52 protein-coding genes and 3 pseudogenes (1 of these 55 cut by a window edge) are annotated in these 56,857 nt (G+C 60.0%); 35 read left to right on the forward strand and 20 right to left on the reverse strand.

Features of this window, described 5'->3' with window-relative positions; all coding sequences use genetic code 11:
- Positions 1-771 precede the first annotated feature (771 nt).
- The 8 genes from prfB (at position 772) to NDJ82_RS15895 (ending at position 7,815) form a co-directional block, all read left to right on the forward strand.
- A protein-coding gene (gene prfB, locus NDJ82_RS15860) for a peptide chain release factor 2 (protein WP_095943132.1) occupies positions 772-1,867 on the forward strand; the annotation gives its coding sequence in 2 pieces (ribosomal slippage) (positions 772-843 and positions 845-1,867; 1,095 coding nt in all).
- A gap of 80 nt (positions 1,868-1,947) precedes the next feature.
- Positions 1,948-3,450, forward strand: coding sequence for a lysine--tRNA ligase (gene lysS / locus NDJ82_RS15865; RefSeq protein ID WP_099583395.1), 1,503 nt, complete (start codon positions 1,948-1,950; stop codon positions 3,448-3,450).
- A 106-nt stretch (positions 3,451-3,556) separates the two neighbouring features.
- The gene (locus tag NDJ82_RS15870) at positions 3,557-4,273 is read left to right on the forward strand and encodes a TetR/AcrR family transcriptional regulator (RefSeq protein WP_099583394.1); all 717 of its coding nucleotides are present in this window, start codon (positions 3,557-3,559) and stop codon (positions 4,271-4,273) included.
- 16 nt (positions 4,274-4,289) lie between these two features.
- Positions 4,290-4,838, forward strand: a complete 549-nt coding sequence (locus NDJ82_RS15875; RefSeq protein ID WP_250925837.1) for a hypothetical protein — start codon at positions 4,290-4,292, stop codon at positions 4,836-4,838.
- 22 nt (positions 4,839-4,860) lie between these two features.
- The gene (locus NDJ82_RS15880; RefSeq protein WP_250925838.1) at positions 4,861-6,138 is read left to right on the forward strand and encodes a flavohemoglobin expression-modulating QEGLA motif protein; all 1,278 of its coding nucleotides are present in this window, start codon (positions 4,861-4,863) and stop codon (positions 6,136-6,138) included.
- Positions 6,139-6,165: 27 nt separating this feature from the next.
- Positions 6,166-7,071 (forward strand): alpha/beta hydrolase, encoded by a 906-nt coding sequence (locus tag NDJ82_RS15885; RefSeq protein WP_112193827.1) that lies wholly within the window; start codon positions 6,166-6,168, stop codon positions 7,069-7,071.
- Entirely contained in the window at positions 7,068-7,394 is a 327-nt protein-coding gene (locus tag NDJ82_RS15890) for a PA3694 family proteiin (RefSeq protein ID WP_053137353.1), read from the forward strand. Before NDJ82_RS15885 ends, NDJ82_RS15890 begins: the two co-directional genes overlap by 4 nt.
- Positions 7,395-7,512: 118 nt before the next feature.
- Positions 7,513-7,815 (forward strand): hypothetical protein, encoded by a 303-nt coding sequence (locus NDJ82_RS15895; protein ID WP_250925839.1) that lies wholly within the window; start codon positions 7,513-7,515, stop codon positions 7,813-7,815.
- 50 nt (positions 7,816-7,865) lie between these two features.
- Here NDJ82_RS15895 and lptF read toward each other — a convergent pair whose 3' ends face one another.
- The 3 genes from lptF to NDJ82_RS15910 all read right to left on the reverse strand — a co-directional run bounded on the left by lptF (position 7,866) and on the right by NDJ82_RS15910 (position 9,749).
- Complete coding sequence (lptF, locus tag NDJ82_RS15900; RefSeq protein ID WP_099583390.1) at positions 7,866-8,651, reverse strand: lipotoxin F family OmpA-related lipoprotein LptF; 786 nt, start codon at positions 8,649-8,651, stop codon at positions 7,866-7,868.
- Positions 8,652-8,706: 55 nt separating this feature from the next.
- Positions 8,707-9,132: a DUF4398 domain-containing protein gene (locus NDJ82_RS15905; protein WP_099583389.1), complete on the reverse strand. Its 426-nt coding sequence runs from the start codon at positions 9,130-9,132 to the stop codon at positions 8,707-8,709.
- 272 nt (positions 9,133-9,404) lie between these two features.
- Positions 9,405-9,749 (reverse strand): pilin assembly protein, encoded by a 345-nt coding sequence (locus tag NDJ82_RS15910; RefSeq protein WP_099583388.1) that lies wholly within the window; start codon positions 9,747-9,749, stop codon positions 9,405-9,407.
- 183 nt (positions 9,750-9,932) lie between these two features.
- On the opposite strand from NDJ82_RS15910, the gene ppc reads away from it, so the two are divergent.
- The 7 genes from ppc to NDJ82_RS15945 all read left to right on the forward strand — a co-directional run bounded on the left by ppc (position 9,933) and on the right by NDJ82_RS15945 (position 17,149).
- Entirely contained in the window at positions 9,933-12,560 is a 2,628-nt protein-coding gene (gene ppc / locus NDJ82_RS15915) for a phosphoenolpyruvate carboxylase (RefSeq protein ID WP_250925840.1), read from the forward strand.
- 295 nt (positions 12,561-12,855) lie between these two features.
- Complete coding sequence (gene adk / locus NDJ82_RS15920; protein ID WP_057021888.1) at positions 12,856-13,503, forward strand: adenylate kinase; 648 nt, start codon at positions 12,856-12,858, stop codon at positions 13,501-13,503.
- 90 nt (positions 13,504-13,593) lie between these two features.
- Positions 13,594-14,280, forward strand: a complete 687-nt coding sequence (tsaB, locus tag NDJ82_RS15925) for a tRNA (adenosine(37)-N6)-threonylcarbamoyltransferase complex dimerization subunit type 1 TsaB (protein ID WP_099583386.1) — start codon at positions 13,594-13,596, stop codon at positions 14,278-14,280.
- Positions 14,281-14,441: 161 nt separating this feature from the next.
- On the forward strand, positions 14,442-14,732 hold the full coding sequence (locus NDJ82_RS15930; protein ID WP_099583385.1) for a hypothetical protein: 291 nt from the start codon (positions 14,442-14,444) through the stop codon (positions 14,730-14,732).
- Positions 14,732-15,592 (forward strand): DUF72 domain-containing protein, encoded by an 861-nt coding sequence (locus NDJ82_RS15935; RefSeq protein WP_250925841.1) that lies wholly within the window; start codon positions 14,732-14,734, stop codon positions 15,590-15,592. Before NDJ82_RS15930 ends, NDJ82_RS15935 begins: the two co-directional genes overlap by 1 nt.
- Before the next feature lie 27 nt (positions 15,593-15,619).
- Positions 15,620-16,447 (forward strand): isocitrate lyase/PEP mutase family protein, encoded by an 828-nt coding sequence (locus NDJ82_RS15940; protein ID WP_250925842.1) that lies wholly within the window; start codon positions 15,620-15,622, stop codon positions 16,445-16,447.
- 3 nt (positions 16,448-16,450) lie between these two features.
- The gene (locus tag NDJ82_RS15945; protein WP_250925843.1) at positions 16,451-17,149 is read left to right on the forward strand and encodes an extensin-like domain-containing protein; all 699 of its coding nucleotides are present in this window, start codon (positions 16,451-16,453) and stop codon (positions 17,147-17,149) included.
- A gap of 3 nt (positions 17,150-17,152) precedes the next feature.
- Here NDJ82_RS15945 and NDJ82_RS15950 read toward each other — a convergent pair whose 3' ends face one another.
- Positions 17,153-17,773, reverse strand: a complete 621-nt coding sequence (locus NDJ82_RS15950; RefSeq protein WP_099583381.1) for an energy transducer TonB — start codon at positions 17,771-17,773, stop codon at positions 17,153-17,155.
- A 96-nt stretch (positions 17,774-17,869) separates the two neighbouring features.
- Between NDJ82_RS15950 and NDJ82_RS15955 the strand changes: the two genes are divergently transcribed.
- A complete protein-coding gene (locus tag NDJ82_RS15955) occupies positions 17,870-18,652 on the forward strand; it encodes a class I SAM-dependent methyltransferase (RefSeq protein WP_112193839.1) in 783 nt (260 codons plus the stop codon).
- A gap of 3 nt (positions 18,653-18,655) precedes the next feature.
- Here NDJ82_RS15955 and NDJ82_RS15960 read toward each other — a convergent pair whose 3' ends face one another.
- Complete coding sequence (locus NDJ82_RS15960; RefSeq protein ID WP_099583379.1) at positions 18,656-19,291, reverse strand: TetR/AcrR family transcriptional regulator; 636 nt, start codon at positions 19,289-19,291, stop codon at positions 18,656-18,658.
- A 93-nt stretch (positions 19,292-19,384) separates the two neighbouring features.
- Here NDJ82_RS15960 and NDJ82_RS15965 point away from each other — a divergent pair, with 93 nt between their 5' ends.
- The 4 genes from NDJ82_RS15965 (at position 19,385) to NDJ82_RS27445 (ending at position 24,579) form a co-directional block, all read left to right on the forward strand.
- Complete coding sequence (locus tag NDJ82_RS15965; protein WP_099583378.1) at positions 19,385-20,485, forward strand: efflux RND transporter periplasmic adaptor subunit; 1,101 nt, start codon at positions 19,385-19,387, stop codon at positions 20,483-20,485.
- 6 nt (positions 20,486-20,491) lie between these two features.
- Positions 20,492-23,557: an efflux RND transporter permease subunit gene (locus tag NDJ82_RS15970; protein ID WP_250925844.1), complete on the forward strand. Its 3,066-nt coding sequence runs from the start codon at positions 20,492-20,494 to the stop codon at positions 23,555-23,557.
- A 2-nt stretch (positions 23,558-23,559) separates the two neighbouring features.
- The gene (locus NDJ82_RS15975; RefSeq protein WP_250925845.1) at positions 23,560-24,153 is read left to right on the forward strand and encodes a LysE family translocator; all 594 of its coding nucleotides are present in this window, start codon (positions 23,560-23,562) and stop codon (positions 24,151-24,153) included.
- A gap of 297 nt (positions 24,154-24,450) precedes the next feature.
- The gene (locus NDJ82_RS27445) at positions 24,451-24,579 is read left to right on the forward strand and encodes a hypothetical protein (protein WP_284738616.1); all 129 of its coding nucleotides are present in this window, start codon (positions 24,451-24,453) and stop codon (positions 24,577-24,579) included.
- 84 nt (positions 24,580-24,663) lie between these two features.
- Here NDJ82_RS27445 and NDJ82_RS15980 read toward each other — a convergent pair whose 3' ends face one another.
- From NDJ82_RS15980 to plsB, 3 genes are read right to left on the reverse strand one after another with little or no spacing between them, the layout of a single operon-like run.
- Positions 24,664-25,353: a DUF4197 domain-containing protein gene (locus NDJ82_RS15980; RefSeq protein ID WP_099583374.1), complete on the reverse strand. Its 690-nt coding sequence runs from the start codon at positions 25,351-25,353 to the stop codon at positions 24,664-24,666.
- 27 nt (positions 25,354-25,380) lie between these two features.
- Positions 25,381-25,782 carry a YbaY family lipoprotein gene (locus tag NDJ82_RS15985; RefSeq protein WP_250925846.1) on the reverse strand — a complete coding sequence of 134 codons (402 nt, stop codon included), beginning with the start codon at positions 25,780-25,782 and terminating at the stop codon, positions 25,381-25,383.
- 51 nt (positions 25,783-25,833) lie between these two features.
- On the reverse strand, positions 25,834-28,338 hold the full coding sequence (plsB, locus tag NDJ82_RS15990) for a glycerol-3-phosphate 1-O-acyltransferase PlsB (RefSeq protein WP_099583372.1): 2,505 nt from the start codon (positions 28,336-28,338) through the stop codon (positions 25,834-25,836).
- A gap of 183 nt (positions 28,339-28,521) precedes the next feature.
- Between plsB and NDJ82_RS15995 the strand changes: the two genes are divergently transcribed.
- Positions 28,522-28,731, forward strand: a complete 210-nt coding sequence (locus NDJ82_RS15995; protein ID WP_032891681.1) for a cold-shock protein — start codon at positions 28,522-28,524, stop codon at positions 28,729-28,731.
- A 131-nt stretch (positions 28,732-28,862) separates the two neighbouring features.
- Here NDJ82_RS15995 and NDJ82_RS16000 read toward each other — a convergent pair whose 3' ends face one another.
- The 4 genes from NDJ82_RS16000 to NDJ82_RS16015 all read right to left on the reverse strand — a co-directional run bounded on the left by NDJ82_RS16000 (position 28,863) and on the right by NDJ82_RS16015 (position 34,069).
- A complete protein-coding gene (locus NDJ82_RS16000) occupies positions 28,863-29,240 on the reverse strand; it encodes a hypothetical protein (RefSeq protein ID WP_250925847.1) in 378 nt (125 codons plus the stop codon).
- A gap of 54 nt (positions 29,241-29,294) precedes the next feature.
- Entirely contained in the window at positions 29,295-30,104 is an 810-nt protein-coding gene (locus NDJ82_RS16005) for a putative RNA methyltransferase (RefSeq protein WP_099583370.1), read from the reverse strand.
- A complete protein-coding gene (dapE, locus tag NDJ82_RS16010) occupies positions 30,104-31,255 on the reverse strand; it encodes a succinyl-diaminopimelate desuccinylase (protein WP_049709680.1) in 1,152 nt (383 codons plus the stop codon). Before dapE ends, NDJ82_RS16005 begins: the two co-directional genes overlap by 1 nt.
- Positions 31,256-31,477: 222 nt before the next feature.
- The gene (locus NDJ82_RS16015) at positions 31,478-34,069 is read right to left on the reverse strand and encodes a glycosyltransferase (RefSeq protein ID WP_250925848.1); all 2,592 of its coding nucleotides are present in this window, start codon (positions 34,067-34,069) and stop codon (positions 31,478-31,480) included.
- 212 nt (positions 34,070-34,281) lie between these two features.
- Between NDJ82_RS16015 and tcdA the strand changes: the two genes are divergently transcribed.
- Positions 34,282-35,097, forward strand: coding sequence for a tRNA cyclic N6-threonylcarbamoyladenosine(37) synthase TcdA (tcdA, locus tag NDJ82_RS16020; protein ID WP_099583368.1), 816 nt, complete (start codon positions 34,282-34,284; stop codon positions 35,095-35,097).
- 55 nt (positions 35,098-35,152) lie between these two features.
- Here tcdA and NDJ82_RS16025 read toward each other — a convergent pair whose 3' ends face one another.
- The 4 genes from NDJ82_RS16025 to NDJ82_RS16040 form a co-directional block, all read right to left on the reverse strand.
- Positions 35,153-35,566, reverse strand: coding sequence for a SufE family protein (locus NDJ82_RS16025; protein ID WP_250925849.1), 414 nt, complete (start codon positions 35,564-35,566; stop codon positions 35,153-35,155).
- On the reverse strand, positions 35,563-36,768 hold the full coding sequence (locus NDJ82_RS16030) for an aminotransferase class V-fold PLP-dependent enzyme (RefSeq protein WP_250925850.1): 1,206 nt from the start codon (positions 36,766-36,768) through the stop codon (positions 35,563-35,565). The genes NDJ82_RS16025 and NDJ82_RS16030 overlap by 4 nt, the downstream gene beginning before the upstream one ends.
- Before the next feature lie 64 nt (positions 36,769-36,832).
- Positions 36,833-37,867, reverse strand: coding sequence for a 2,3,4,5-tetrahydropyridine-2,6-dicarboxylate N-succinyltransferase (gene dapD / locus NDJ82_RS16035; protein ID WP_099583365.1), 1,035 nt, complete (start codon positions 37,865-37,867; stop codon positions 36,833-36,835).
- A gap of 32 nt (positions 37,868-37,899) precedes the next feature.
- Complete coding sequence (locus NDJ82_RS16040; RefSeq protein ID WP_112193855.1) at positions 37,900-38,262, reverse strand: ArsC family reductase; 363 nt, start codon at positions 38,260-38,262, stop codon at positions 37,900-37,902.
- Between the two features lie 398 nt (positions 38,263-38,660).
- On the opposite strand from NDJ82_RS16040, the pseudogene NDJ82_RS16045 reads away from it, so the two are divergent.
- A pseudogene (locus NDJ82_RS16045) lies at positions 38,661-38,780 on the forward strand (aldo/keto reductase); the annotation flags it as partial.
- Between the two features lies 1 nt (position 38,781).
- Positions 38,782-39,144 (forward strand): annotated as a pseudogene (locus NDJ82_RS16050) (LysR substrate-binding domain-containing protein); the annotation flags it as partial.
- A gap of 301 nt (positions 39,145-39,445) precedes the next feature.
- Here NDJ82_RS16050 and NDJ82_RS27450 read toward each other — a convergent pair.
- The 4 genes and pseudogenes from NDJ82_RS27450 to map form a co-directional block, all read right to left on the reverse strand.
- Positions 39,446-40,030: pseudogene (locus NDJ82_RS27450) on the reverse strand (M12 family metallopeptidase); the annotation flags it as partial.
- A 133-nt stretch (positions 40,031-40,163) separates the two neighbouring features.
- On the reverse strand, positions 40,164-41,363 hold the full coding sequence (dapC, locus tag NDJ82_RS16060; protein ID WP_250925851.1) for a succinyldiaminopimelate transaminase: 1,200 nt from the start codon (positions 41,361-41,363) through the stop codon (positions 40,164-40,166).
- 38 nt (positions 41,364-41,401) lie between these two features.
- Entirely contained in the window at positions 41,402-44,104 is a 2,703-nt protein-coding gene (locus NDJ82_RS16065; RefSeq protein ID WP_112193860.1) for a [protein-PII] uridylyltransferase, read from the reverse strand.
- Between the two features lie 63 nt (positions 44,105-44,167).
- A complete protein-coding gene (map, locus tag NDJ82_RS16070) occupies positions 44,168-44,950 on the reverse strand; it encodes a type I methionyl aminopeptidase (RefSeq protein ID WP_099583359.1) in 783 nt (260 codons plus the stop codon).
- A gap of 387 nt (positions 44,951-45,337) precedes the next feature.
- Here map and rpsB point away from each other — a divergent pair, with 387 nt between their 5' ends.
- The 11 genes from rpsB to lpxD all read left to right on the forward strand — a co-directional run.
- Positions 45,338-46,075 carry a 30S ribosomal protein S2 gene (gene rpsB / locus NDJ82_RS16075; protein ID WP_003189158.1) on the forward strand — a complete coding sequence of 246 codons (738 nt, stop codon included), beginning with the start codon at positions 45,338-45,340 and terminating at the stop codon, positions 46,073-46,075.
- 192 nt (positions 46,076-46,267) lie between these two features.
- A complete protein-coding gene (gene tsf, locus NDJ82_RS16080; protein WP_099583358.1) occupies positions 46,268-47,131 on the forward strand; it encodes a translation elongation factor Ts in 864 nt (287 codons plus the stop codon).
- Between the two features lie 210 nt (positions 47,132-47,341).
- Positions 47,342-48,085, forward strand: coding sequence for a UMP kinase (gene pyrH, locus NDJ82_RS16085; RefSeq protein WP_003189161.1), 744 nt, complete (start codon positions 47,342-47,344; stop codon positions 48,083-48,085).
- Positions 48,082-48,639, forward strand: a complete 558-nt coding sequence (gene frr, locus NDJ82_RS16090; RefSeq protein ID WP_058421673.1) for a ribosome recycling factor — start codon at positions 48,082-48,084, stop codon at positions 48,637-48,639. Before pyrH ends, frr begins: the two co-directional genes overlap by 4 nt.
- 17 nt (positions 48,640-48,656) lie before the next feature.
- Positions 48,657-49,412, forward strand: coding sequence for a polyprenyl diphosphate synthase (gene uppS, locus NDJ82_RS16095; protein WP_099583356.1), 756 nt, complete (start codon positions 48,657-48,659; stop codon positions 49,410-49,412).
- Complete coding sequence (locus tag NDJ82_RS16100) at positions 49,413-50,222, forward strand: phosphatidate cytidylyltransferase (protein WP_099583355.1); 810 nt, start codon at positions 49,413-49,415, stop codon at positions 50,220-50,222.
- Complete coding sequence (gene ispC / locus NDJ82_RS16105) at positions 50,219-51,409, forward strand: 1-deoxy-D-xylulose-5-phosphate reductoisomerase (RefSeq protein WP_112193864.1); 1,191 nt, start codon at positions 50,219-50,221, stop codon at positions 51,407-51,409. The genes NDJ82_RS16100 and ispC overlap by 4 nt, the downstream gene beginning before the upstream one ends.
- A 53-nt stretch (positions 51,410-51,462) precedes the next feature.
- A complete protein-coding gene (gene rseP, locus NDJ82_RS16110) occupies positions 51,463-52,815 on the forward strand; it encodes a sigma E protease regulator RseP (RefSeq protein WP_099583353.1) in 1,353 nt (450 codons plus the stop codon).
- 74 nt (positions 52,816-52,889) lie between these two features.
- The gene (gene bamA / locus NDJ82_RS16115; RefSeq protein ID WP_099583352.1) at positions 52,890-55,277 is read left to right on the forward strand and encodes an outer membrane protein assembly factor BamA; all 2,388 of its coding nucleotides are present in this window, start codon (positions 52,890-52,892) and stop codon (positions 55,275-55,277) included.
- Between the two features lie 45 nt (positions 55,278-55,322).
- Complete coding sequence (locus NDJ82_RS16120) at positions 55,323-55,826, forward strand: OmpH/Skp family outer membrane protein (RefSeq protein ID WP_003172279.1); 504 nt, start codon at positions 55,323-55,325, stop codon at positions 55,824-55,826.
- Positions 55,827-55,829: 3 nt separating this feature from the next.
- On the forward strand, positions 55,830-56,857 hold the 5' portion of the coding sequence (gene lpxD, locus NDJ82_RS16125; protein WP_112193868.1) for a UDP-3-O-(3-hydroxymyristoyl)glucosamine N-acyltransferase. Its footprint extends 28 nt past the window's final position; the window shows 1,028 of its 1,056 coding nt (coding positions 1-1,028); it begins with the start codon at positions 55,830-55,832; its stop codon lies beyond the right edge, outside the window.

Genomic DNA, 56,857 nt, shown 5'->3' on the forward strand with positions numbered 1-56,857 from the left:
GTGTCACTGCCTGAGCTTTGAAGTCGTCGGTGTAACTGCGGCGGGTTTGCTGTGACATAGGTGCCTCCAAGGTTGCGATTAAAATATCGCTTCTTGGCGTCCGCTGCGAGGGAACAAGTCCACCAAAGGGCTCTTGCCCCAACACTCGGCACCTCGCTTAGGCTCGGTGTGCCCGAACGAAGGCTTGAATCCGTGGGCCGCCGCGATGGGCCATCCTTGGCCCAGCGCGGCTAACCCGGCGTCCTGCCGGGTTACCCACGGATTCAAGCCTGCGTTCGGCCAGCGTGTTTGACGGGGCGCCTAAGATCAAAATCAAGATCAAAAGCGCAGATCAAAAGAGCGCTGACTTCGTCAGCGACAAGGATGTAAGGGCCAGAGCAAAAGCAGATCCAAAGCAGGTCCAAAGCAGATTCAAAGCAGGCTGAGATCTATCTGATATATGGAGATAAAATGTGGGAGGGGGCTTGCCCCCGATGAGGGAGTGTCAGCTGATGCAGCTGTGACTGATCCACAGCTATCGAGGGCAAGCCCTCTCCCACATTTTTAACCCATGTGGGTGAGTCATACTGGGCGTGGCTTTTTGGTTACTTTTGTGCCTTTCCAAAAGTGACCCGCCGTAAGGGCGGAACCATACGCAGCCGTTACCGCAGCAACGGATATGCCCCCAACATAATCCAACCCCCCCCCTTTTCGCCCAGCGGGCTGCCGCTCCCCCCCGTTTGCCGTTATACTCGCCGGCTTTCAAAAGTTCGCCAACGAGTGCTGCCCGCTATGGAAATCAACCCGATCCTGAACACCATCAAGGACCTGTCCGAGCGCTCCGAAACTATTCGGGGGTATCTTTGACTACGATCAAAAGCATGAGCGTCTGACCGAAGTCAATCGCGAGCTTGAAGATCCGGCTGTCTGGAACAAACCCGAATACGCCCAGGAACTGGGCCGCGAGCGCGCCGCGCTGGCGCAGATCGTCGACACCCTCGACGAACTGAACACCGGTCTGGCCGATTGCCGTGACCTGCTGGACATGGCCGTCGAAGAAAACGACGAAGGCGCAGTGGGCGATGTCGTCGCCGAACTGGCCCGTCTAGAGGAAAACCTCGCCAAACTCGAATTCCGCCGCATGTTCAGCCATGAAATGGACCCGAACAACGCTTACCTGGACATCCAGGCCGGTTCCGGCGGCACTGAAGCCCAGGACTGGGCCAACATTCTGCTGCGCATGTACCTGCGCTGGGCCGACAAGCGCGGTTTCGACGCGACCATCATGGAACTGTCGGCCGGTGAAGTGGCGGGTATCAAGGGCGCGACCGTGCACATCAAGGGTGAATACGCCTTTGGCTGGTTGCGTACCGAAATCGGCGTGCACCGCCTGGTGCGCAAGAGCCCGTTCGACTCCGGCAACCGTCGCCACACCTCGTTCTCGGCGGTGTTCGTCTCGCCAGAGATCGACGACAAGGTGGAAATCGAGATCAACCCGGCCGACCTGCGCATCGACACCTACCGTTCATCCGGTGCCGGTGGCCAGCACGTAAACACCACCGACTCGGCCGTACGTATTACCCACGTACCGACCAACACTGTGGTCAGCTGCCAGAACGAACGTTCCCAGCACGCGAACAAGGACACCGCCATGAAAATGCTGCGGGCCAAGTTGTACGAGCAGGAAATGCAGAAGCGCAACGCCGCTTCCCAGGCGCTGGAAGACACCAAGTCGGATATCGGCTGGGGTCACCAGATCCGTTCGTACGTGCTCGATGCGTCGCGGATCAAGGATCTGCGCACCAACATCGAACGCAGCGACTGCGACAAGGTGCTCGACGGCGATATCGACGAATACCTGGAAGCCAGCCTGAAGTCCGGCCTCTAAAGAACCTGTAGGAGCGGGCTTGCCCGCGATCCTCAGCCGTAGGCTGAGGGCAACGAACCTGTGATGGAATTTCAAAAGACATGAGCGACCAACAACTCGACCCGCAAGCCCTGCTACAGGAAGAAAACTCCCTGATCGCCCTGCGCAAGGAAAAGCTTGCTGCCGAGCGCGCCAAGGGCAATGCCTTCCCCAACGACTTCCGCCGCGACAATTACTGCGATGCCTTGCAGAAACAGTACGCGGACAAGACCAAGGAAGAGCTGGCAGAGGCTGCGATCCCGGTCAAGGTGGCAGGTCGCATCATGCTCAACCGTGGCTCGTTCATGGTGATCCAGGACATGACCGGGCGCATCCAGGTTTACGTCAACCGCAAGACGCTGCCTGAAGAAACCCTGGCCTCGGTGAAAACCTGGGACATGGGCGATATCATCGCCGCCGAAGGCACCCTGGCCCGTTCCGGCAAGGGCGACCTGTACGTCGAGATGACCAGCGTGCGCCTGCTGACCAAGTCCCTGCGCCCACTGCCGGACAAGCACCACGGCCTGACCGACACCGAGCAGCGCTACCGCCAGCGCTACGTTGACCTGATCGTCAACGAAGAGGTGCGCCAGACCTTCCGTGTACGTTCCCAAGTCATCGCGCACATCCGCAGCTTCCTGATGCAGCGCGACTTCCTGGAAGTGGAAACGCCGATGCTGCAGACCATCCCCGGTGGTGCCGCAGCCAAGCCGTTCGAAACCCACCACAACGCGCTGGACCTGGAAATGTTCCTGCGCATTGCGCCTGAGCTGTACCTCAAGCGGCTGGTTGTCGGCGGTTTTGAAAAGGTGTTCGAGATCAACCGCAACTTCCGTAACGAAGGCGTCTCGACCCGTCACAACCCAGAATTCACCATGTTGGAGTTCTACCAGGCTTACGCCGACTACGAAGACAACATGGACCTGACCGAAGAACTGTTCCGCGAACTGGCACAGTTGGTCCTGGGCAGCACCGACGTGCCGTACGGCGACAAGGTCTTCCACTTCGGCGAGCCGTTTGTGCGCCTGTCGGTGTTCGACTCGATCCTCAAGTACAACCCTGAGCTGACCGCCGACGACCTCAACGACATCGACAAGGCCCGTGCCATTGCCAAGAAAGCCGGCGCCAAGGTGCTGGGTTTTGAAGGCCTGGGCAAATTGCAGGTGATGATTTTCGAGGAACTGGTCGAGCACAAGCTGGAACAGCCACACTTCATTACCCAATACCCGTTCGAAGTGTCGCCGCTGGCCCGTCGCAACGACGACAACCCGAACGTCACCGACCGTTTCGAGCTGTTCATCGGCGGCCGCGAAATCGCCAACGCCTACTCCGAGCTTAACGACGCGCAAGACCAGGCCGAGCGTTTCATGGCCCAGGTGGCCGACAAGGACGCTGGCGACGACGAAGCCATGCACTACGACGCCGACTTCGTGCGCGCCCTGGAATACGGCATGCCGCCAACCGCCGGCGAAGGCATCGGCATCGACCGTCTGGTGATGTTGTTGACCAACTCGCCGTCGATCCGCGACGTGATCCTGTTCCCGCATATGCGGCCAGAAGTGTAAACGTAGCGAAATCCGAAGCCGCCTTTTATAAGGCGGCTTTTTTATGTGGCGTTTTTAAGCGTCAAGCAAACAGCGCCAGGGTTTGATCTATTCAAGGATGTGAGTCGTGAACCGCGTAATCGCACAAGAAGGCGCCGCCGGCATTGCTGCTGCCGTGGCTGAAAGCGTCCAGTACCAGGGCCGTAAGGCCAGTCGTCGGGGCAGCGAGCAACGCAGGCAAGACATTCTCGATGCGGCCATGCGCATCGTGGTGCGCGAAGGCGTGCGTGCCGTGCGCCATCGGGCGGTGGCGGCGGAGGCGGGTGTGCCGCTGTCGGCCACCACCTACTATTTCAAAGACATCGATGACCTGCTCACCGATACCTTTGCCCAGTACGTCGAACGCAGCGCCGCCTTCATGGGCAAGCTGTGGGTGCGTAACGAAGGCCTGTTGCGCGAGATGGTCGCCTACGGGGATGGCAGCCCGGAGTCGCGCTCACAGCTGGCCGATGACATCGCGCGCCTGACCGCCGATTATGTGCAGCGCCAACTGATCAACCGCCGCGAATACCTGATGGCGGAACAGGCGTTCCGCCAGGAGGCGCTGCTGAACCCGCGCCTGGCCGAACTGGTGCGCTCCCACCAGCAGATTTTGTTGCAGGGCACCGGGCAGTTTTTCCAGGTTCTGGGCTCCCGCGAACCGCAGCAGGACGCCAAGGTGTTGACGGCGATTATCAGTCGGATGGAATATCAGGGCCTGTTGGGCGGCGCAGAGCCTCTGACCGGTGAAGAGATGCTTGAGATCCTCAAGCGTTACATGCATTTGGTGTTGGCCTCGGTCTGACACCGGAGGGTGTCTGATGAAAACCTGGCGCAGCGCAGTAATCGCCTTGTCGTTCCTGCTGCTCAGTGGTTGCCTGGTGACCTTCAAGGAGCCGCTGGCAACCCGTGAAGCGGCGCCGGATGAGTTGCTGGGCCAATGGTCCAGCAAAAATGCCTGGGGCGAGCCGCTCAACCTGCACATTACGCGGGCCGGTGAGCACCGTTACAAAGCCGTGAGCTACCCTAAGGCCACGCCGGAGCAGCGCGACGAGTACCTGTTCAGCGTGTTGCGCCATGGCAACCGCTGGTACCTGTCGGCGCCGTTGCCTACAAAGCTCGGTGGGAATTTTATCCTGGCCGGCTTCGAATTCGACGAAAAGCACGAATTGGTGGTCTACAACCTGGATCTGGACCAGATCCACCAGGCCATCGGCCAACAGGCGTTGCGTGGTCATACGGTAGAAACCGTCGAAGGCGACGGCGTGTTGGTGGATAGCCCCATGGACCAGGTGTTTGCCTACCTGGACAACCCGGCCAATGCCGATGTGTTCGTTGAAGCCGTGCGCTACCGGCGTGCGGGCAAATAACGTTTGAAGAAGGAAGCACCCGGTGGACGATTACCAGCAGACGATACGCACCTTGTCCGATCGCATTGTGCTGGCGCAAACACCGATTCGCGTCCTCGACGCCGTGAAGTGGGACGACAACATTCGCCAGGGATTCCTCAAGGCCAAGGGCAAGGCAATGCCTGCCGTGGACCGCGACTATTACCTGAACCGACCGCTGTCGTTCGATTCCAGCGCAGTGAAGCTGGAATTCCAGAACATTGAGCGTGATATCACCCGTCGGCTCGGCCAGTTCAGCCCGGTGGGGCAGATCATGCGCCGCATGTGCCGTGAATACCGCATGGTGGTGCGTATGCTCGAAGCACGCGGCACCGAGGACTTCGGCCTGATTTCCCAGGAATTGTACGGCGCTGCCTCCGATGCGTTTCATGCTGGCGACCCGACTCTGGCCGACCTGGGGCTGATGCTCTCCGACTACCTGAACAATATCGATGGCCGTGGCGACCTCAAGGACGAAGCCAAGACCCTCACCGCCAAGGACGCCGTCGCCCTGCTGCAAACCCGTTTGAACACGGTGTTCGGCGAGGCGGAAGAGACCATCCGCGTGTTCGAGTCCGACGGCATCGTCGCCGACGCGGCGGCGGGGGCCGACTACATCAAGATCCGCGCCGATGCAATGTTCAACAATCGCGACGTACGCGCCCTGGAAGTGCATGAAGGCCTGGTGCACGTCGGCACCACCCTCAACGGCCAGAACCAGCCGATCTGCACCTTTCTGTCCAAGGGCCCGCCGTCGTCCACTGTGACCCAGGAAGGCCTGGCCATTCTGATGGAGATCATCACGTTTGCCTCATACCCCAGTCGCCTGCGCAAACTGACCAACCGCACCCGCGCCATCCACATGGTGGAAGAGGGCGCCGACTTCCTGCAGGTGTTCGAGTTCTTCCGCGAGCAAGGCTTTGAAATGGCCGAAAGCTATGGCAACGCCAGCCGTGTATTCCGTGGCTCGGTGCCCAATGGCCTGCCGTTTACCAAGGATTTGTCCTACCTCAAGGGTTTTATCATGGTTTACAACTACATCCAGCTGGCCGTGCGCAAAGGCAAGCTGGAGCAAGTGCCGCTGCTGTTCTGCGGCAAGACCACCCTGGAAGACATGCGGACCCTGCGCCAACTGGTGGATGAAGGACTGGTGGTGCCACCCAAGTACCTGCCGGAGCAGTTCCGCGACATGAACGCGCTGGCCGCGTGGATGTGCTTCTCCAACTTCCTCAACCACCTGAGCCTGGATCGGATCGAAGCGGATTACTCCAATATCCTTTAAACACGTTTATTCACGAGGCTTCATCGGATGAGAATCCTCGGCATTCTGTGCCTGCTACTCACCTTGAACGGCTGCAGCTCGCTGCTGTTCTACCCCGAGCCCGGCCTGCCCTTTACCCCGGAAAAGGCCCGTCTGGCGTACCGCGACGTCACCCTCACCACCGCTGATGGCGTGAAGCTGCACGCGTGGTGGCTGCCGGCCAAGGTTGGCGTGCCTGTCAAAGGCACGGTGCTGCACCTGCACGGCAATGGTGGCAATCTGGCCTGGCACCTCGGCGGCAGTTGGTGGTTGCCGGAGCAGGGCTATCAAGTGCTGCTGGTGGACTATCGCGGATATGGTTTGTCCGAAGGCAAACCGTCGTTGCCGGCGATCTATGAGGATGTGGATGCGGCGTTCCGTTGGATCGACACGGCCCCGGAAACCCAAGGCCAGCCGCTGATTGTCCTCGGTCAGAGCCTGGGCGGTGCGCTGGCGGTGCACTATCTGGCGGCGCATCCTGAGCGTCAGGCCAGGCTCAAAGCGCTGGTACTGGATGGCGTGCCCGCCAGTTATCGTGACGTAGGACAATTCGCCCTCAGCACCTCTTGGCTAACATGGCCGTTCCAGGTGCCTTTGTCCTGGCTGGTGCCCGACGCCGACAGCGCAATCAACGCCATGCCGCAACTGACCGGCGTACCCAAACTACTGTTCCACAGCCTGGATGACCCGATCGTGCCGCTGTCCAATGGCATCCGCCTGTACCAGGCCGCGCCAGCGCCGAGGGTGTTGCAGTTGACCCGGGGCGGCCATGTGCAGACCTTTGCCGACAAGACCTGGCAAACCGTGATGCTGCGCTACCTGGACGACCCGCAGCACTTCAACGGCCTGCGCCGCCTGGGCGAAATTGCGAACTACCCCATTCCTAAAGTTGATTCATCAGAGAGCCCGCAATGAGCGAAGAACGCAACATGATCCCGCTGATTCTCACCGGTATCGGCACCATCATCGGCACCGTCGGCTGCCTGTGGTACTACGGCTACCTGCACTTCGCCAAACCGGAAGATGCGTTACTGCTCAGTGACTTCACCATGCTCAAGACCGTACCCGGCGAGGACTACAAAATCTCGCTGACCCCGGCGGCCCAGGTGGCGCAGTGCGTCGATGGCGTGCTGGTGATGTTCGATACCGAGCAAAAAGGCTTGAGCGGCGTGCTGGTGAATAACAAGAAACAGGCCGTGCGCTGCTTGGGGCAGGAAACGCCGCAACTGCAGCAGTAGCAGGTTCGTCATTCCAAATAGCCGGACATATCTGGAACCGTTTTTCGTAAGGTGCCACTGACTAGCCTGTCAGTACGACTGGCAAATAACTTATGAATATGGACTCTGGAGTGTAAACGTGAGTGGCATTAGTGCTATAGGCAAGATGTTGGGAATGGCAAGGGGCCAGGAAAGCCTGGGGCGAGATGTTGCTGAAGGCGCTGGTCATCAAAACGATAAAGTAGACCCGGAGCTGCTCAAGAAGCTGCTCGAAATGCTCTCCGGCGGCGCCGGTGGCGCTCAGGGCGGTGGCGGATCAGGTTCATCTGGTGGTTCGGGTGGTCAGCCTGACCCTGATCAGATCAGGAAGATGATGAGTGGGCGCCAAGGGATGGAGGCGATGATGCCGGACAGTGATAACGGTCGTCAGGTCCAGGTCTGACAGGCACAAAAAACCCACCGTCAGGTGGGTTTTTTTTCAGCATCGATTAATCAGTTCGCCATCGACGAACGTGGTTTGACCGGCTGGTTGTCGTTGGAGATGGTCACTTCAACGCGGCGGTTCATGGCACGGCCCGACACGCTGCCGTTATCGGCAACCGGGTATTCCTTGCCGTAACCGGTGGTCACGATGCGGCGTGGATCAACACCCATCTTGATCAGTGCAACCTGTACCGAAGCAGCACGACGCTCCGACAGGCTCTGGTTGTAGGCATCGGCGCCGGTGCTGTCGGTGTAACCCTCGACGATCACCTGGCGATCCGGGTTTTCCTGGAGGAACTGCGCCAGCTTGTTGATGTTGACCAGGCCGCTGGATTTCAGGTCGGCCTTGTTGGTCGCAAACAGCACATCACCGAAGGTCACCAAGGTGCCGCGATCAGTCTGCTTGGCGTTCAGGCTGTCTTGCAGTTGCTTGATCTGTGCATCACGGGCGTCCAGCAGGGCGCGGGCACGTTCGTCGCCGGCATTTTTCAGCTTGGCTTCGGATTCGCGCAGCACGATGGTGTCTTTGGCCACCTCAACGCGCTGGTTGGTCAGGTAAGCCAACTGGTCGACCTTCTTCTCGTCTTCCTTGTCACGGTAGGCTTTGTCAGCCTTGTCCAGCCAATCTTGCGCGTCCTTGGTTTCCAGAGCCGCTACTTTGGTGGCGTTAGGGTTGGCCTGCAGGGCCGAGAAATTGGTCCGAGCGTTTTCCAGGTTTGCGTTCGGCGGGGTGGAGCAAGCTGCCAGGGCAACGCTCATCGCCAGCAGGGCAGGGATCATCAATTGTTTACGCATAGTCGTGTCGTCCTTTCAATTCGATATCAGGTGCGATGCAGTCAGGGGCGGCGGCTTATTTCTGCTGGATAGCAGCCGGGCGCATGCCTTCCTTACGCAGCTCGTCAACAGCCTTCTGAGAATCCTTCACTGCCTGGTCAGCCTTGGCGGCCTGAGCTTTACGCTCTGCAACGCGAGCGTCCCATTCAGCTTGTTCAGACAGGCGACGGGCTTCGTCGTAGTTTTTGTCGTGCATCGCGATTTCGGCTTGCTTGAGCTTGTCCTGGGCCGACTTCATTTCTACGGCCGCGTACTCGGTGCCGCCGGCGCTGACAGCGCTGTTCACCGCAGATTGTGTAACGGCGTACTGTTCGGTCGGAGGGTTGCCGGCGCAGCCAGCCAGAACGAAGCTGGTGCCGATTGCCAGCGCGGCCAATTTAAGCCCGCGCAGGTGGTTAAACGAGGATTTGGCAGTGCTGGTCTTCATCGTCTTCAACTCCATTGGATAACTCCTGAAAAACTTCAACATCCATCGTAGGTGGTCAGCTGTGGCGGGCTCTGCGGTTAAGCGCGGGGCACCTATTCAAACGGCTGTTCCAAGTGATGGCTTACTGGCTGTGACCGGAGGCTTTTTTGAATAGTTCAGAGAAGATGGCGATTTGCCTAAAAAAATAACTGACTGAATGGTCAGCGTAAAAAATTGGAACTTTTGCTGCACGCAGAAGTACACCGGGCCTTTGGGAGGCCCGGTGTACAAGGGTTAGTCAGGGGGTGTCAGTGCTTGGGTTCGTCGGCACTGGCCGACAAGTCATGCAGATGGCGCCGAGACAGCGTGAGAAAACGTGGCGTCGGGCCGACGTCTTCATACAGCGGGTCGCCCTCTTCATCAGTGGCGATGACGTGCTGCCCCTTGATGTAGGGAAAGCTGGCTTCCAGCTCCTCAAGGGCGGCGCCGATCAGCTCGCCGAGCAGTTCTTCGGTATTGCGCTTGGGGTACATCTCGGCGATGGCCGCCAACCGAGCGGCGGCCTCGACATCCAGATGGATGGCGTACTCGGTCTTGGTCAAGCGACCCTTGGCGTTCTCTTCCCAATGCTGGGCCAGTTCTCGAATTTTCATGGCAACCTCAATAAAGCCTGGGATGGCAGGCGGTGATGAGTGACCAGTCGCGCGCATGGATAACGCGGCGGCTCACAGTTGAGACTAGCTGCAAGCGGCAAGGTTTAAAGTCTTGTCATAAAACGATGCTGACGGCACTCTGGCAGGCCTGCGCGTCCCGGATTTCTGGCTGGAGATTGGCTGATGAGTGATATCGATGCACGCTTGCGTGAGGATGTTCACCTGCTGGGTGAACTGCTGGGCAACACGATTCGAGAGCAGTACGGCGATGATTTCCTCGACAAGATCGAGCAGATCCGCAAAGGCGCCAAGGCCGATCGTCGCGGCGCTGGCGATGAGCTGAGTACCAGCCTCAACCAATTGCAGGAAGACGAACTGCTGCCCGTAGCCCGGGCCTTCAACCAGTTCCTCAACTTGGCCAATATCGCCGAGCAGTACCAATTGATTCACCGGCGCGATGAGTCGCAGCCGGCGCCTTTCGAATCGCGCGTACTCCCGGAGTTGCTGGCCCGCCTGCAAAGCGAGGGTCACAGCAACGAATCCCTGGCCCGCCAACTGGGGCGCCTGGAGATTGACCTGGTCCTCACGGCCCACCCCACCGAAGTGGCGCGCCGCACCCTGATCCAGAAATACGATGCCATCGCCGCGCAACTGGCGCTGCAGGATCACCGCGACCTCACTACCGCCGAGCGCGAGCAGATCCGCCAACGCTTGCAACGGTTGATTGCCGAAGCCTGGCACACCGAAGAAATCCGCCGCACCCGACCCACGCCGGTGGATGAAGCCAAGTGGGGCTTTGCGGTGATTGAGCATTCGCTGTGGCACGCCATCCCCAATTACTTGCGCAAGGCTGATCAGGCCTTGCACGCTGCCACGGGCCTGCGCCTGCCGCTGGAAGCCGCGCCGATTCGGTTTTCCTCCTGGATGGGCGGCGACCGCGACGGCAACCCGAACGTCACTGCGCCGGTCACCCGCGAAGTGCTATTGCTCGCGCGCTGGATGGCCGCCGATCTGTATTTGCGCGATATCGATCATTTGGCCTCCGAGCTGTCGATGCAACGCGCCAGCCCGGCATTGCAGGCCAAAGTGGGCGACAGTGTCGAACCCTACCGCGCCGTGCTCAAGCAACTGCGCGAACGCCTGCGCGCCACACGCCAGTGGGCGCACACCGCGTTGAGCAGCAACACACCGGCACCGGCCGAGGTGTTGCAGAACAACCGCGATCTGCTGGAGCCGCTGGAACTGTGCTACCAGTCGCTGCATGAGTGCGGCATGGGCGTGATCGCCGACGGCCCGCTGCTCGATTGCCTGCGCCGGGCCGTCACCTTTGGCCTGTTCCTGGTGCGGCTGGATGTGCGCCAGGACTCCAGTCGCCATTCGGCGGCCATGACCGAAATCACCGATTACCTGGGCCTGGGCCGTTACGAAGAGTGGGACGAAGACGCACGCATCAGCTTTCTGATGAAGGAACTGGCCAACCGTCGACCGCTGCTGCCGAGCTATTTCAAACCATCGGCGGACACGGCCGAAGTGCTCAACACCTGTAAGGAAGTGGCCGCCGCGCCCGCTGCATCGCTGGGCTCGTATGTCATCTCCATGGCCGGGGCTGCGTCGGACGTGCTCGCCGTGCAATTGTTGCTTAAAGAGTCGGGCGTTCAGCGGCCGATGCGCGTGGTGCCGCTGTTCGAAACCCTGGCCGACCTGGACAACGCCGGCCCGGTGATCGAGCAACTGTTGCTGCTGCCGGGCTACCGTGCGCGCTTGCAGGGCCCGCAGGAAGTGATGATCGGCTACTCCGACTCGGCCAAGGACGCCGGCACCACCGCAGCCGCCTGGGCGCAATACCGCGCCCAGGAACGGTTGGTCGATATCTGCCGTGAGCAGCAGGTGGAATTGCTGTTGTTCCATGGTCGCGGTGGCACCGTCGGCCGTGGCGGCGGCCCGGCCCACGCGGCGATCCTGTCGCAGCCGCCGGGTTCGGTGGCGGGGCGTTTCCGTACCACTGAACAGGGCGAGATGATCCGCTTCAAGTTCGGCCTGCCGGACATTGCCGAGCAGAACCTCAACCTGTACCTGGCCGCCGTGTTGGAAGCGACGCTGCTGCCACCGCCTCCACCCGAGCCGGCCTGGCGCCACTTGATGGACGAATTGGCCGCCGATGGTGTCAGTGCTTACCGTGCCGTGGTGCGGGAAAATCCGCAATTCGTCGAGTATTTTCGCCAATCCACCCCCGAGCAGGAGCTTGGCCGTTTACCGCTGGGCAGTCGTCCGGCCAAGCGCCGCGCCGGTGGTATAGAAAGCCTGCGCGCGATCCCCTGGATCTTCGGCTGGACCCAGACCCGCCTGATGCTGCCGGCGTGGTTGGGCTGGGAAGCCGCGTTGAGCAAGGCCCTGGAGCGCGGCGAGGGCGAACTGCTGGGACAGATGCGTGAGCAATGGCCGTTCTTCCGTACCCGTATTGATATGCTCGAAATGGTGCTGGCCAAGGCAGATGCCGATATCGCGCGCCTGTATGACGAGCGTCTGGTCCAGCCGGATCTGTTGCCATTGGGTGTGCACTTGCGCGACCTATTGTCGCAGGCCTGTGGCGTGGTGCTTGGCCTGACTGGCCAGTCGCAACTGCTGGCCCATAGCCCTGACACCCTGGAGTTCATCCGCCTGCGCAACACCTACCTCGACCCCTTGCACCTGTTGCAGGCTGAGTTGCTGGCACGCTCGCGCCAGCAGGAAGCGGCGCAGGACAGCCCTCTGGAACAAGCGCTGCTGGTGTCCGTGGCCGGTATTGCCGCCGGTTTACGTAATACCGGCTGAGGTTTTTTGCGTGTTCTCAACGGCTTGCAGATAAACCACGACGACCGCCCGGAACCGGGCGGTCGGCGTTTACAGGGCCGGGTTGCACTCAGGCACACCCTACCTATGACGCATGCCGGGCGCGGTTCCTGCGACTTTTGGCGGCTTGTGTGGTTAAGGCCTGCTGTGTATCTTGATCAGCCTTTGGCCGTTTGGGCGGCCCGAATCCTATTGCTACGAGCCACACTTCTACGAGATTTGCCCCAACGCGGTGAATCCGAGCGTCATCTCTATATAAAAATTGAGGAGCACATCAATGCGCGTCATTCTGCTGGGAGCTCCCGGGGCCGGTAAAGGTACTCAGGCAAAGTTCATCACTGAAAAATTCGGCATTCCACAAATCTCCACCGGCGACATGCTGCGTGCGGCCGTCAAGGCCGGCACCGAGCTGGGCCTGATCGCCAAGAGCGTGATGGACAGCGGCGGCCTGGTTTCCGATGACCTGATCATCAACCTGGTGAAGGAACGCATCAGCCAGGACGACTGCAAGAACGGTTTTCTGTTCGACGGCTTCCCACGCACCATTCCCCAGGCTGAAGCCCTGGTGAAGGCCGGCGTTGAGCTGGACGCAGTGGTCGAAATCGCCGTTGAAGACGAAGAAATCGTCCAGCGTATCGCCGGTCGTCGCGTTCACGAAGGCTCGGGCCGCGTGTACCACGTCGTCTACAACCCGCCGAAGGTTGAAGGCAAGGACGATGTCACCGGTGAAGACCTGGTGCAGCGTAAAGACGACACTGAAGAAACCGTGCGTCATCGCCTGTCGGTCTACCACTCGCAGACCAAGCCGCTGGTGGACTTCTACCAGAAGCTGTCCGCTGCCCAGGGCAAGCCGAAGTACAGCCACATCCCTGGCGTTGGCTCGGTAGAAGCCATCACTGCCAAGGTGCTGCAAGCACTGAGCTGATCCTTCGATCGGCTTGCGACACAACGGCCCGCTTGCGGGCCGTTGTTGTTTATACTGGCGCACTTTTTTTCGACTTGGACACCCACACCGATGAGCACCCTGCTGGCCCTGGACACCGCGACTGAAGCTTGCTCCGTTGCCTTGCTGCACAATGGCACCGTTACGAGCCACTACGAGGTGATCCCGCGCCTGCACGCGCAGAAGCTGTTGCCGATGATCAAGCAACTGCTGGACGAAGCGGGCACCACCCTGGCCGCCGTCGATGCCATCGCCTTTGGCCGCGGTCCGGGTGCATTTACTGGTGTGCGGATCGCCATTGGCGTTGTGCAAGGCCTGGCATTTGCGCTGGATCGCCCGGTCCTGCCGGTGTCCAACCTTGCCGTCCTGGCTCAGCGCGCATGGCGTGAACACGGTGCTTCGCAGGTGGCAGCAGCCATTGATGCGCGGATGGATGAGGTGTACTGGGGCTGCTACCGCGAAACGGCTGGCGAAATGCGCCTGGTGGGTGTTGAGGCTGTGCAGCCACCGGAGTCGTCGGTCTTGCCGGACGATGCCAGCGGCGATTGGTTCGGTGCCGGCACTGGCTGGGGTTATGGCGAGCGTATCGGCGTTCGGTTGGTTGGCCAGGACGCCGCCATGTTACCTCACGCCGAAGACTTGTTGAGCCTTGCACGTTTTGCTTTCGAGCGCGGTGAGGCAATTGCTGCCGATCTGGCTGCACCGGTTTATCTGCGCGATAAAGTGGCACAAACCAAAGCAGAACGCGGGATCGTGTGACATCAAAAGTGGTGGCAATTTGATGTAATCCGGCGCCAATCGTCAGAATTTGCCCCTGCTTTTAAACCTTTTTCAAATTATGTGTTCTAGTTATCACCAGAGCATTTGCGCGCTACGGATTGCGCCACTAAAATGCCATCACCGATACCGAGTTCGCATCGATGCGTATAGACGGCTTTTCCTCACAGTCCTACCCAATCAAGCGCAAGCCGCGTAAGGCAAACGTCACGGTAGACGAGTCCGTCGAAGACTCACCGGACTTCATCGAAGTCCAGCCCGATGCACAGCCCAACTCGCAGGCACGCATCAGCGGCCTTCCGGCCCGCCAACAAGATATGGTCTTCCCGCGCTCCATGAGCAAAAGCGTTGCCACCGCCCTGGCCAGCTACCTGACCACCGCCGGCTTTGTCGAATGGGATATGGAAGTGCTGGGCCTCGACATCCACATCTGATGCGCCTGCCTTACTACCTCGGTTGCCCGTCCTGGAGTGAAAACGCCTGGCGCGAGTACCTGTATCCCGCCGATGCGCGTTCCAGCGACTATCTGACCCTCTATTCCCAAGTCTTCAACGCCGTTGAAGGCAACACTACTTTTTATGCCCGACCTTCCGTCGCTACCGTGCAGCGCTGGGCTGAAATCATGCCTGACGATTTTCGCTTCACTGCCAAATTCCCCGGTGATATCAGCCATGGCGGCGACTTGCGTGAGCAATTGCCTGCGGCCGAAAGTTTTGTCAGTTTGATGAGCCCGCTCGGTGAGCGGGTTTCGCCGTTGTGGCTGCAACTGTCGGCGAGTTTCTCGCCACAACGCCTGGCGGAACTGGCCGGTTTTATTGATGGCCTGGCGCGCCCGTTGGCCGTTGAAGTGCGTCATCCGGAGTTCTTCGCCAAGGGCGATGCCGAGCGCATGCTCAACCGCCTGTTGCGTGATCGGGGCGTCGAACGTATCTGCCTCGATCCGCGTGCGTTGTTCAGTTGCACGTCCACCTCGGCAGCGGTGCTGCATGCCCAATCCAAAAAGCCCAAGGTACCACCGCGCCCGGCAGCGCTGACCCAGTTTCCCCAGGTGCGCTTTATCGGCCATCCGGAGCTTGAGGCCAACGACCCGTTCCTGGGCCCGTGGGTGGAAAAAATTGCCGGCTGGATCGAAGAGGGCCGCACGCCCTATGTGTTTCTGCACACCTCGGACAACCGCCTCGCCGCACAACTGGCCCTGCGCTTCCACGACCAGTTGATGGCACGCCTGCCCGGCCTGCCTGCGCTGCCAACGCTGGATCGGCAACCCGAAGCCGAACAACTGGGGTTACTCTAGGGCTCCTTTTCCCGCCAGGAGTCAGTCATGGATGCCCAAACCCGACGCGCCGAAACCTTCAAGGCCTTGCACGAGCGTGACCGCGCCTTCGTGATGCCCAACCCTTGGGACGCGGGCTCCGCCGTGATGCTCGCCAGCCTCGGCTTTGAAGCCCTCGCCACCACCAGTGCGGGTTATGCGTTCAGCCTGGGGCGCCCGGATGCGGAAGGCGCGCTGTCCCTGGAAGACACCTTGCTCAATGCCGCCATGATCGCCAAGGCCACCGCACTGCCGGTGGCGGCCGACCTGGAAAACGGCTTCAGCGACACCCCCGAAGGCTGTGCCCAGACCATTCTGCGCGCGGCTGAGAGCGGCATCGTCGGCGGCTCCATCGAAGATGCCACGGGCATCGCGGATGACCCGATCTATGCCTTCGTCCTCTCCGTCGAACGTGTGGGAGCCGCCGTCGCCGCCGCGCGCAGTCTGCCATTCCCTTTCACTCTGACGGCCCGTGCGGAAAACCTCCTGCACGGTCGCCTGGATTTACCTGACACCATTCGCCGCCTGCAAGCCTACGCCGAAGCAGGTGCCGACGTGCTGTATGCGCCGGCCCTGCGCAGCGCCGAGGAGGTGTTGGCGGTGGTCAAGGCCGTGGCGCCAAAACCGGTGAATGTGTTGATGTCCGGTGGGCTGAAACTCAGCGTGGCGCAACTGAGCGCGATGGGGGTCAAGCGCATCAGTGTGGGATCGGCCATGGCGCTGGCGGCCTATGGTCAGTTCTACCGGGCGGCCCAGGAAGTCTATGAACTCGGCACCTTTACCTTCACCGAACGCTCGATGCCCTTCAGCCAAGCCAATCAGTTCTTCAAGGACTAAGCGGTGCGTTTTTTCAAAGTACTGGCCGTGTTACTGCTGCTCGGCGGCGCGATTGGCGTGGGCGTATGGCGAGGCTGGGTACCGCTGCCCGCTGAATGGAACCCCTGGGCGCCGCTGGATGTGCGCGCCAGCCCTAACCTGTTGACCCGCTACAAGCTGGGGCGTTTGCAGGAGGATCCGGCGTTGTGCGACCAGGTGCTGAAAACCTCCGGCCTGCGCGTCAGCCATCAGGTCGACACGCCCGCCGACGCCGCCTGCCCTTTGCGCAATACCTTGCGCGTGCAGGGCGCCGACGTGGCCTTGAGCAGCAGCTTTCTCGCCAGTTGCCCGTTGGCGGTGGCGTTCGCGCTGTTTGAGCGTCACAGCCTGCAACCGGCGGCGCAGGCGGTGTTCGGCCAGGCGGTCACGCGGGTCGATCATCTGGGCAGCTTCGCCTGTCGCAATATCTATGGTCGTGCCGAGGGGCGCCTCAGTCAGCATGCGTCTGCCAATGCTTTGGATATCGCCGGGTTTCGGCTGGCGGATGGGCGCAGTATCAGCGTGCTCAAGGATTGGCCGGGGGAGGGCGACAGCGCACGGTTTTTGCGTCAGGTGCGCGATAGCGCCTGTGATGATTTCAACGTGGTGTTGAGCCCGGACTACAATGCCGCGCACCGCAACCACTTCCATCTGGACATGGGGCGCTGGTGGGTCTGTCGCTGAGGCTCAGGCGGCCAGGCGCAGGTTGTTGGCGATCAATGGGCGTGCCCAGTAGTAGTCGAAGTCCAGGGCCTTTTGCTGGGCCACCAGCTCTTCAGTCGGGTACGGCGTGGCGGGCGGCGGCAGCAGGTCCAGTTCGAACTCGGCAATCGGCAAATGCAGTGGGCGAGGTTGCGGCGCCGGGCTTGGCTCGGGCAGTGGTTGGCCTGCGGTGAGCACGATGGGGCGTACCCAGCCGCTTTCGAAGTTCTGCTGGCGTTGCTGGGCGACGATCTCTGCGTCCGGGAACGGCGTTGCAGCCGGTGGCAGCAACTCGGTTTCGAATTCGGCGATCGGCAGGAACAGTGGCTCAGGCGGAGCGATTTCGGTGTCTTTCACGTCGCACTCACGCTGCGTGAGGATCTGCGACAGCAGGTCGGCGCCTTCGTGAGGTTCTACCGCTGGGTCCACCGGTGCTGGCGCCTGCACGGCGAGCGCGCCCGGCGTATCGCCAAGCTGCTCGGCCAGCGCACGGGCGAAGAAGTCCTGCCACACATGACTCACCCCGGCCAGCGCTTGAGTATTGCGCAGGCCGTAGTGGTTGTGGGTCGGCAGTACACCGATGGTTAGGGGGAGAATGTCTGACATTTTTCTCGGTCGACGCTCAGCTCTGGCAAAATACCTGACTGTTATTTTTATCGGCCGTTGTTTGCCGATCCTTAATATTTTTGAGCGTAGTGATTGATGAGCGAACAACCAGCGGCCAGCCGCATTCAGGTCGAGGCCTTGGGCGAAGGTTTCAAGGCCCGCGCCGAGCAATGGGCAGCGCTGCTTGGCTTGCCTTTACAGCTCGCCGACGCGGACTTTTCCCTGCAAGTTGGCGAGCAGGGCCTACAGCTGCAACAGCTCGGGCCTGACGCGCCAGGGCCGGTGCGGGTGGACTTTGTTGAAGGCGGTGCGGCCCATCGTCGGCTCTACGGTGGCGGCAGCGGGCAGATGATTGCCAAAGCCGTAGGCGTTGCCCAAGGCGTGCGCCCACGGGTGCTGGACGCCACGGCCGGTCTGGGCAAGGACGCGTTTGTGCTGGCCAGCCTGGGTTGCCAGATGAGCCTGATCGAGCGCCAACCGTTGATCGGTGCCTTGCTCGAAGATGGCCTGGCGCGCGGTGCAGAGGATTTTGAGGTGGCGCCGATCGTGGCGCGCATGAAGCTGCTCAAGGGCAACTCCATCGACGTGATGCTCAATTGGGAAGGCGAGCCGCCGCAGGTGATCTACCTCGACCCGATGTTCCCTCACCGTGAGAAAACCGCCTTGGTGAAGAAGGAAATGCGCCTGTTCCGCCCGCTGGTAGGCGATGACCCGGACGCACCGGCCTTGTTGGCCGCCGCCCTGGCCCTGGCCAGCCACCGTGTAGTGGTCAAGCGCCCGCGCAAGGCGCCGTGCATCGAAGGGCCAAAGCCGAGCCATGCGCTGGATGGCAAGTCCAGCCGGTATGACATCTATCCCAAGAAAGCGCTCAAGCCCTGATGTTCAAGGCCTGTAAGCCCGCATAAACAACCCCACCACCTCCTGCACATGGGCTTCGGCGGCGGTTTCACTCAGTTGCCCGCCGCAGCCATACAGCAGGCAAAAATTTGCGGTGCCCTTGAGCAGGCAGAAGAAGTGCTCGGCTGCGGTAAACGGTTTATCGATGCTCAGGGCGCCGCTCTGGTCGATTTTGCTGAGCAATCGTTCCATGCCCTGGAGCATGCGCATCGGTCCGGCGTCGAAGAAAATCCGGGAGAGTTTCACGTCCTGATTGCCGGTGGTCATCATCAAGCGGTGCAGGTTTACCGACTCCTCGCTGTTGATCAGCCGATGGAACCCCCGCGCGATATTCAGCAACACAGTCTCGACCGGCATGCCTTCAGGCAGCTCGAAGTACATCACCGGCAACTGCTCCTCGCACGTCGCCACCACGGCGGCGGTGAACAAGGTCTCTTTGTCGGTGAAGTGGCTGTAGACGGTCAGTTTAGACACGCCCGCCTCAAGGGCCACGGCATCCATGCTGGTACTGGCATAACCATTCCCCAAAAACAGGGTTTTCGCTGCCTGGAGAATTGCCTGGCGTTTTGCCATGTCCTTGGGACGCCCGGGGCTATTGGTGTTAACGCGATTGTCGGACATTTTCACCTTTAATACTGGACTGGTGAGTTTGGTATTAATAACATACTGGCCAGTATAATTATTCCTAGCTTCATTTGCGAAAGGTCCTTCAGCATGCGCAGCACTTTCCTGCCCTTTGCGTTGCCTGTCAGTCTGGTCTTCCTGTTGGCCGCCTGCGGCCATGAAGAACCGGCCCAGATCACCGTCCGTCCAGCGATGGTGGTGCAACCGCAACCGTCGGCCCAGTCGATGGACAGCTACCCCGGCGAAGTAAGGGCTCGCTACGAGCCGGACCTGGCCTTTCGCATCGGTGGCAAAGTCAGTAAACGCCTGGTGGAAGAGGGGGAGCGGATCAAAGCCAACCAACCGTTGGCGGAACTCGACCCTCAGGATGTACGCCTGCAATTGGAGGCCACCCGCGCCCAGGTCGCCGCCGCCGAGGCCAATCTGAGCCTGGTCCGTGCTGAGCGCGACCGTTACAAGACCCTGATGGACCGTCAGATGGTCAGCCGTTCCCAGTACGATAATTCCGAAAACCTCTACCGATCCGGCGAAGCGCGCCTCAAGCAGATCAAGGCCGAATTCGATGTGGCCAGCAACCAGGCCGGTTACGCCGTGCTCCGTGCCCCCCAGGACGGGGTCGTTGCCAAGCGTGCGGTGGAAGTCGGCCAAGTGGTGTCGGCTGGCCAAACCGTGTTCACACTGGCCACCGATGGCGAGCGTGAAGTGCTCATCAGCCTGCCCGAACAGGGCTTTGGTCGCTTCAAGGTCGGCCAGCCGGTAGCTGTGGAGTTGTGGAGCCAGCCCGATCAGCGGTTTACCGGACGCATTCGTGAACTGTCCCCGGCGGCCGATCCAAAATCACGCACTTTTGCCGCCCGCGTGGCGTTTACCGCAGGCAAAGTCCCGGCGGAACTTGGCCAGAGTGCCCGCGTATTCATTCAGGCCGATGGCGTTGTTGCGCTGTCGGTGCCGCTGTCTGCCCTCAGTGCAGAGAATGGGGCGTCCTACGTCTGGCGTGTGGAGCCGGACAATACCCTCAAGCGCACGCCGGTGCGCATCGGTGCCTTCGGCGAAAAAACCGTACCGGTGCTGGAAGGCTTGACGCCCACCGATTGGGTGATCGCCGCGGGCGTGCATGTGCTCCACGAGGGCCAGCAAGTGCGCCCTGTGGATCGCTCCAACCGTGTCGTGAATCTGGCGGCCAAGGAGTAGTCCCCGATGGGTTTCAATCTTTCCGAATGGGCGTTGCGTAATCGCCAGATCGTACTGTTCCTGATGATCCTGCTGGCCGTTGTCGGCACGTTGTCCTACACCAAGCTGGGACAAAGTGAAGACCCGCCGTTCACCTTCAAAGCCATGGTGGTCAAGACCAACTGGCCGGGCGCTACCGCCCAGGAAGTCTCGCGCCAGGTCACCGAGCGCATCGAAAAGAAGCTGATGGAAACCGGCGAGTACGAGCGCATTGTCTCGTTCTCGCGCCCTGGTGAGTCCACGGTGACCTTCATCGCCCGCGACTCCATGCACTCGGCGCAGATTCCCGAGCTGTGGTACCAGGTGCGCAAGAAGATCAGCGACATCCGCCAGACCTTGCCGCCAGATATCCAGGGCCCGTTTTTCAATGATGAATTTGGCACCACCTTCGGCAATATCTACGCCCTGACCGGCGACGGTTTCGACTATGCCGTACTCAAGGATTACGCGGACCGCATCCAGATTCAGCTGCAACGGGTGGCGGATGTGGGCAAGGTCGAGTTGCTCGGCCTGCAGGACGAGAAGATCTGGATCGAGCTGTCCAATCTCAAACTCGCCACCCTGGGATTGCCCCTGGCCGCTGTGCAGCAGGCGTTGCAGGAGCAGAACGCGGTGTCCACCGCCGGCTTCTTTGAAACCCCGAGCGAGCGCGTGCAACTGCGCGTGTCGGGCAACTTCAAGACGGTGGAGCAGATCCGCGACTTTCCTATTCGAGTCGCCGACCGGACCTTTCGGATCGGCGACGTAGCCGACATCCACCGTGGCTTCAACGATCCACCGGCACCACGTATGCGTTACATGGGCGCTGATGCAATCGGCCTGGCCGTGGCGATGCGCGACGGCGGCGATATTCTGGTACTGGGCAAGGCGCTCGAAGGCGAATTCGCACGTTTGCAGAAGAACCTTCCGGCTGGCATGGAGCTGCGCAAGGTGTCGGACCAACCGGCAGCGGTGAAAACCAGTGTCGGAGAATTCGTGCAGGTGTTGGCCGAGGCGCTGGCGATCGTATTGCTGGTGAGCTTCTTTTCACTCGGCGTACGCACCGGCATGGTGGTGGCCCTGGCGATTCCGTTGGTATTGGCGATGACCTTCGCCACCATGTATTACCTCGGCATTGGTCTGCACAAGATTTCCCTTGGCGCACTGGTACTGGCGCTCGGTTTGCTGGTGGATGACGCGATCATTGCCGTGGAAATGATGGCAATCAAAATGGAGCAGGGCTACGACCGGCTCAAGGCCGCAAGTTTCGCCTGGACCAGCACCGCTTTCCCGATGCTCACCGGCACGCTGATCACGGCGGCTGGCTTCCTGCCGATTGCGACTGCGCAGTCGAGCACCGGCGAATACACCCGTTCGATCTTCCAAGTGGTCACCATCGCGTTGCTGGCCTCCTGGGTCGCCGCCGTGGTGTTCGTGCCCTACCTGGGGGAAAAACTCCTGCCGGACTTGGCGAAGATTCATGCGGCCAAACACGGCGCTGATGGCCCGGATCCCTACGGAACGCCGTTTTACCAGCGTGTAAGACGTTTGGTGGAGTGGTGCGTCAGTCGACGCAAAACGGTGATTGTGCTGACGCTGCTGCTGTTTATCGGCTCGGTGGCGTTGTTCCGCTTTGTGCCGCAGCAGTTCTTCCCGGCTTCTGGCCGTCTGGAACTGATGATCGACCTGAAACTGGCCGAAGGCGCCTCCCTGAGCAACACCGCCGATCAGGTCAAACGCCTGGAAGCCATGCTCAAAGACCATGCCGGCGTCGAGAACTACGTGGCCTACGTCGGCACCGGTTCGCCGCGTTTCTACCTGCCGCTGGACCAGCAACTGCCGGCCGCCAGCTTCGCGCAATTTGTGGTACTCGCCAACACTATCGAGGAGCGTGAAAGCCTGCGCACCTGGCTGATCGAAACCCTCAACGAACAATTCCCCGACCTGCGTTCGCGCGTCACACGCCTGGAAAACGGACCGCCCGTGGGCTACCCGGTGCAGTTTCGCGTGACCGGCGAGCACATCGAAGAAGTCCGCGCCCTTGCACGTAAAGTCGCGGCCAAGGTTCGCGAAAACACCCATGTGGTCAACGTGCACCTGGACTGGGAAGAGCCGAGCAAAATCGTCTACCTCAATATCGACCAGGATCGCGCACGCGCCCTTGGCGTGAGCACTGCCAACCTGTCGAAATTCCTGCAGAGTTCACTCACCGGCTCCAGCGTCAGCCAATACCGGGAGGACAACGAATTGATCGAGATCCTCCTGCGCGGCACCGTTCACGAGCGCACCGAACTGTCGCTGCTGCCTAGCCTGGCGGTGCCGACCGACAACGGTAAAAGCGTGGCCCTGTCCCAGATCGCCACCCTCGAATACGGATTCGAGGAAGGCATCATCTGGCACCGTAACCGCCTGCCGACAGTCACGGTGCGCGCCGACATCTACGGCAAGGACCAACCGGCGACCCTGGTTCAACAAATTCTGCCGACCCTCGCGGACGTACGCGCCGAGTTGCCGGACGGGTACCTGCTGGAGGTAGGCGGCACCGTCGAAGACTCTGCGCGCGGGCAGAACTCGGTGAAGGCCGGTGTACCGCTGTTTATTGTGGTGGTGCTGACCCTGCTGATGCTGCAACTGCGCAGCTTCTCACGCACGGCAATGGTGTTTCTCACGGCGCCGCTGGGCTTGATCGGCGTCACGCTGTTCCTGCTGGCGTTCCGCCAGCCCTTTGGTTTCGTGGCCATGCTGGGGACCATTGCCTTGTCGGGCATGATCATGCGCAACTCGGTGATCCTGGTGGACCAGATCGAACAAGACATCAAGGCCGGCCTGGCGCCGTGGCAGGCGATTATCGAAGCCACCGTCCGACGCTTCCGCCCGATTGTGCTGACGGCACTCGCGGCTGTACTGGCGATGATCCCGCTGTCGCGCAGTGTGTTCTTCGGGCCGATGGCGGTGGCGATCATGGGTGGGTTGATTGTGGCGACGGCGTTGACCCTATTGTTCTTGCCGGCCCTGTATGCTGCGTGGTTCCGAGTGAGGAAGGACGTCGCGTAATCATGTTGGCCACTGTTTCTGCCCTGATGTTGCTGTTGCTTGCCCCTGGTCCGACCAACACCCTGCTATTGCGCGCAGGGGTGTTGTTCGGGTTTCGGGCTTCGTGGAAGTTGGCCTTCATCGAGTGTCTGGCCTACTTGCTACAGGTAACACTGTGGGGCGCGGCCTTGCTCTACATCGCGGTGTATTCGCCGTGGGCGCTTAAACTGACTCAGTTGGCCGCCGGTTGTTACTTGCTTCTGGCGTCCTATCAGTTGTGGCGCCGCAAACAGGCTCCGGATGAGGCTGTCGGGGATCAGTTTTCAGGCATCTATTTTTTTTCGTTGACGGTAATGAACCCCAAAGGGTTGTTGATCGCATCTTTGATCGCCCCCGCCAATACGTTCTGCAACTGGACTGACTATATGGCGTTTATGACCCTCCTGGCCCTGGTGGTAGTGCCGATTGGAATGGCATGGATAGGCTTCGGTGCCGGGGTAGTCGGGCGCCACTCTCGCTGGTTGAGTTCACTTACGATCAATCGCGTCACTGCAATCGCCATTGGTTGTTTCGCTACTGTCCTGCTCGGCCGCGTGGCTGATTCGATCCTCCACTGACGCTATCAATCCGAAGGGGCGTCAGGCTTGCGCATTACGCTCAGGCCCCAGGCGATGGACGCGCTGACTGGGTAGCGGCTCGTTCCAACGCATAGGCAGGAACTATTTCAACTAACGCACCACACAGAATTACCTGGCCGAAAAGTACTGGCGTTTGGAGTGCAGCGGTCTGGACTATTGTGTGAATTTAATTAGGAAGGAATGTAGATGATTCTGCCAATACTGACGTTACCGCTACAAATGATGGGGGCGATGATGGGCCTTGGTCGGTGTTGTGGAAAGAGCCAGCAGCAACCCGTGAATATCAACATCAATAACGAGAACAACAACGAGAACAACAACGTCAATTCGAACTCGTCCAGCTCGAACGGCAATACCGGTGTTTCGTATGGCTCATCCCGGCCATTGCCGCACTACCGTTTCTAGGCTGTGCATTAGAGCAAGGGGTGTTAAAAAGTACATGCAACAAAAAACGCCCGGACAAAGTCAGGGCGTTTTTTTAATCAGCTTTTATAGCGCCCCAAAGACTTTCTTCGCCAAGCTGGTCGCTGCTGCCGCCGGGTTCTTGCGAATCGTCTCTTCCTGCTGCGCAATCATCTTGAACAAACCATCCAGCGCCTGCTCGGTCACGTAGTTTTCAACGTTGGCGCTCTTGGCATCCACGGCACCGAAGGCTGCCGCCTTGCCGGCCAGCGCGTTGTACTGCTGGGCCACGCCGACCTTATCGGTGGCAGCCTTGACGATTGGCAGGAACTTGGCGCGGATCTGTTCGCGACTGCTCTTGTTCAGGTATTGGGTGGCCGAGTCCTGGCCGCCACTGAGGATGCCCTTGGCGTCGGTCACGCTCATGTTCTTCACGGCGTTGACCAGGATCGGCTGGGCCTGGGTCACGGCGGTTTCGGCCGCTTTGTTCATGCTGTCTTCCAGTTGCGTGACCTGGTCGCCCATGCCGAACATTTTCAGTTTGTCGGCGACTTTGCCGAGCTTGCCTGGCAGGCCGATTTTTACTTCGGGGTTGTTGCTGAAACCACCGGGCACACCCAGTTGTTTCACCGCGATCTGCGCGCCCTGGGTCAGGGCGTCCTTGAGACCGCCGCTGGCATCGCCCTGGGACAGGCTACTCAGGTCCAGGGCCATGGCATTGGCGCCGAACAGCAGGCCGGCGCACAGGGCAGTGAGGCGAAGGGAATTACGGAGCATGGGCGCTTCCTTATGATCTGGAGAATATCAGTGTGCGACCGAATCAACTCGCAGGCGCAGCGGCTGTGGATCCTGGCCGTTGAGCTGCACAGCGTGTCGTTCAGTGGTGATAAACAGTAGCTTGCCATCCTGTTCGATGCGAGCACTCACCGCATAACTGTGGCCCGGCTTGACCTGGGCCGGGTCGTAATTCAAGTGAAACGGCAGCGGCACCTGGCCTTTGATCGGACCTTTCTGTTCGGCAAGGATCACGGCCGGGGCGTCCATCAGAGATACGTCCTGCAGGCTGACGCTCAAGGTTGCTGTCGGCGGCAGGGCGATGCGTTGCAGGTAGAACACTTCGCCATCAAGGCTGGCCTTGGGAGCAGGGGTCATGGATTGGCAGGCTCCGAGCAGGGCGGTCAGGCCCAGGAGGATGATCTTTTTCATGGTGCGGCTCCTTGTCAGCGGCGCCAGCATCCCACTGGCGCCTTATTCAATCTAGCGGGTTTCTTCAGGCTCATCCGGTTGTTCGGCTGCGCCATCGACACGATGCAGGGCGACCTGGCGGATCGACAGGCGAATCTCGGCCGGCAACACACGTTTGGCCGCGCCTTCCGCCAGCTCACCGAGCAGATCGTGATAGCTCAATTTGCCGGCCTCGTCGCGGCGCAGCACATCTTGCTCCAGCAATGTCTGAATAAAATGTCGGAAAAGGCTCTTGTCGAAGAACTCCGGCGCATTGAGACCATGCAGGATCGACAGGCGCTGGGCCATGATCGTGCACAGGTCTTCCAGTTCTTCGGCGCTGATGCTGTTCTGGCCGCTGTTGAGCAGCAGCGAGATCGCCATGTAGAAGCGTTGCAGCGTCTGGGCGATGCTCTTGGACAGCAGCGTCAGCAGCACAAAGTGCCGCGAGCTTGGCGCCGGGCGCAGGTACACGTTGTTTTCGAAGCGCAGCAGGCCTTGTTCGACAAAGGCTTCCAGCCACTGGTCGACAACCGTGTCCAACTCTTCCAGCGACCAGCGGATAAACAGCTCCGATTGCAGGTACGGATACAGCGCGTGGGTGTAGCGCAAAATCTGTTCGCGGCTCATCCGCGAGCTGCTTTGGAAGAAGCTCGCCAGCAGCGCCGGCAGGGCAAAGATGTGCAGCACGTTGTTGCGGTAGTAGGTCATCAGGACGGCGTTTTGCTCGTCCAGATACACAATCTTGCCGAGGGCGTCACTCTGTTCCGACAGCAGGTCCATGTCCTTGACGTGCTTGATCAGCGCCAGGCCATCACCCTCGGGCAGGGTGGTGTGGGGCGAGTAAGGCACGCGGCGCAGCAGCGCCAGGTACAGGTCCAACTGGCGGGCCATGGCCTGTTCATCCAGGGCCAGGCGTGTGGTGGACAGCAGCGCCAGGGCCACCAGGTTCACCGGGTTCACCGCCGCCGCTTCGTTCAAGTGGCGGGCCACCCGTTCGCCGAGGCGGTTGGTGGTTTCGTTGAGCCATGCCGGCTTGTAGTTCGGCCCCAGCTCCTGGGTGCGCCAGTCGGGTTGTTCGCCGTCGAGAAATTCCGCCAGCTTGATCGGCTCGCCGAAGTTGACCGCGACCTGGCCAAACCGCTGCTTGAGCGCGCCGACCACTTTGAAAATATCGAAGATCGACTCTTTCTTCTTGCTCGCGCCGCGCAGTTCGCCCAGGTAGGTGCGGCCTTCGAGCACACGCTCATAGCCGATATACACCGGCACAAACACGATCGGCATGCGCGAAGAGCGCAGGAAGCTGCGCAGGGTAATCGCGAGCATCCCGGTCTTTGGCTGCAACATGCGCCCGGTGCGTGAGCGTCCGCCTTCGACGAAGTACTCCACCGGGAAACCCTTGGTGAACAGGGTATGCAGGTATTCGTTGAACACCGAGGTGTACAGCGGGTTGCCCTTGAAGGTGCGGCGCATGAAAAACGCCCCGCCACGGCGCAGCAGACTGCCGATCACCGGCATGTTCAGGTTGATGCCCGCGGCGATATGCGGCGGGGTCAGGCCGTTCTTGAACAGCAGGTAGGACAGCAGCAGGTAGTCGATATGGCTGCGGTGGCAAGGCACGTAAATCACCTCGTAGCCTTGTGCAACCTTTTGCACACCTTCGACGTTATTGACCTTGATGCCGTCGTAGATCTTGTTCCAGAACCAACTCAGCACCACTTCCAGGAAGCGGATCGCGGTGTAGGTGTAATCCGATGCGATTTCGTTGCCGTAGCGCAGGGCCAGGGCCTTGGCTTTTTCCGGGCTGATTTTTTCCCGTTCGGCTTCATCCAGAATGGCCTGGCGCACCAACGGCATATTCACCAGGCCCTTGACCAGGTTGCGGCGGTGCGACAGGTCGGGGCCGATCACGGCGGTCTTCAGGTTACGAAAGTGCACACGTAGGATGCGCTGGGCCATGCGCACAGTGCGTTCGTGCCCTTTATTGTGCTCGATCAACTCACGCAGGTTGATGGGCGCGGAGAATTGCACACGGGTCTTGCGACCCAGGATCAGGATGCTCAACAACCGACGCAGGCGGCCGGTGACGGCCCAGCTGTCGGCAAACAGCAGTTTCCAAGGGCTCGACTCGCTCGCCGGGGTTTGCCCCCAGAACACGCTGACCGGAATGATTTGTGCATTCTCTTCGGCGTGCTCGCTCAGGGTGTTGACCAGGCGGGTCAGGGTCGGCGGTGCGCCGCGCTTGTCCTGGCGGCCGAGCCAGTCCGGCTCCGGCGTGAGGTAGAAGAACGCCGCCGGCTCCATCAACGGGCCTACGGAGACTGGCAGCACCGGGCGCGGCAGGCCGGCCTTGGTGCACTCGGCATCGACCACGGCCAATTCGGTGAGAGAGGGCGATTGCAGGACGTAAAACACCGGCCGGCTGCGGTCCAGGTTGAGGGTAAGGGACGACTGGTTGATCGTCTCCGAGCGAACCCAGAGGTACAACAGTCGGCGCAAGGTGCCAAACACCAGACGGCGGAACGGGGAGCGGGTCATAGGCGAGCTGCTTGAAGTGGAAAAAACCGAGCAGGCGCTCGGGCGGGTAGTGTGCCGTATTCGCCGAAAATCGGCAAAAAAGCAGCGATGTAAACTTGAGTTGATCGCTTTTGAGCCTGTCTTATACTCGGCAGTTCAACGCAAGCGACTCAACAATAAAAAACGTACGTGGGAGTAATACAAATGGCAACGCGCGAAACCGGCAATGTGAAGTGGTTCAACGATGCAAAGGGCTATGGCTTCATTCAGCGTGAAGATGGCAAGGATGTGTTTGTGCACTACCGCGCCATTCGCGGCGATGGCCACCGTTCCCTGGCCGAGGGCCAGCAGGTGGAATACGCCGTGGTGACCGGCGAGAAGGGGTTGCAGGCAGAGGATGTGGTTGGCCTGTAGGCCCATCGCAGATCAAATGTGGGAGGGGGCTTGCCCCCGATGGCGGTGTATCAGCAACAAATTAGCTGACTGACGCACTGCTATCGGGGGCAAGCCCCCTCCCACATTTTTGACGGCATTTGCAATTCAGGTTATGCAGTTTTCCAAGTGATCTGTTCTTCACCGTCTGCGCTGATGCGAATCCAGGTGTCGGCACTTTCCTCACCTTCTTCCTCGACCCACGTCCCCGGCGCGCAGCGCACCTCGACGTTCAGTGCAGCAAATGCCGCACGGGCGCAGGCGATGTCGTCGTCCCACGGCGTCTGGTCACTTTCCAAGTAGAGGCTGTTCCATTTGCCTACCGCTTTGGGCAACCAGGTGACCGGCACATCGCCGGCGTTGCACTTGTAGGTCTGGCCGCGCTGGATCCAGTCGGTGCACGGGCCCAACGCGGTGCCCAGCCACGCGGCAATGGCCTTGTAGTCGACGTCGGCGTCCTTCAGGTAAATCTCGATATCAGGTTGGCGCATGGATATTCCTCGTTGCGGGATTCGAAAATCCATTCGCGGATGCTTAAAAGTCGGTTATTGAAGCACGAAATAGTCGTAGCGCATCGACACGGTGACCAGCAGCGGCTCAGCGGCTTCGATCACCTCGGCACGGCGCTCGGCGCTGGCGCGCCAGCCGTGGGGTGTCATGGCCAGCAGGTTGGCGCGGTCCTGGGGCTCGGCCAGACTCAAGGTGAACTCCAGCGTCTCGCTGTGGGCAAGGCTCATGCCGTCCGGCACCAGGGCCAGATGTTTGTCGTCGGTGTATTCACGCACTTCGTCATACAGGCGCTCGCGCAGTTCCATCAGGTGGCCACGTGTAGGACCGACCTTCATCAAACCGCCGCCGGGGCTGAGCAGGCGCTTGGCTTCTTGCCAATCCAATGGACTGAAAACACTGGCGAGAAACTGGCAACTGCCTGACGCCAATGGAACGCGGGCCATGCTGGCGATCAACCAGGTCAGCGCCGGGTTGCGCTTGCACGCACGCTTGACCGCTTCCCTGGAAATATCCAGCGCATAGCCGTCGGCGTGGGGCAGGGCGTCGGCAATCTGCGCGGTGTAGTAACCCTCGCCACAGCCGATGTCGACCCAGCGCTGCGGCGCGCGTTCAGCGGCCAGCTCGGCCAGGCGCCTGGCCACCGGCGCGTAGTGCCCGGCGTTGAGGAAGTCGCGGCGCGCTTCGACCATCGCCAGGTTATCGCCCGGATCGCGGCTGTTCTTGTGCTGCACCGGCAACAGGTTCAGGTAACCCTGGCGAGCCCGGTCGAAACGGTGCCCGGCCGGGCACGCCACGCCGTTGTCTACCGCGTTGAGCGGGGCGCTGCAAATGGGGCAGGCAAGCATCAGGCGAGCAACTTGATCAGGGTCTGGTAGTAGATTTCGGTCAGTACATCGAGGTCGCTGGCGAGGATGCGCTCGTTGACCTGATGGATTGTCGCGTTGACCGGGCCCAGCTCGACCACTTGAGTACCGAGGGTGGCAATGAAACGGCCATCCGACGTCCCGCCGCTGGTGGACGCCTTTGTCTCGCGACCGGTAATCGCCTTGATGCTGGCGGACACCGCATCGAGCAAGGCGCCCGGTTCGGTGAGGAACGGCAGGCCCGACAGCGCCCACTCCACATGCCAGTCCAGGCCATGTTTGTCGAGGATCGCCGCCACGCGCTGCTGCAGGCCTTCGACGGTGGATTCGGTGGAGAAACGGAAGTTGAACACCGCCGTCAGGTCACCAGGAATCACGTTGGTGGCGCCGGTGCCGGAATTGAGGTTGGAAATCTGGAAGCTGGTCGGCGGGAAGAACGTGTTGCCGTCGTCCCAATGCTCGGCGGCCAATTCCGCCAGGGCCGGTGCGGCGAGGTGGATCGGGTTCTTCGCCAGGTGCGGGTAGGCCACATGACCTTGCACGCCGCGCACGGTCAGGGTCGCGCCGAGGGAACCGCGACGGCCGTTCTTGACCACATCACCGACCAGCGTCGTGCTCGACGGTTCGCCGACGATGCACCAGTCCAGGCGCTCTTTGCGCGCGGCCAGGCGCTCGATCACGGCCTTGGTGCCGTGGTGCGCCGGGCCTTCTTCGTCGCTGGTGATCAGGAAGGCCACCGAGCCCTTGTGGTCCGGGTAATCGGTGACGAAACGCTCCGCTGCCACCAGCATTGCGGCCAGGCTGCCTTTCATGTCCGCCGCGCCACGCCCGCAGAGCATGCCGTTTTCGTCGATCAGCGCGTCGAACGGATCGTTCTGCCAGGCTTGCACCGGGCCGGTCGGCACCACATCAGTGTGACCGGCGAAGCACAGCACCGGGCCATCGTGCTTGCCGTGGGTGGCCCAGAAGTTGTCCACGTCTTCAATGCGCATCGGCTCCAGCGCAAAACCGGCGTCGCCCAGACGCTGCATCATCAGCTTCTGGCAATCGGCGTCGATCGGCGTGACCGAGGGGCGACGGATCAGGTCAATGGCAAGTTGAAGGGTCGGCGAAAGGTCGGCATGGGCCGTCATGGGAAAACTCCGGAAGCGTGTATGGGCGCAGATTCAATGTGGGAGGGGGCTTGCCCCCGATGGCGGTGTATCAGCAACAAATTTAGCTGATTGACACGCTGCTATCGGGGGCAAGCCCCCTCCCACATAAGGCAATCGGTGCTTGCCTGATCCAACAAAACGGCCGTTATCTTATAGCAAAACGGCGACCAGAGGCCGCCGTTTAGTGCATTGCGCAAGTTTTTACGCCGTAGGCGCGGGCTCAGGCGCCGCTACCGGTTTGGGCAGCGACGACAGAAACGCCATGATCAACGCGGCCACATACGGCAGCGACTGCACCAGCAGCATCACCACCCAGAAGCGCATGTCGTTGCTTGGCAGGCCCTGCACCAGGTAGATCCCCAGCGCCGCGCCCCACAACAGCAGCATGATGAACATTTCTTCGCGGGCTTCGGAAATCGCCACCCAGAAGCCGTGGTTATCCGCGTTTTTCGGTGTACGAAAGAACGGAATACTGGTGGTGAAGAAGCCATACAGCACCGCTTTGGCGATGGTGTGGGACAACGCCAGGCCTGCCAGGGCCGCGCAGAATGCGTCCTTGAGGTTCACGCCCACCGCACGGCGGTACAGGAAGATGATCTTGCCGACCTTGAATACGAACAACGCCAACGGCGGGATCGCGAAAATCAGCAGCGGCGGATCGACCCGCGTTGGCACGATGATCATCGCCGCCGACCACAACAGTGCGCCGACGGTGAAGAAGATGTTCATGCCGTCCGCCACCCACGGCAACCAGCCCGCGAGGAAGTGGTAGCGCTGGCCACGGGTCAGTTCGGTGTCCTTGCCGCGCAGCAGGCTGGCGGTGTGGCGCTTGATGATCTGGATCGCACCGTAGGCCCAGCGGAAACGCTGTTTCTTGAAGTCGATAAAGGTATCGGGCATCAGGCCCTTGCCGTAGCTGTCGTGGTAATACGCCGCCGACAAGCCTTTCTCGAACACCCGCAGGCCCAGTTCGGCGTCTTCGCAGATGCACCAGTCGGCCCAGCCGAGTTCTTCGAGCACCGAGCGACGGGTCATGGTCATGGTGCCGTGCTGGATGATCGCATCGCGGTCGTTACGGGTGACCATGCCGATATGGAAGAAGCCTTTGTATTCCGCGTAGCAGAGCTTCTTGAAGGTACTTTCGTTCTGGTCGCGGTAATCCTGGGGCGACTGCACCACGGCGATTTTCGGGTCGGCGAAGTGCGGCACCATGTGCTTGAGCCAGTTCGGCGACACGCAGTAGTCCGAGTCGATCACCGCGATCACTTCGGCATCCTTGGCGGTGTGCGGGATCAGGTAGTTCAGCGCGCCGCCCTTGAAACCGGCCAGGGGCGCGACGTGGAAAAACTTGAAGCGCGGGCCGAGGGTTTCGCAGTAATCGCGCACCGGTTCCCAAACCGCCGGGTCCTTGGTGTTGTTGTCGATGATCAGGACTTCGTAGTCCGGGTAATCGAGGGCGGCCAGGGCGTCGAGGGTCTGTTTGACCATCTCCGGCGGCTCGTTGTAGCACGGCACATGGATCGAGACTTTCGGGCGGTAGTCCGAATCCCCCTCGACCGGCAGGAATTCACGACGACGCTTGTGGGTCCAGACGGCTTCGGCCAGTTCATGGGCCTCGGTCAGCAACACGATAAACACGCCGAGGGCGCCGAGCGCCAGGAGGATGCCCACAGTGACGCTGAACCAGGTGCTGTATTGCTGGCTGTAGTCGTAGCCGATCCACACCAGTACCGAGCCGCACAGGAACGCGATAAAGGTCAGGAAGGTCCGGCCACGCTGGCGCAGGGCCGAGCCGTCGATCATCAGCAGGGTCAGGGACAGCAGTGCCAGCACCACCGAACCGATGGCCAGCACGCGCCATTGCGGGATCGCGACGACAGGCCCTTCAAAGTTGAATTTCTGCTGGCGTGCGGCGTTGAACACGCCCCAATAGGCGCCGGCAGAGCCTTCGTCGCTGACTTTCCACGGCTGGTCGAACGCTTCGATCACAAAGTAGTTGTAGCCCTGGCGATTGAGCTTGTTCACCAGCGTGCGCAGGTAAATCGCCTGGTCTGCCGGGGATGTTTCGTTACCCCCGCGCATACGTCCGTTGCTCGGCCAGCCAATTTCCGACAGCAGCAGCGGCTTTTTAGGGAAGAGTTTTTTCAGGTCTTTGGCCCGGTCCAGTACGTACTGGCCAGCCTTGTCCATGGGGATGTATTCCCAGAACGGCAGGATGTGCGCGGCGATCAGATCGACGTGCTTGGCCAGTTTCGGGTTCTTTTCCCAGATGTGCCACTGCTCGGAGGTGGTCACCGGTACTTTCACCGCAGCGCGCACCCGGTCGAGCAGCACGATCAGCGCTTCAGGGGTGATTTCTTCGCGGAACAGCGCCTCGTTGCCGACCACCACGCGCACGACACTGCGCGAGCTGTTGGCGATCTCGATGGCACGCTGGATTTCGCGCTCGTTACGCTCCAGGTCCGGGCTGATCCAGATTCCCAGGGTGACGCGCAAGCCGAACTCTTCCGCCAGCTTGGGGATATCCCCCAAGGTGCCGTCGACCGAGTAGGTACGGATGTTGTCCGTCAGCTTGCTCATGATCTCCAGGTCACGACGCATCTGCTCGTCCGTGGGGTACTGGTCTTTTTGCGGGAACTGGCCTTGCTGGAACGGCGAGTAGGAAAAACCGGAGATTTGCTCAGGCCAGTTGGGAGCAGTGACCGGGCGGTTGACCAGCGCCCAGAAGCCGGTGAACAGCGCGGCAATTGCCAGCACGATCACCAGGTTGAGTCCAAATTTACGCGATGCCATGGTTATGTCGGGTTCCAAAGGGTGTGGAACGAAAAGAGGTGTCGGCCTGCACCGAACGGCGCGCATCCTACACCGGCCTTTCCCCGAGCGTACAGCAGACAGAGAAAAGCCGGACGTTAGTCAGCAAAAGGCCATCTAAGTTCTTTACTTGTAGCTTGAAGCTTCGAACTTGTCGCTGCGTAGCTCTATAATGCGCGCCGGTTTTTGGGGTAATGGTCATGAGTACAGAAGATCCGCGGTTTGCAGGCGTCGCCCGCTTGTATGGCATTGAAGGCCTGGAACGCTTGAAAGCGGCCCATGTGGCGATCGTCGGCGTCGGCGGCGTGGGCTCCTGGGCGGCGGAAGCCATGGCCCGTTGTGGGGTAGGCGAGATTTCGCTGTTTGACCTGGACGATGTCTGCGTCAGCAACAGCAACCGCCAGTTGCACGCCCTGGACAGCACCGTGGGCAAGCCCAAAGTCGAGGTAATGGCCGAGCGCCTGCGCGGCATCAACCCGGACTGCACCGTGCACGCGGTGGCGGACTTCGTGACCCGCGACACCATGGCCGAATACATCACGCCGAATATTGATTGCGTGATCGACTGCATCGACGCCGTCAACGCCAAGGCCGCGCTGATTGCCTGGTGCAAGCGTCGCAAGATCCAGATCATCACCACCGGTGGCGCTGGTGGGCAGATTGACCCGACGCTGATCCAGGTGTGCGACCTGAACCGCACCTTCAATGATCCATTGGCGTCGAAAGTGCGCTCCACCCTGCGTCGTGACTACAATTTTTCCCGCACCGTGACCCGCCATTACAGCGTACCGTGCGTGTTTTCTTCCGAGCAGCTGCGCTATCCCAAGCCGGACGGCAGCATCTGTTTGCAGAAAAGTTTTGTGGGTGATGGGGTGAAGCTGGACTGCGCCGGTGGGTTTGGCGCGGTGATGATGGTCACGGCCACGTTCGGTATGGTGGCGGCGACCAAGGCGGTGGACAAGATTGTGGCTGGGGTGCGTCGGCCTTCGGAGCGGGTCAAGCCCGCCTGAATCTCAGGACTTTACACAGTTAAAAATGTGGGAGGGTGCTTGCCCCCTCCCACATTCAGCTTTGTGTTCGGCTGAGTTCGCGCATCCGCTGCAGAACTGCATTCAAACCGTTGCTGCGTGACGGGGAGAGTTGGCGCGAAAGCCCAAGTTGATTGAACCACTCCGGCAGATCAACTGCCTGCAACTCAGCAGCCGACAACCCATTGACCCGCGCCAGCAGCAACGCCACCAGCCCCCGGATCATTCGCGCATCACTGCTGGCGGAAAACTGCCACTGATCGTCCTGCAAGCAGCCCACCAACCACACCAGGCTTTCACAGCCCAGGACCAGGTTGGCGTCGACCTTCTCATCATCCGCTAAAGCCGGCAGCCGCTCGCCCCACTGCATCAGCATCCGCGCGCGTTGTTCCCAACTTCCTACGGCCTGGAAGGCTTCCAAGGCGGCAATCGCATCCACGGGCAAACTCATCGCAACATGTCCAGTGCCTGATCCAGCGCTTCAAAAAAGCGCTCAAGATCGTCGGAATCGTTGTACAGCGCCAGGGAAACGCGGATCGCTCCTGACAGTTGCATCGCCTTGAGCAACGGCATAGCGCAATGATGGCCGGCGCGTACCGCAATGCCTTGCTCGGTCAGCAGGTGCGCGAGGTCGGCGTTGTGCACGCCCTCGACCACAAAGCTGACCAGCGCCACCTGCGGCGAGCCCAGCACCCGCACGCCGTTGCGCGCCTTCAGGCCGTGCAACAGGTAGTCATGCAAGGCCGCTTCATGGGCGATGACCGCTTGCGGGTCCAGGGAACTCAGGTAATCCAGGCTGGCGCCCAGGCCGATCACGCTGGCAATCGGCGGAGTACCCGCCTCGAAGCCCAGCGGCGCGGGGCGAAAGCTCGCGCTGTGGTAGTCCGCCTGCTGCACCATCTCCCCGCCGAACTGCCAGTGGCGCAGGTGATGCAGGGCTTCGTTGCGGCCATAGAGCACGCCGACGCCGTCCGGGCCGTAAAGTTTGTGGCTGGAGAAAACATAAAAGTCGCATCCCAGCGCTTGCACGTCATGGCGACCGTGGACGATGCCTTGGGCGCCGTCGACCACGGTCAGGGCGCCGTGGGGCTGCGCCAAAGCCAGCAAGGCTTGCAGCGGTTGCCAGGCGCCAAGCACGTTGGACAACTGGCTCACTGCCAGCAGGCGCGTGCGTGGGCCGATCAACTCGGCGGCGGCGTGCAGGTCGATCACGCCGTCATCACTGAGTGGCAATACCACCAGCGTGAGCGCTCGACGTTTGGCCAGTTGCTGCCAGGGCAGCAGGTTGGCGTGGTGTTCCAGGGCGCTGATGACAATCTCATCGCCCGCATTGAATAAGTGCTCAAGGCCGTAGGCCAGGAGGTTCAGCGCAGAGGTAGCGCCGTGGGTAAACACGATTTGCCCGGTGTCACCTGCATTCAACCATTGCGCAACTTTGCTGCGACTGTCCTCGAAGGCCTGGGTCGCGTGGGCGCCCGGTAAATGCTGGGCACGGTGCACATTGGCTGCGCCGTTGGCGTAGTAATGGCTGATGGCATCCAATAAGGCTTGGGGTTTTTGCGTCGTAGCGGCGTTGTCCAGATAGGTCTGGTCTTGCCGTTGCAGGGTGGCAATGGCCGGAAAATCGGCGCGCCAGGGGGAGGGCACAAGCATGGTGGTCAAGACTCGTATAAGCGAGCCCCAGGATCGGGGCCCGCTAGTGGCATCGAGTGGCTGCTTAGTTGTGAGCGTGCAGCGCTTCGTTCAGTTCGATGGCCGATTTGTGGGTTTTGCACTCCACGGCACCCGTCTCGGAATTGCGGCGGAACAGCAGGTCCGGTTGACCGGCCAATTCACGTGCCTTGACCACTTTGACCAATTGGTTCTGCTCATCCAGCAGCGCAACCTTGGTCCCGGCAGTCACATACAAGCCCGATTCCACGGTGTTGCGGTCGCCCAACGGGATACCGATACCGGCGTTGGCGCCGATCAGGCAGCCTTCGCCAACCTTGATCACAATATTGCCGCCGCCCGACAGGGTGCCCATGGTGGAGCAGCCGCCGCCCAGGTCCGAGCCCTTGCCGACGAACACGCCTGCCGACACGCGGCCTTCGATCATGCCCGGGCCTTCAGTGCCGGCGTTGAAGTTGACGAAACCTTCGTGCATCACCGTGGTGCCTTCGCCCACGTAGGCGCCCAGGCGGATACGTGCCGCGTCAGCGATACGCACGCCGGCCGGAACCACGTAGTCGGTCATTTTCGGGAATTTGTCCACCGAGAACACTTCCAGCAGCTCGCCACGCAGGCGTGCTTCCAGTTGGCGTTCGGCCAGTTCGCCGATGTCGATCGCGCCCTGGCTGGTCCAGGCCACGTTCGGCAGCTGCGGGAACACGCCAGCCAGGCTCAGGCCGTGGGGCTTGACCAGGCGGTGGGACAGCAAGTGCAGTTTGAGGTAGGCCTCAGGCGTGGAGGTCAGTGCGGCGTCTTCGGCCAGCAGGGTGGCGACCAGCGGCGTGTGGCTTTCCGCCAGGCGGCTCAGCAGAGCGGCTTGGGTGGCGTCGACGCCCTTGAGCGCGTCGGCCAGTTGCAGCGCCTGGGTCACAGTGAAGGTGATCGCCTGGTTACCTTCGGTGTAACCGAGGATCGGCGCGATGGCCGCGACGATTTCAGCCGATGGATTAAGCAGCGGTTGTGCGTAAAACACTTCCAGCCAAGCACCTTGGCGGTTCTGAGTGCCAACGCCGAAGCCCAGGCTGAACAGGGAATGGGACATGCTGTTACCTCTACAAAAATGGAAGGGCTGGCCTACTTGAGGGCCGCCGAATAACTATCTGGCTTGAAGCCAATCAGGGTTCTGTCACCGAGATCAAGCACCGGGCGCTTGATCATCGAAGGTTGCGCGAGCATCAATTCAATGGCTTTCGACTGATCGAGATCGGCTTTGCGTTCGTCTTCGAGTTTGCGAAAGGTGGTGCCCGCACGGTTCAAAACCACCTGCCAACCGTGCTCGTCGCACCATTGGGTCAAGTGTTCGCGGTCGATACCGGCCGTTTTGTAGTCGTGGAACTCATAGTTCACAGCGTGCTCATCGAGCCAGGTGCGCGCCTTTTTCATGGTGTCGCAGGCTTTGATGCCGAAAAGGTGCAACGTTTTGCTTGAAGCGGTCAAGGAATTGCCCCCTTTTAGGATGCTCAAAACGAAAGGTCCGGGATTATGCCACGACCAGCGGGTTTGGGTGCCGGTCGTCCTGCGCTGTGCGACTTTTGTGCAAAAGCCAGCGCGTAACATAGCCGGTTAATATGGCACTTCAGTGGCCAGTTGTTGCCTGATGTGTGTCGTTGCAAGTCGATTGTCCGGGAAAACCGCGTTGGGCAAACCGCCTGCACCGTTCTTATTCATTTTCCGGCCTGCACCAGGATCACGGCATTCGGACAGCTATCACGCCTATCAAAGTATCGAGCTGGGGTTTATGAGTGTGCCTCATGAGCCCTTGCCGATTTACCCGTCTAGTCCATATTCGCCAGCGCGCTTACTGTTCTGCCAACGTTAAATGTCGGGAGATCGAAATGCACAAGCGCGCGCTCGGAACCAGTTCACTTGAAGTCTGCGCCTTGGGTTTAGGCTGCATGGGCTTGAGCCATGGCTACGGCCCCGCTACGGACACCCAACAAGCTATCTCATTGATGGCGGCAAATCCCCATGGAGCCGGCGGATCTTGCCGGGCACAACTGCATCAATCTGCGCCTCCCGACTCATGGGAGCCTCATGCAGTGGGATTTCGAGAAGAACGGTCACGAGCTCAAGGCACGCGTAGAAGGCCAATGGACATTCAACAGCAGCGTGCCAATTTTGCGTGCGGCTGTGGCGGAATGTGGTTTGGCGTTTCTTCCAGAAGACATGGTGGCCAACGAATTAGCGGAGGGCAGTCTCGTGCGGGTTCTGGAAGATTGGTGCCAGCCGTTCGCGGGCTACCATCTTTACTATCCGAATCGACGTGAGCATTCATCCGCATTTGGCGTTGTGGTTGACGCATTAGTTTATAAACAATGAGCGATGGGCAGAGCGGGCCTATTGTGGCAGCGCAAGCTTCGGCTCAAAGCCCTGCGTGCGCAACGCCTTGAGTTATGCAGTCTGAGTCGGCATCACGAAATCGCGGACGATGTATTGCGGGAGGCATTGGCGGAGCTTGATATGAGTGAGGCGAACCTGGGATTGAGAAAGTAGCGTCTTCGCCCTTATCGGGTCTGGGGTAGGTTTTTTTCGCCCAGGCAATGTCCCCCGCACTGAGTGTCGAGCCTCCTGAGTGGTACACGTTGCTAGTGGTCAAGCCGGGGTCGATGGCGTAATGCATGATCGAGTCTGGATCGTAGGGCAAAAAATCGTAGGACTCGCTGCGCGGTAGCGGTAGAAAGTTGGTTTGCTGATCGGGTTGTGGGTAGTTCAGGTCAAGAACAGCGTGATCCCATTGGACATTGGCATCGGGATGTTGATGCGCGTGGTGTGCGCCCAGCATGTGCCCGAACTCATGCAGCACGGTTTGGTTGAATGACGGTAACGTATGATCTCTCGGCAGGCTCATCGTTGGGGCGCCATACAAAGCACGTTGAGCGTCGTTACCTATCCGTGAGGAGCCGCCCGCGTCGCCTACCATGTTCTGCGTAATTTTAGCGTCGCCCTCGTCGCCCGATACGAACTCGAACGTGAGGTTGATATGGGTTGACCACTCGTTGGCGGCGTTTTTGACTGCCCGCACATAGGGGTCATCCATCGGGTAATCGTACATCGCGATCTTGATAGTGCTGTTTTGCGGCCAGTATTTAGCGGGTTCACCCACGTTGCGTCGACTTCTGGAAAGGCGTTCGGGTTGATCGACTCGGTCGTTCGAGCGATCAGTGGGGGGAGGGGAACAGGGGGTAAAAACGTTGGCTGAGATCATGGCTTTTTCCCGTTGGAGTCAGTGACGAATCTGTTGACTGATTTGTCCTGAACGCAGGGGAAGTTCCAGCATGGAGTGTATGCAATGTTTAACTTGGCCCGTGATATCTGTCAGATACCACGGGCGATAGCGTTTATTTTCGACGCTGAATGAAATCCCGGATCCGCTCAGCCGCTTCCACACACTCCGCCAACGGCGCAACCAGCGCCAGGCGCACACGGCCGGCCCCAGGGTTGAAGCCATCGACTTCCCGCGACAGGTACGAGCCCGGCACCACGGTCACGTGCTCTTGCACGAACAAATCCCGGCAGAACGCGGCATCGTCGCCATTCACATTCGGCCACAGGTAGAAACCACCATCGGGGTGTTGCACATCGAGCACCGGCTTGAGAATCGCCAGCACAGCGTCGAATTTCTCGCGATACAAGTCACGATTGGCCAGCACGTGGGCTTCGTCCTGCCAGGCGGCGATGCTGGCCAGTTGCGTTTGTACCGGCATCGCGCAGCCATGGTAGGTGCGGTACAGCAGGAAGGCCTTGAGGATGTCCGCATCGCCGGCCACAAAACCGGAGCGCAGGCCCGGCAGGTTGGAGCGCTTGGACAGGCTGTGGAACACCACGCAGCGCTTGAAGTCCTGGCGGCCCAGTTCGACACAGGCGCTCAGCAGGCCCGACGGCGGGTTTTGTTCGTCGAAGTACAGCTCGCTGTAGCACTCGTCGGCGGCGATGACGAAGTCGTATTCGTCGGCCAGGGCGATCAGTTTTTTCAGGGTCTCGACCGGGATCAGCGCGCCGGTCGGGTTACCGGGGGAGCACAGGAACAGGATCTGGCAGCGTTTCCAGATATCCGGCGTCACAGCGTCGAAGTCCGGGTTGAAGCCGTTCTCATCCAGGCATGGCAGGTAATGCGGCTTGGCCCCGGCCAGGAACGCGGCGCCTTCGTAGATTTGGTAGAACGGGTTCGGGCTGACGACCAGCGCATCGTCGCCACGGTTGACCACGGTCTGGGTGAAGGCGAACAGCGCCTCGCGGGTGCCGTTGACCGGCAGGATATTGCGCGCCGGGTCGAGCCAGCCCTTGGGCACGTTGAAGCGACGTTCACACCAGGCGCCGATGGCCTCGCGCAGCGCCGGGATGCCCAGGGTGGTGGGGTACACCGCCATCTGGTCGAGGTTGCTGCTCAGTGCCTCGGCCACGAAGGTCGGGGATTTGTGCTTGGGCTCGCCGATGGACAGCGCAATCGGGCGCTTGTCCGGGTTCGGCGTGACGCTGCCCAGCAGTGCGCGCAGTTTCTCGAACGGGTAGGGTTGCAGCTGGTTCAGGGCGTTGTTCATGGGAATCTCGTGCAAGGCGTTAAAAACTGGAATGAGGTTTAGATCGTCAGGCGCGTCAGCTCGACGCCGGGTTCCTGAGTCACGCTCAACTGCTGCACGATGGCTTCCTGCAATCGCAGGCACAGCTCAGGATCGGACAGTGGCTGGTTGTCGGCGTCGGTAATAAAGAACACGTCTTCCACGCGCTCGCCGAGGGTCGCAATCTTGGCGTTCTGCAATGACAGGTCGAACTCCAGGAAGATCCCGCCGATACGTGCCAGCAGGCCCGGGCGGTCCGGCGCGCTGAGTTCCAGCACGGTGACCGGGCGCTGCGCGTCGTTGGAGATGGTCACCTGGGGCGCAAATGCAAAGTGCTTGAGCTGGCGCGGCACCCGGCGCTGGATGATGGTCGGGTAGTCGTCCGGGTTGCGCAGGGCCTCGGTGAGGCCTTCGCGGATCTTTTTCACCCGCGCCGGGTTGTCGCCGATGGACTCGCCTTCGGTGTCGAGCACGATATAGGTGTCGAGGGTGAACTGGCTGCTGGAAGTGATCACCCGGGCATCGTGGATGTTCAGGTTGAGCTGGTCCATGGCCGCCACGGTCACGGCGAAGAAGTCGTGCTGGTCGGGCGCATAGATGAAAATCTGCGTGCCGCCTTCGAATTCGCGCTGGGTGGTTTCCTTGATCAGTACCAGCGGGCCGCCATCGGCGGGCTGCTGCAGGATCGCGTCAGTGTGCCAGGCTACATCGCCGGCAGTGTGGCGCAGGAAGTAATCATCACCCAATTGCGACCACAGCTGCTCGACGTCGTCTGGGTCGTTGCCGCCGCGCACCAGGATATCCAGCGCCGCGCTTTGGGTGCGGCGGATCTGCTCTTCGCGGTCCACCGGGTTTTCCAGGCCACGGCGCAGCGCACGCTTGGTCTCGGTGTACAGCTGGCGCAACAGGCTGGCGCGCCACGAGTTCCACAGCGTCGGGTTGGTGGCGTTGATGTCGGAGACGGTCAGCACGTACAGGTAGTCGAGGCGGGTTTCATCGCCGACCGCCTGTGCGAAGTCATGGATCACCTGCGGGTCGGACAAGTCCTTGCGCTGGGCCGTGGTCGACATGACCAGATGGTTCTGCACCAACCAGACGATCAGGCGGCTGTCCCATTGCGGCAGTTGGTGGCGCTGGCAGAAGGCCTCCGCGTCGACCGCGCCGACTTCGGAGTGGTCGCCATGCCGGCCCTTGCCGATGTCGTGGTACAGGCCGGCCAGGTAGATCAGTTCCGGCTTGGGCAGCTTGGCCATGAGCTTACTGGCCAGCGGGAATTTCTCCGACACCTGGGTGTATTGCAGCTTACGCAGGTGCTTGATCAGGTTCAGGGTGTGCGCATCCACCGTATAGATGTGGAACAGGTCGTGCTGCATCTGCCCGACGATAAAACCGAACTCCGGCAGATAGCGCCCGAGAATGCCGTAGCGGTTCATGCGACGCAGATTGCGATGGATACCGATCTTGCACTTGAACAGCTCGATAAACAGGCTGGTGTTGCGGATGTCATTGCGGAAATCATCGTCGATCAGGTGACGGTTTTCCCGTAGCAGGCGGATGGTGTCGGCGCGCACACCTTTGATTTCCGGCTGCTGGGCCATCAATACGAAGATTTCCAGCATGGCGAACGGGGTGCGGCGGAACACGTTGTCGTTGCGTGCCTCGATATAGCCGTCGTGCAGTTGGAAGCGCGAATTGATTGGCTGCGGCGGTGCTTCGTCTTCGGGGGCGAGGATCACTTCTTCGAAGTGCTGGATGATCAGGTCGCTGAGCTGGGCAATGCTCATGACCACCCGGTAGTACTGCTGCATGAAGCTTTCAATGCTGGTCTTGGCGTCTTCGCCTTCAAAGCCCAGCAGGGTGGCGATGGAGCGTTGATGGTCGAACAGCAGGCGGTCTTCGGAACGGCCGGCGAGCATGTGCAGGGCGTAGCGCACTTTCCAGATGAATTCCTGGGATGAGGCCAACAGGGCGTTTTCGCTTTCTACCAGAAAGCCTTCGCCAGCCAGGGCGCGCAGGTTCAGGGTGCCGTACTGGCGACGGGCTACCCACAAAATCGTCTGGATGTCGCGCAGCCCGCCCGGCGAGCCTTTGACGTTGGGTTCCAGGTTGTATTCAGTGTCGTTGTACTTGTGGTGCCGGGTCTTCTGCTCGGCGCGCTTGGCCAGGAAGAACTCCTTGCTCGGCCACATATGCGCGGTGCTGGTGACTTCCAGCATGCGCTGGCGCAGGCGCTCGGGGCCCGCGATAGTGCGGCTTTCCATCAGGTTGGTGATTACGGTGAGGTCGGCGCGGGCCTCTTCGGCGCATTCGTCCACCGAGCGCACACTCTGGCCGACTTCAAGGCCGATGTCCCACAGCAGCGTCAGAAAACGCTCGATGGAATCGCGAAAGGTCTCATGGTCGGCGCTGTCCAGCAGGATCAGCAGGTCGATGTCGGAGTAGGGGTGCAGTTCGCCACGGCCATAGCCGCCGACGGCCACCAGGGCGATATCGGCGTCTTCACTCCAGTTGAACTGTTCCCAGGCCTTTTGCAGGATGTTGTCGACGAACCAGGCGCGGTCCTCGATCAGTCGGCGGATGTCCCGGCCGCTGCGAAAGCGCTCATCGAGCACCTCGCGGGCCTGGCGGATCGCTTTCTTGAAAGCGGCGATGGGGCTTGCCTTCAGGGCCAGTTCGGCCTGGAACTGGCCACGGTCGAAGAGTTCGGGATCCACCTGGGGCATCGATCGGCTTTCCTTTCTATCTATAGTCAGTCACAACACGCTGTGGGAAAACCTGGGCAACCTTCAAGCCGAAATGCGAGGGATCGTGTCGTCGGCGCGCAGGGTGAAGATCTCGTAGCCGGTTTCGGTGACCAGCAGGGTGTGTTCCCACTGGGCCGAGAGCTTGCGGTCCTTGGTGATGGCGGTCCAGCCGTCGCCCAGCACCTTGGTGTCGGCCTTGCCCTGGTTGATCATCGGCTCGATGGTAAAGGTCATGCCTGCCTTGAGCTCCATGCCGGTGCCGGCGCGGCCGTAGTGCAGGATCTGCGGTTCTTCATGGAATACGGTGCCGATGCCGTGGCCACAGAAATCACGTACCACCGAGAAACCGTTCTTTTCAGCGTGTTTCTGGATCACTTCACCGATATCGCCCAGGCGGCAGCCGGGCTTGACGATTTCGATGGCCTTGTACATGCATTCCTGGGTGACCTGGGACAGGCGCTCGGCCCAGACCGGCACGTTGCCGACGTGGAACATGCGGCTGGTGTCGCCGAAGTAGCGGTCCTTGATCACGGTGACGTCGATGTTAAGGGTGTCGCCGTCTTTCAGGGGTTTGTCGCACGGGATGCCGTGGCAGACCACGTGGTTGATCGAGGTGCAGATCGACTTGGGGAAGCCCTTGTAGTTCAGCGGCGCAGGAATGGCGCCCTGCACATTGACGATATAGTCATGGCAGATCTGGTTCAGGGTGTCGGTGGTGACGCCTGGCTTGACGTGTTCGGCAATCATTTCCAGTACGTCGGCAGCCAATTTACCGGCAATGCGCATGCCGGCGATGTCTTCGGCGGTTTTCAAACTAACAGTCATACAGGCTCTCTCTAGCGCGGCGCGCTGAAATCAATACGGTTTACGGGCGCGCGACAAAAGGTTACAGAATTCGCACAAGCCCCAAAAAACGCGATTCTAACAGACGCGGGCGGCAAATCATGAGCCCCTGACGATCGCTTCTATCTATGAGGTGGGGCTATATCCGCTCTATTCAAAGGGTTGCGCATCACTCGCGCACGCCAAATGTGATTGCGGGTTCCGTTTTCGCCCTTCGTGTGGTATAAAATGCGCCGCTTTCCGGGGATGCCCCGAAGAGCTTAAATCCACACACGTGTCGACACGATGACCTGGGTGCCGGAGGCCTTGATGCCGCTGGTTGGTCATTGGGATACGTGGAGGCCAAACCCGACTTATTAAGGAACTATCATGTCCCAAGTCAACATGCGCGATATGCTGAAGGCCGGTGTGCACTTCGGTCACCAGACCCGTTACTGGAACCCGAAAATGGGTAAATACATTTTCGGCGCGCGTAACAAGATCCACATCATCAACCTTGAAAAAACCCTGCCAATGTTCAACGAAGCTCTGACTTTCGTAGAGCGCCTGGCCCAGGGCAAAAACAAGATTCTGTTCGTCGGCACCAAGCGTTCCGCTGGCAAGATCGTTGCTGAAGAAGCAGCACGTTGCGGTTCGCCGTACGTCGATCACCGCTGGTTGGGCGGCATGCTGACCAACTTCAAAACCATCCGTGCTTCCATCAAGCGTCTGCGTGACCTTGAAGTGCAAGCCGAAGACGGTACTTTCGCCAAGCTGACCAAGAAAGAAGCGCTGATGCGCTCCCGTGACCTGGAAAAGCTCGATCGTTCCCTGGGTGGTATCAAGGACATGGGCGGTCTGCCTGACGCACTGTTCGTTATCGACGTTGATCACGAGCGCATCGCGATCACCGAAGCCAACAAGCTGGGCATCCCTGTTATCGGCGTAGTCGATACCAACAGCAGCCCGGAAGGCGTTGACTACATCATCCCAGGCAACGATGACGCAATCCGCGCTATCCAGCTGTACATGGGTTCGATGGCTGACGCTGTAATCCGTGGTCGTAACCACGTTGCTGGTGGTACCGAGCAGTTCGTTGAAGAAGCTCCGGTAGCCGCAGCTGAGTAATTGACGCCCTGGCGTTGACTCAGTAAGCAAAAAGGGGGCTTGGCCCCCTTTTTGCCACCTCGAAAACCATTTGTGAGCGGCGCAGCTACATCATCTGTAACGTGCAGCGGCCTACAAGGGTGGTTCGGGAAGAATTGATCCCCCGTTCGATCGGGTGGAATGGTTGAAAACCTATCCAAGAGGAATTTGAAAATGGCAGCAATTACTGCAGCGTTGGTTAAAGAACTGCGTGAGCGTACCGGCGAAGGCATGATGGATTGCAAGAAAGCCCTGGAAAAGGCTGACGGCGACATCGAAAAAGCCATTGATGACATGCGTGCTTCCGGCGCCATCAAGGCTGCCAAGAAAGCAGGCAACGTAGCTGCTGAAGGCGCTATCGCTCTGAAAGAAGACGGCAAATCTGCCGTTCTGCTGGAAGTGAACTCGCAGACCGACTTCCTGGCTCTGCAGGACGACTTCAAGGCATTTGTTGCTGCCAGCGTTGAAAAAGCGTTCGCCGACAAACTGACTGACGTCGCTCCGCTGATCGAGGCTCAAGAAGCTGCTCGCCTGGTACTGGTCGGCAAGGTTGGCGAAAACGTCAACATCCGTCGCCTGGTACGCGTTGAAGGTGATGTTGTTGGCGGTTACCTGCACGGCAACAAGATCGGTGTTGCAGTTGTCCTGAAAGGCGGCAACGTTGAACTGGCCAAAGACATCGCTATGCACGTAGCGGCCAGCAACCCTGAGTTCCTGCTGCCTTCGGAAGTTTCTGCCGAAGCCATCGAGCGCGAAAAAGCTGTGTTCCTGCAGCTGAACGAAGAAAAAATCAAAGGCAAGCCAGAAAACATTGTTGAGAACATGGTCAAAGGCCGTATCAGCAAGTTCCTGGCTGAAGCAAGCCTGGTTGAGCAGGCGTTCGTCAAGAACCCTGAAATCAAGGTTGGCGAACTGGCTAAGAAAGCCGGTGCTGAAATCGTTTCCTTCACTTACTTCAAAGTAGGCGAAGGCATCGAGAAGCCGGTCGACAACTTCGCTGAAGAAGTTGCTGCCCAGCTGGCTGCCGCCAAGCAATAAGACAGTTTTCAACTGTCGCCCGAAAGAGGCTGCCCGCTCACGCGCGCAGCCTCTTTTCAAATGGGCAGGCCGAATTTATTTGGCTTACCCTCGGAACTGGCTTACAAAGCCGTGTTCCGATGGCGCTGTGACAGCGTCCAGCTAGAGTGAACGCAAGCCGTAAACGGCTCGCCAAGAATTTTTAAAAATACGCCGCAGGAGAGATTCGCAATGGCTCAGCAGGGCAGTGGTTATCAGGCTCGCTATAAACGCATTCTACTCAAGCTCAGCGGCGAGGCCCTGATGGGCTCGGAAGAGTTCGGGATTGATCCCAAGGTGCTCGACCGCATGGCGCTGGAAGTCGGCCAATTGGTCGGCATCGGCGTACAAGTCGGCCTGGTGATCGGTGGCGGTAACCTGTTCCGTGGCGCGGCACTGAGTGCGGCCGGTATGGATCGGGTCACTGGCGACCACATGGGCATGCTGGCCACTGTGATGAACGCCCTGGCGATGCGTGATGCCCTGGAGCGTGCCAATATCTCGGCTATCGTGATGTCGGCTATTTCCATGGTAGGCGTGACCGATCACTATGATCGCCGCAAAGCCATGCGCCATTTGAACTCAAAAGAAGTGGTGATCTTCGCCGCCGGTACCGGTAACCCGTTCTTTACCACTGATTCCGCGGCGTGCTTGCGTGCCATTGAAATCGATGCTGATGTGGTACTGAAGGCGACCAAGGTAGATGGTGTGTACACCGCAGACCCATTCAAAGACCCGCATGCCGAGAAGTTCGATCATCTGACCTACGATGAAGTGCTGGATCGCAAGCTGGGTGTGATGGATCTGACGGCTATTTGCCTGTGCCGCGACCACAAGATGCCGCTGCGCGTATTTAATATGAACAAGCCCGGCGCCCTGCTGAATATCGTACACGGCGGCGCAGAAGGGACTCTGATCGAGGAAGGCCAACAATGATCAACGAAATCAAGAAAGACGCTCAAGAGCGTATGCAGAAATCCCTGGAATCCCTGGCCCATGCATTTGGCCAGATTCGTACCGGCAAGGCGCACCCGAGCATCCTGGGTAGCGTGATGGTCCCGTACTACGGCACCGACACCTCCATCACTCAGGTGGCCAACATCACCGTCAAGGACTCGCGCACCCTGCAAGTCGTGGCCTTCGAGCGCAACATGCTCGGTGCTGTCGACAAGGCAATCCAGAGCGCGGGCCTGAACCTCAACCCGACCAACCTGGGTGAGTTGCTGTTGATCTCCATGCCAGCTCTGACTGAGGAAACTCGCAAGGGCTTCACCAAGCAGGCGCGTAGCGCAGCTGAAGATGCACGCGTTGCTGTGCGTAACATCCGTCGCGATGCTTTGGGTGACCTGAAGAAGTTGGTCAAGGACAAGGAAATCAGCGAAGACGAAGAGCGTCGCGCCGTTGCCGATATCGATAAGCTGACCAAGGACGCCGAGGCCCAGATCACCAAGGCTACCGACGATAAAGAAAAGGACCTGATGGCCGTATAAGGGGTCAGGACGCCTTCATGGAAAAGACCAAGCAGACTGTACCCTCTGTGGTGCCGCGCCATGTCGCGATCATCATGGATGGGAATAATCGCTGGGCGAAGAAACGCTTTATGCCCGGTGTCGCCGGGCATAAAGCGGGTGTTGATGCGGTGCGGGCTGTGATTGAGGTGTGTGCCGAGGCCAAGGTCGAGGTGTTGACCTTGTTCGCCTTTTCCAGTGAAAACTGGCAGCGGCCTGCCGAAGAGGTCAGCGCCTTGATGGATCTGTTCTTCAAGGCGTTGCGTCGTGAGGCCAAGCGTCTTAACGACAACAATATCAGCCTGCGCATCATCGGTGATCGCTCGCGCTTCCACCCGGAACTGCAGGCGGCCATGCGCGAAGCCGAGGCCATCACGGCTGGCGCCAACCGTTTTGTGTTGCAGATCGCAGCCAATTACGGCGGCCAGTGGGATATCGCCCAAGCTGCGCAGCGGCTGGCTCGCGAAGTGCAGGCCGGTCATCTGCGGCCGGACGACATCACGCCTGAGCTGTTGCAAACCTGCCTGGTGACCGGCGACCTGCCGTTGCCAGACTTGTGCATCCGTACCGGCGGCGAGCATCGCATCAGCAACTTCCTCTTGTGGCAGTTGGCCTACACCGAGCTGTACTTCTCCGACCTGTTCTGGCCGGACTTCAAACACGATGCCATGCGCACCGCGCTGGCCGATTTCGCTTCCCGCCAACGTCGCTTCGGTAAAACGAGCGAGCAGGTCGAAGCTGGAGCCCGGGTTTAAATGCTTAAACAACGAATCATCACAGCACTGATCCTGTTGCCGATCGCCTTGTGTGGGTTTTTCCTGCTCGACGGTTCCGGTTTTGCCCTGTTTATTGGCCTGGTTGTAACCCTTGGTGCCTGGGAATGGGCGCGATTGGCAGGGTTCAACGCACAGTTGCCACGCGTGGCGTATGCCGCAGTGGTGGCGGTGTTGCTGTTTCTCATGCATACCCTGTCGAGCATCATCGTCCCTTGGGTGCTGGGCGCTGCGGTACTGTGGTGGGCGCTTGCGACCTATCTGGTGCTGACGTTCCCGCGCAGCAGTGGGCATTGGTCCAGTGTGGCCAGCAAGTTGGTGATTGGCTTGTTGATTCTGTTGCCTGCCTGGCAAGGGTTGGTGGAGATCAAGAATGCGCCGATGGGCAATTGGCTGATCATGGCGGTGATGGTGCTGGTGTGGGGCGCGGATATCGGCGCCTACTTCTCGGGTCGGGCATTCGGCAAGCGCAAGCTGGCGCCAGCGGTCAGTCCGGGCAAGAGTTGGGAAGGGGTGTACGGCGGTCTGGCATTGACCCTGCTGATCACCTTGGTGGTCGGCGTTGTACGGGATTGGTCGGTCACGGACATCTTCCTCGCCCTGCTGGGCACGGCCATCGTCGTCTTTATTTCGGTTGTGGGCGATCTCACCGAAAGCATGTTCAAGCGCCAGGCCGGGATCAAGGACAGCAGTAACCTGCTGCCGGGCCACGGCGGGGTGCTGGACCGTATCGACAGCCTTACCGCTGCCATCCCGATCTTTGCCGTGCTGTTGTGGATGACTGCTTCGTGAGCCGTCTGCAACAAGTGACCGTGCTCGGTGCAACCGGCTCGGTAGGGTTGAGCACCCTTGACGTGATCGCACGTCACCCTGACCGCTATCAAGTGTTTGCCCTGACCGGATTCACCCGCCTGAGCGAATTGCTGGCGTTGTGTGTACGCCACGTGCCGCGTTTTGCGGTGGTGCCTGAAGCGGTAGCGGCGCGCAGTCTGCAGGATGACTTGCGGGCTGCCGGGCTGGCCACTCAGGTGCTGGTGGGCGAGGAGGGGTTGTGCCAGGTCTCGGCCGATGCGCAAGTCGATACAGTGGTTGCCGCTATCGTCGGTGCCGCGGGCCTGCGCCCAACCTTGGCTGCCGTTGATGCGGGCAAAAAAATCCTGCTGGCCAATAAAGAAGCGCTGGTGATGTCCGGTGCACTCTTTATGCAGGCGGTGCGTAAAAGCGGTGCCGTGCTGCTGCCCCTGGACAGTGAGCACAACGCAATCTTCCAGTGCATGCCCGGTGACTATGCCCGTGGCTTGAGCCAGGTTGGCGTGCGTCGGATTCTGCTCACGGCCTCCGGTGGTCCTTTTCGACAAACTCCACTGGCAGACCTGGAGCAGGTGTCTCCGGATCAGGCGTGCGCTCATCCGAACTGGTCCATGGGGCGCAAGATCTCCGTGGATTCGGCCAGCATGATGAACAAGGGTCTGGAGTTGATCGAGGCCTGCTGGTTGTTCGACGCACGGCCGGACCAGGTTGAGGTGGTCATCCACCCGCAAAGCGTGATTCATTCGCTGGTCGACTATGTGGACGGTTCGGTATTGGCCCAGTTGGGCAATCCCGATATGCGCACGCCGATCGCCAACGCCCTGGCCTGGCCGGAGCGGATTGATTCCGGTGTGGCGCCTCTGGACCTGTTTGCAGTCGCTCGCCTGGACTTTGAAGCACCGGACGAGCAGCGCTTTCCTTGTCTGCGCTTGGCGCGACACGCGGCAGAGGCGGGTAACAGTGCGCCGGCGATGCTCAATGCAGCTAACGAGGTGGCCGTGGCGGCGTTTCTCGAACGGCGCATCCGCTTTCCGCAGATCGCGAGTATTATCGAGGACGTCCTGAGTCTTGAGCCTGTGGTGGCTGTGAATGACCTTGGGGCAGTATTTGAGGCGGACTCCAAGGCGCGGACCTTGGCCGAGCAATGGTTGAGCCGCAACACGCGTTAGTCTGTGGGCGCGTTTGAGCCTTCAGGCACTGGATTGGAATGCGGAGAAATTAGATGAGTGCGCTTTACATGATTGTCGGCACCCTGGTTGCTCTGGGTGTGCTGGTCACCTTCCACGAATTCGGCCACTTCTGGGTGGCGCGTCGTTGCGGCGTCAAGGTACTGCGTTTTTCCGTCGGTTTCGGCATGCCGCTGGTTCGCTGGCACGACCGTCATGGTACGGAGTTCGTGATTGCGGCCATCCCGTTGGGTGGCTACGTCAAGATGCTCGATGAGCGCGAAGGCGAAGTGCCGGCTGACCAATTGGATCAATCCTTCAATCGCAAGACCGTTCGTCAGCGTATCGCTATCGTTGCTGCTGGCCCGATCGCCAACTTCCTGTTGGCAATGTTCTTCTTCTGGGTCTTGGCCATGCTCGGCAGCGAGCAGGTGCGTCCAGTCATCGGCGCGGTCGAGGCAGACAGTATCGCGGCCAAGGCAGGTCTGGTTGCCGGCCAGGAAATTGTTTCTATAGATGGCGAGCCGACCACCGGGTGGGGCGCGGTCAATCTGCAACTGGTGCGCCGCTTGGGTGAAAGCGGCACCGTCAATGTCGTGGTGCGTGAGCAGGATTCCAATGCTGAAACCCCGCGTTCGTTGGCCTTGGACCAGTGGCTCAAAGGCGCTGATGAGCCTGATCCGATCAAATCCCTGGGTATCCGTCCGTGGCGTCCTGCGCTGCCACCGGTGCTTGCCGAGCTGGATCCGAAGGGCCCGGCCCAGGCCGCAGGCCTGAAAACCGGCGATCGCCTGCTGGCCCTCGATGGCCAGGCGCTGGGGGAATGGCAACAAGTGGTCGATCTGGTGCGTGTACGCCCTGATACCAAAATTGTGCTGAAAGTTGAGCGCGATGGTGCTCAAATCGACGTCCCCGTGACCCTGGCGGTACGTGGCGAAGCCAAGGCGGCCGGGGGTTACCTGGGTGCTGGCGTCAAGAGCCCCGAGTGGCCGCCATCGATGGTGCGTGAGGTCAGTTTCGGGCCGTTGGCGGCAATTGGCGAGGGTGCAAAACGCACCTGGACCATGAGTGTGCTGACCCTTGAATCCCTCAAGAAAATGTTGTTCGGCGAGCTCTCGGTAAAAAACTTGAGTGGACCGATAACCATTGCTAAAGTGGCGGGCGCTTCTGCCCAGTCGGGTGTCGCGGATTTCCTGAATTTCCTGGCTTATCTGAGTATTAGCCTGGGTGTTCTGAATTTGCTGCCCATTCCTGTATTGGATGGGGGGCATCTGTTGTTTTATCTGGTCGAGTGGGTGCGTGGTCGCCCCTTGTCGGATCGGGTGCAGGGTTGGGGGATACAGATCGGTATCAGTTTGGTGGTCGGGGTGATGTTGTTAGCCCTTGTCAACGATCTGGGTCGACTGTAACGCTTCGCTGAATTGCGAATCTGCCGCATTTTGCGGCAGTTTGTTTATTGCCAGTTGGAATAAGAAAGGACTTCATGAAACGTCTGCTGCTAACTGCGGTTCTCACCGTATTGATGATCGCCGAAGTTCACGCCGAGTCCTTCACCATCTCCGATATTCGCGTCAACGGCCTCCAGCGGGTTTCCGCGGGTAGCGTCTTTGGTGCGTTACCGTTGAACGTCGGTGAACAGGCTGATGACCGTCGCCTGGTGGAATCCACTCGTGCGCTGTTCAAAACCGGTTTCTTTCAAGACATCCAACTGGGGCGCGAAGGTAACGTCCTGGTCATCACTGTTGTCGAGCGACCTTCCGTCGCCAGTATCGAGATCGAGGGTAACAAGGCGATCTCTACTGAAGACCTCATGAAGGGTCTCAAGCAATCCGGCCTGGCCGAGGGCGAGATCTTCCAGCGTGCCACCCTTGAAGGTGTACGTAACGAACTGCAGCGTCAGTACGTTGCCCAGGGTCGCTACTCCGCGACCGTGGAAACGGAAGTGGTCCCGCAGCCTCGTAACCGTGTCGGCCTGAAGGTCAATATCAACGAAGGCACCGTGGCGGCCATTCAGCACATCAACGTGGTGGGCAACACCAAGTTTGCTGATGAAGACCTGATCGACCTGTTCGAGCTCAAGACCACCAACTGGCTGTCGTTCTTCAAGAACGATGACAAGTACGCCCGTGAGAAACTCTCCGGTGACCTGGAGCGTCTGCGTTCGTACTACTTGGACCGTGGCTATATCAATATGGATATCGCTTCGACCCAGGTGTCCATCACCCCGGACAAGAAGCACGTCTACATCACCGTCAACGTCAACGAAGGCGAGAAGTACAAGGTTCGTGACGTCAAGCTGAGCGGCGACTTGAAAGTGCCTGAAGACCAGGTCAAGGCCCTGCTGCTGGTTCAGAAAGACCAAGTGTTCTCGCGCAAGCTGATGACCACCACGTCCGAACTGATCACCCGTCGCCTGGGTAACGAAGGCTATACCTTCGCCAACGTCAACGGCGTACCGACCCCGCACGATGATGACCACACTGTGGACATCACCTTCGTGGTTGACCCAGGCAAGCGTGCCTACGTGAACCGCATCAACTTCCGTGGCAACACCAAGTCTGCGGACGAAGTGCTGCGCCGTGAAATGCGCCAGATGGAAGGTGGCTGGGCGTCGACGTACCTGATCGATCAGTCCAAGACCCGTCTTGAACGCCTGGGCTTCTTCAAGGAAGTCAACGTCGAAACCCCGGCTGTACCGGGCGTGGATGACCAGGTTGACGTGAATTACGCCGTAGAGGAACAAGCGTCGGGTTCCATCACCGCCAGCGTCGGTTTTGCGCAGAGCGCGGGCCTGATCCTGGGTGGGTCCATCACCCAGAACAACTTCCTCGGTACCGGTAATCGTGTCTCCATCGGCCTGACCCGCAGCGAATACCAGAGCCGCTATAACTTCGGTTATACCGACCCCTACTGGACTGCTGACGGTGTGAGCCTGGGCTACAACGCCTTCTACCGCACCACCGACTACAAAGACCTCGATGTTGACGTTGCAAGCTATGCGATCGACAGCCTCGGCGCGGGTGTCAACGTTGGCTACCCGATCAGCGAAACCTCGCGTCTCACCTTCGGCCTGACCGCGCAGCAGGATGAGATCAAGACCGGTGTCTACACCGTGGACGAAATCTTCGACTTCACCCGTCGTGAAGGTGACAAGTTCCTGAACTTCAAGGCGTCTGCCGGCTGGTCCGAGTCGACCCTGAACAAAGGTGTACTGGCGACCCGTGGTCACTCCCAGAGCCTGACCTTGGAAACCACCACGCCGGGCAGCGACCTGTCGTTCTTCAAACTCGACTACCGTGGCCAGTTGTTCCAGCCGCTGAGCGATAACTACACCATGCGCCTGCACACTGAGCTGGGTTATGGCGATGGTTATGGTTCGACCAACGGCTTGCCGTTCTATGAGAACTACTACGCCGGTGGTTTCAACTCGGTACGTGGCTTCAAGGACAGCACCTTGGGCCCGCGTGGTACGCCGAGCCGTGGTGCAGGTGTGACCGGTAACTCGGGCACTGTCGTCGACTCGGACGATGACCCGCTGCCATTCGGTGGTAACGTGTTGATCCAGGGTGGTGCGGAAATTCTGTTCCCGCTGCCGTTCGTCAAAGATCAGCGATCCCTGCGTACTTCGGTCTTCTGGGACGTGGGTAACGTGTTCGACTCCAAGTGTGAGCAGATCACCAACCCAAGCGGCGTGAAGTCCAAGACTCAATGCAACGACGTGAGCCTCAGCAACCTGGCGAGCTCAGTGGGTGTTGGCGTGACATGGGTGACTGCGCTTGGCCCGTTGAGCTTTGCTCTGGCCATGCCGATCAAGAAACCGGATAACGCTGAAACCCAGATTTTCCAATTCTCCCTCGGCCAGACGTTCTAAGCGTCTGACCCAAGATAACGACAACGGATTCTGTAGGAGTACATCGTGCGTAAGTTGACTCAATTGGTTCTGCTGGCCACCGTGCTGGTAACCACCCCGGCCTTCGCCGAAATGAAAATCGCCGTCCTGAACTATCAGATGGCATTGCTGGAGTCCGACGCGGCCAAGAAATACGCCGTGGATGCCGAGAAGAAATTCGGTCCGCAACTGACCAAGCTCAAGACACTGGAAAGCAGCGCCAAGGGCATCCAGGATCGTCTGGTAGCCGGTGGCGATAAAATGCAGCAAGGCGAGCGCGAGCGCCTGGAGCTTGAATTCAAGCAAAAGGCCCGCGACTACCAGTTCCAATCCAAGGAGCTGAACGAAGCCAAGGCTGTTGCCGACCGTGAAATGCTCAAGCAGCTCAAGCCGAAACTCGACAGCGCTGTGGAAGAAGTCATCAAGAAAGGTGCCTTTGACCTGGTGTTCGAGCGTGGCGCAGTGATCGACGTCAAGCCTCAATACGACATCACCCGTCAGGTGATCGAGCGCATGAACCAGCTGAAGTAAGCCATGACCGCGACTATCAAGCTCGGCGAGTTGGCCGAGTTCCTGGGGGCCACCTTGCGTGGCTCCCAGGAGAAGGAAATCACTGGGCTAGCCACCTTGCAGGAGGCTGGCCCAGCTCAGTTGAGCTTCCTCGCAAACCCTCAATACCGTAAATACCTCGTCGACAGCCAAGCCGCAGCCGTATTGCTCAAGGCTGCTGACGCCGAAGGGTTTGCCGGGGATGCGCTGGTGGTAGCTGATCCGTACCTGGCCTATGCGCAGGTGTCGCACCTGTTCGATCCGAAACCCAAGGCAGCCAGCGGTATTCACCCGTCGGCGGTGATCGCCGATGATGCCCAGGTTGATCCTGGTGCGAGCATTGGCGCCTTTGCGGTGATCGAGAGTGGTGCGCGCATTGCGGCCGGTGTAACCGTTGGTGCGCATTGTTTTATTGGTGCGCGCTGTGAAATCGGTGCCGATGGCTGGCTGGCACCCCGCGTGACCCTGTACCACGATGTGCGTATCGGTGAGCGTGTGGTCATTCAGTCAGGTGCTGTGATCGGCGGGGAGGGCTTCGGTTTTGCGAACTCCAAAGGTATCTGGAACAAGATTGCCCAGGTCGGCGGCGTTTTGATCGGCGACGACGTGGAAATCGGTGTCAACACAGCTGTCGATCGCGGGGCCTTGGCCGATACCGTGATCGGCAACGGTGTGAAGCTCGACAACCAGATCCAGATTGCCCACAACGTACAGATTGGCGATCACACCGCCATGGCGGCGTGCGTGGGGATTTCCGGCAGCACCAGGATCGGTAAGCATTGCATGCTTGCCGGTGGCGTCGGGCTGGTGGGGCATATCGATATTTGCGACAACGTTTTCATCACCGGCATGACCATGGTGACCCACTCGATTACCGAGCCTGGGGCCTATTCATCCGGTACCGCCATGCAGCCTGCGGCTGAATGGCGCAAGAGTGCAGCACGGTTGAGGCAGCTCGACGACATGGCTCGACGTCTCAAACAGCTGGAAAAGCGTGTTGGGGACGTGACCCC

It is taken from the genome of Pseudomonas sp. SR18, assembly GCF_023701505.1.
GTDB classification, from domain to species: Bacteria; Pseudomonadota; Gammaproteobacteria; order Pseudomonadales; family Pseudomonadaceae; genus Aquipseudomonas; species Aquipseudomonas cyclaminis.

Coding starts and splice junctions, on each gene's coding strand:
- dapC (WP_250925851.1), bottom strand. CDS start 41,363: ATGAACAACGCCCTGAACCAGCTGCAACCCTACCCGTTCGAGAAACTG.
- NDJ82_RS15940 (WP_250925842.1), top strand. CDS start 15,620: ATGGATGCCCAAACCCGACGCGCCGAAACCTTCAAGGCCTTGCACGAG.
- NDJ82_RS16015 (WP_250925848.1), bottom strand. CDS start 34,069: ATGGCATCGCGTAAATTTGGACTCAACCTGGTGATCGTGCTGGCAATT.
- NDJ82_RS15960 (WP_099583379.1), bottom strand. CDS start 19,291: ATGTCCGACAATCGCGTTAACACCAATAGCCCCGGGCGTCCCAAGGAC.
- NDJ82_RS15955 (WP_112193839.1), top strand. CDS start 17,870: ATGAGCGAACAACCAGCGGCCAGCCGCATTCAGGTCGAGGCCTTGGGC.
- NDJ82_RS15905 (WP_099583389.1), bottom strand. CDS start 9,132: ATGGAGTTGAAGACGATGAAGACCAGCACTGCCAAATCCTCGTTTAAC.
- NDJ82_RS15910 (WP_099583388.1), bottom strand. CDS start 9,749: ATGAAAATTCGAGAACTGGCCCAGCATTGGGAAGAGAACGCCAAGGGT.
- plsB (WP_099583372.1), bottom strand. CDS start 28,338: ATGACCCGCTCCCCGTTCCGCCGTCTGGTGTTTGGCACCTTGCGCCGA.
- rpsB (WP_003189158.1), top strand. CDS start 45,338: ATGTCCCAAGTCAACATGCGCGATATGCTGAAGGCCGGTGTGCACTTC.
- dapD (WP_099583365.1), bottom strand. CDS start 37,867: ATGTCCCATTCCCTGTTCAGCCTGGGCTTCGGCGTTGGCACTCAGAAC.
- NDJ82_RS16065 (WP_112193860.1), bottom strand. CDS start 44,104: ATGCCCCAGGTGGATCCCGAACTCTTCGACCGTGGCCAGTTCCAGGCC.
- NDJ82_RS16100 (WP_099583355.1), top strand. CDS start 49,413: ATGCTTAAACAACGAATCATCACAGCACTGATCCTGTTGCCGATCGCC.
- NDJ82_RS15950 (WP_099583381.1), bottom strand. CDS start 17,773: ATGTCAGACATTCTCCCCCTAACCATCGGTGTACTGCCGACCCACAAC.
- NDJ82_RS16030 (WP_250925850.1), bottom strand. CDS start 36,768: ATGCTTGTGCCCTCCCCCTGGCGCGCCGATTTTCCGGCCATTGCCACC.
- ppc (WP_250925840.1), top strand. CDS start 9,933: ATGAGTGATATCGATGCACGCTTGCGTGAGGATGTTCACCTGCTGGGT.
- tcdA (WP_099583368.1), top strand. CDS start 34,282: ATGGTCATGAGTACAGAAGATCCGCGGTTTGCAGGCGTCGCCCGCTTG.
- uppS (WP_099583356.1), top strand. CDS start 48,657: ATGGAAAAGACCAAGCAGACTGTACCCTCTGTGGTGCCGCGCCATGTC.
- bamA (WP_099583352.1), top strand. CDS start 52,890: ATGAAACGTCTGCTGCTAACTGCGGTTCTCACCGTATTGATGATCGCC.
- pyrH (WP_003189161.1), top strand. CDS start 47,342: ATGGCTCAGCAGGGCAGTGGTTATCAGGCTCGCTATAAACGCATTCTA.
- NDJ82_RS16000 (WP_250925847.1), bottom strand. CDS start 29,240: ATGCGCCAACCTGATATCGAGATTTACCTGAAGGACGCCGACGTCGAC.
- NDJ82_RS15930 (WP_099583385.1), top strand. CDS start 14,442: ATGCGTATAGACGGCTTTTCCTCACAGTCCTACCCAATCAAGCGCAAG.
- NDJ82_RS15890 (WP_053137353.1), top strand. CDS start 7,068: ATGAGCGAAGAACGCAACATGATCCCGCTGATTCTCACCGGTATCGGC.
- frr (WP_058421673.1), top strand. CDS start 48,082: ATGATCAACGAAATCAAGAAAGACGCTCAAGAGCGTATGCAGAAATCC.
- NDJ82_RS15985 (WP_250925846.1), bottom strand. CDS start 25,782: ATGAAAAAGATCATCCTCCTGGGCCTGACCGCCCTGCTCGGAGCCTGC.
- adk (WP_057021888.1), top strand. CDS start 12,856: ATGCGCGTCATTCTGCTGGGAGCTCCCGGGGCCGGTAAAGGTACTCAG.
- NDJ82_RS15885 (WP_112193827.1), top strand. CDS start 6,166: ATGAGAATCCTCGGCATTCTGTGCCTGCTACTCACCTTGAACGGCTGC.
- NDJ82_RS15970 (WP_250925844.1), top strand. CDS start 20,492: ATGGGTTTCAATCTTTCCGAATGGGCGTTGCGTAATCGCCAGATCGTA.
- lptF (WP_099583390.1), bottom strand. CDS start 8,651: ATGCGTAAACAATTGATGATCCCTGCCCTGCTGGCGATGAGCGTTGCC.
- NDJ82_RS15965 (WP_099583378.1), top strand. CDS start 19,385: ATGCGCAGCACTTTCCTGCCCTTTGCGTTGCCTGTCAGTCTGGTCTTC.
- rseP (WP_099583353.1), top strand. CDS start 51,463: ATGAGTGCGCTTTACATGATTGTCGGCACCCTGGTTGCTCTGGGTGTG.
- NDJ82_RS15980 (WP_099583374.1), bottom strand. CDS start 25,353: ATGCTCCGTAATTCCCTTCGCCTCACTGCCCTGTGCGCCGGCCTGCTG.
- dapE (WP_049709680.1), bottom strand. CDS start 31,255: ATGACGGCCCATGCCGACCTTTCGCCGACCCTTCAACTTGCCATTGAC.
- NDJ82_RS16005 (WP_099583370.1), bottom strand. CDS start 30,104: ATGCTTGCCTGCCCCATTTGCAGCGCCCCGCTCAACGCGGTAGACAAC.
- map (WP_099583359.1), bottom strand. CDS start 44,950: ATGACTGTTAGTTTGAAAACCGCCGAAGACATCGCCGGCATGCGCATT.
- NDJ82_RS15995 (WP_032891681.1), top strand. CDS start 28,522: ATGGCAACGCGCGAAACCGGCAATGTGAAGTGGTTCAACGATGCAAAG.
- tsaB (WP_099583386.1), top strand. CDS start 13,594: ATGAGCACCCTGCTGGCCCTGGACACCGCGACTGAAGCTTGCTCCGTT.
- lysS (WP_099583395.1), top strand. CDS start 1,948: ATGAGCGACCAACAACTCGACCCGCAAGCCCTGCTACAGGAAGAAAAC.
- NDJ82_RS15975 (WP_250925845.1), top strand. CDS start 23,560: ATGTTGGCCACTGTTTCTGCCCTGATGTTGCTGTTGCTTGCCCCTGGT.
- NDJ82_RS16025 (WP_250925849.1), bottom strand. CDS start 35,566: ATGAGTTTGCCCGTGGATGCGATTGCCGCCTTGGAAGCCTTCCAGGCC.
- NDJ82_RS15935 (WP_250925841.1), top strand. CDS start 14,732: ATGCGCCTGCCTTACTACCTCGGTTGCCCGTCCTGGAGTGAAAACGCC.
- tsf (WP_099583358.1), top strand. CDS start 46,268: ATGGCAGCAATTACTGCAGCGTTGGTTAAAGAACTGCGTGAGCGTACC.
- NDJ82_RS15875 (WP_250925837.1), top strand. CDS start 4,290: ATGAAAACCTGGCGCAGCGCAGTAATCGCCTTGTCGTTCCTGCTGCTC.